Origin of the sequence: Nocardia jiangsuensis (assembly GCF_042650385.1) — a bacterium.
Taxonomy (GTDB): Bacteria; Actinomycetota; Actinomycetes; order Mycobacteriales; family Mycobacteriaceae; genus Nocardia; species Nocardia jiangsuensis.
This window is the reverse complement of record NZ_JBHSAX010000010.1, coordinates 56610-104660: the sequence shown is the minus strand read 5'-3', so window position 1 is coordinate 104660 and position 48051 is coordinate 56610. Positions and strand designations below refer to the sequence as shown.

At 71.8% G+C, this 48051-nt stretch carries 41 protein-coding genes (1 of these 41 cut by a window edge); 18 read left to right on the top strand and 23 right to left on the bottom strand.

Annotation, left to right across the window (positions count from 1 at the left end; translation table 11 throughout):
• Positions 1-308 precede the first annotated feature (308 nt).
• The 6 genes from ACFO0B_RS11405 (at position 309) to ACFO0B_RS11380 (ending at position 4583) form a co-directional block, all read left to right on the top strand.
• Entirely contained in the window at positions 309-479 is a 171-nt protein-coding gene (locus ACFO0B_RS11405) for a hypothetical protein (protein ID WP_378612364.1), read from the top strand.
• The gene (locus ACFO0B_RS11400) at positions 479-688 is read left to right on the top strand and encodes a hypothetical protein (RefSeq protein WP_378612362.1); all 210 of its coding nucleotides are present in this window, start codon (positions 479-481) and stop codon (positions 686-688) included. Before ACFO0B_RS11405 ends, ACFO0B_RS11400 begins: the two co-directional genes overlap by 1 nt.
• Positions 689-988 (top strand): hypothetical protein, encoded by a 300-nt coding sequence (locus ACFO0B_RS11395; protein WP_378612361.1) that lies wholly within the window; start codon positions 689-691, stop codon positions 986-988. It begins immediately after the preceding gene.
• A gap of 164 nt (positions 989-1152) precedes the next feature.
• Positions 1153-3729 carry an HNH endonuclease gene (locus ACFO0B_RS11390; RefSeq protein ID WP_378612360.1) on the top strand — a complete coding sequence of 859 codons (2577 nt, stop codon included), beginning with the start codon at positions 1153-1155 and terminating at the stop codon, positions 3727-3729.
• 7 nt (positions 3730-3736) lie between these two features.
• A complete protein-coding gene (locus tag ACFO0B_RS11385) occupies positions 3737-4174 on the top strand; it encodes an SMI1/KNR4 family protein (protein ID WP_378612359.1) in 438 nt (145 codons plus the stop codon).
• 187 nt (positions 4175-4361) lie between these two features.
• On the top strand, positions 4362-4583 hold the full coding sequence (locus ACFO0B_RS11380) for a T6SS immunity protein Tdi1 domain-containing protein (RefSeq protein ID WP_378612358.1): 222 nt from the start codon (positions 4362-4364) through the stop codon (positions 4581-4583).
• A gap of 137 nt (positions 4584-4720) precedes the next feature.
• Here ACFO0B_RS11380 and ACFO0B_RS11375 read toward each other — a convergent pair whose 3' ends face one another.
• The 5 genes from ACFO0B_RS11375 to ACFO0B_RS11355 all read right to left on the bottom strand — a co-directional run bounded on the left by ACFO0B_RS11375 (position 4721) and on the right by ACFO0B_RS11355 (position 11593).
• Positions 4721-6316, bottom strand: a complete 1596-nt coding sequence (locus ACFO0B_RS11375; RefSeq protein ID WP_378612357.1) for a molybdopterin-dependent oxidoreductase — start codon at positions 6314-6316, stop codon at positions 4721-4723.
• A gap of 73 nt (positions 6317-6389) precedes the next feature.
• Complete coding sequence (locus ACFO0B_RS11370; RefSeq protein WP_378612356.1) at positions 6390-8183, bottom strand: AMP-dependent synthetase/ligase; 1794 nt, start codon at positions 8181-8183, stop codon at positions 6390-6392.
• Positions 8184-8307: 124 nt separating this feature from the next.
• Entirely contained in the window at positions 8308-9234 is a 927-nt protein-coding gene (locus tag ACFO0B_RS11365; RefSeq protein ID WP_378612355.1) for an alpha/beta hydrolase, read from the bottom strand.
• Positions 9235-9239: 5 nt separating this feature from the next.
• A complete protein-coding gene (locus ACFO0B_RS11360; RefSeq protein WP_378612354.1) occupies positions 9240-10073 on the bottom strand; it encodes an SDR family NAD(P)-dependent oxidoreductase in 834 nt (277 codons plus the stop codon).
• The gene (locus ACFO0B_RS11355) at positions 10070-11593 is read right to left on the bottom strand and encodes a flavin-containing monooxygenase (protein ID WP_378612353.1); all 1524 of its coding nucleotides are present in this window, start codon (positions 11591-11593) and stop codon (positions 10070-10072) included. The genes ACFO0B_RS11360 and ACFO0B_RS11355 overlap by 4 nt, the downstream gene beginning before the upstream one ends.
• Before the next feature lie 60 nt (positions 11594-11653).
• Here ACFO0B_RS11355 and ACFO0B_RS11350 point away from each other — a divergent pair, with 60 nt between their 5' ends.
• Positions 11654-12322 (top strand): TetR/AcrR family transcriptional regulator, encoded by a 669-nt coding sequence (locus ACFO0B_RS11350; protein WP_378612352.1) that lies wholly within the window; start codon positions 11654-11656, stop codon positions 12320-12322.
• On the opposite strand, the gene ACFO0B_RS11345 is transcribed toward ACFO0B_RS11350, so the two are convergent.
• The 4 genes from ACFO0B_RS11345 to ACFO0B_RS11330 all read right to left on the bottom strand — a co-directional run bounded on the left by ACFO0B_RS11345 (position 12300) and on the right by ACFO0B_RS11330 (position 15678).
• On the bottom strand, positions 12300-13676 hold the full coding sequence (locus ACFO0B_RS11345) for a hypothetical protein (RefSeq protein ID WP_378612351.1): 1377 nt from the start codon (positions 13674-13676) through the stop codon (positions 12300-12302). The two genes, ACFO0B_RS11350 and ACFO0B_RS11345, sit on opposite strands and share 23 nt — an antisense overlap.
• A 351-nt stretch (positions 13677-14027) precedes the next feature.
• A complete protein-coding gene (locus ACFO0B_RS11340; protein ID WP_378612350.1) occupies positions 14028-14303 on the bottom strand; it encodes a WXG100 family type VII secretion target in 276 nt (91 codons plus the stop codon).
• The gene (locus tag ACFO0B_RS11335) at positions 14303-14611 is read right to left on the bottom strand and encodes a WXG100 family type VII secretion target (RefSeq protein WP_378612349.1); all 309 of its coding nucleotides are present in this window, start codon (positions 14609-14611) and stop codon (positions 14303-14305) included. Before ACFO0B_RS11335 ends, ACFO0B_RS11340 begins: the two co-directional genes overlap by 1 nt.
• Entirely contained in the window at positions 14608-15678 is a 1071-nt protein-coding gene (locus ACFO0B_RS11330) for a class I SAM-dependent methyltransferase (protein ID WP_378612348.1), read from the bottom strand. Before ACFO0B_RS11330 ends, ACFO0B_RS11335 begins: the two co-directional genes overlap by 4 nt.
• A 107-nt stretch (positions 15679-15785) precedes the next feature.
• Here ACFO0B_RS11330 and ACFO0B_RS11325 point away from each other — a divergent pair, with 107 nt between their 5' ends.
• The 4 genes from ACFO0B_RS11325 (at position 15786) to ACFO0B_RS11310 (ending at position 20061) form a co-directional block, all read left to right on the top strand.
• Positions 15786-18758, top strand: coding sequence for a BTAD domain-containing putative transcriptional regulator (locus tag ACFO0B_RS11325; RefSeq protein WP_378612347.1), 2973 nt, complete (start codon positions 15786-15788; stop codon positions 18756-18758).
• A 26-nt stretch (positions 18759-18784) separates the two neighbouring features.
• Positions 18785-19132 carry a hypothetical protein gene (locus ACFO0B_RS11320; protein ID WP_378612346.1) on the top strand — a complete coding sequence of 116 codons (348 nt, stop codon included), beginning with the start codon at positions 18785-18787 and terminating at the stop codon, positions 19130-19132.
• Between the two features lie 81 nt (positions 19133-19213).
• A complete protein-coding gene (locus ACFO0B_RS11315; RefSeq protein WP_378612345.1) occupies positions 19214-19699 on the top strand; it encodes a DUF3558 domain-containing protein in 486 nt (161 codons plus the stop codon).
• On the top strand, positions 19696-20061 hold the full coding sequence (locus tag ACFO0B_RS11310) for a hypothetical protein (RefSeq protein ID WP_378612344.1): 366 nt from the start codon (positions 19696-19698) through the stop codon (positions 20059-20061). The genes ACFO0B_RS11315 and ACFO0B_RS11310 overlap by 4 nt, the downstream gene beginning before the upstream one ends.
• A gap of 63 nt (positions 20062-20124) precedes the next feature.
• Here the strand turns inward: ACFO0B_RS11310 and ACFO0B_RS11305 are convergent, their stop codons facing one another.
• From ACFO0B_RS11305 to ACFO0B_RS11280, 6 genes are all read right to left on the bottom strand, one after another.
• Positions 20125-24039: a multifunctional oxoglutarate decarboxylase/oxoglutarate dehydrogenase thiamine pyrophosphate-binding subunit/dihydrolipoyllysine-residue succinyltransferase subunit gene (locus tag ACFO0B_RS11305; RefSeq protein ID WP_378612343.1), complete on the bottom strand. Its 3915-nt coding sequence runs from the start codon at positions 24037-24039 to the stop codon at positions 20125-20127.
• 118 nt (positions 24040-24157) lie between these two features.
• Complete coding sequence (locus ACFO0B_RS11300) at positions 24158-27895, bottom strand: ABC transporter ATP-binding protein (RefSeq protein ID WP_378612370.1); 3738 nt, start codon at positions 27893-27895, stop codon at positions 24158-24160.
• Between the two features lie 115 nt (positions 27896-28010).
• Positions 28011-28793, bottom strand: a complete 783-nt coding sequence (locus ACFO0B_RS11295; RefSeq protein WP_378612342.1) for an ABC transporter permease — start codon at positions 28791-28793, stop codon at positions 28011-28013.
• Positions 28790-29857: an ATP-binding cassette domain-containing protein gene (locus ACFO0B_RS11290; protein WP_378612341.1), complete on the bottom strand. Its 1068-nt coding sequence runs from the start codon at positions 29855-29857 to the stop codon at positions 28790-28792. The genes ACFO0B_RS11295 and ACFO0B_RS11290 overlap by 4 nt, the downstream gene beginning before the upstream one ends.
• The gene (locus ACFO0B_RS11285; RefSeq protein ID WP_378612369.1) at positions 29854-30639 is read right to left on the bottom strand and encodes a hypothetical protein; all 786 of its coding nucleotides are present in this window, start codon (positions 30637-30639) and stop codon (positions 29854-29856) included. Before ACFO0B_RS11285 ends, ACFO0B_RS11290 begins: the two co-directional genes overlap by 4 nt.
• A 104-nt stretch (positions 30640-30743) precedes the next feature.
• Positions 30744-31772, bottom strand: coding sequence for a glutathione S-transferase family protein (locus ACFO0B_RS11280; RefSeq protein WP_378612340.1), 1029 nt, complete (start codon positions 31770-31772; stop codon positions 30744-30746).
• A 53-nt stretch (positions 31773-31825) separates the two neighbouring features.
• On the opposite strand from ACFO0B_RS11280, the gene ACFO0B_RS11275 reads away from it, so the two are divergent.
• Complete coding sequence (locus ACFO0B_RS11275; RefSeq protein WP_378612339.1) at positions 31826-32620, top strand: enoyl-CoA hydratase/isomerase family protein; 795 nt, start codon at positions 31826-31828, stop codon at positions 32618-32620.
• A gap of 91 nt (positions 32621-32711) precedes the next feature.
• Positions 32712-33959: a class I adenylate-forming enzyme family protein gene (locus ACFO0B_RS11270; protein WP_378612338.1), complete on the top strand. Its 1248-nt coding sequence runs from the start codon at positions 32712-32714 to the stop codon at positions 33957-33959.
• 8 nt (positions 33960-33967) lie between these two features.
• Here the strand turns inward: ACFO0B_RS11270 and ACFO0B_RS11265 are convergent, their stop codons facing one another.
• Positions 33968-34720, bottom strand: coding sequence for a tyrosine-protein phosphatase (locus tag ACFO0B_RS11265; protein WP_378612337.1), 753 nt, complete (start codon positions 34718-34720; stop codon positions 33968-33970).
• Between the two features lie 395 nt (positions 34721-35115).
• On the opposite strand from ACFO0B_RS11265, the gene ACFO0B_RS11260 reads away from it, so the two are divergent.
• Together ACFO0B_RS11260 and ACFO0B_RS11255 are read left to right on the top strand one after the other, a co-directional pair.
• Positions 35116-35595: a TetR family transcriptional regulator gene (locus tag ACFO0B_RS11260; RefSeq protein ID WP_378612336.1), complete on the top strand. Its 480-nt coding sequence runs from the start codon at positions 35116-35118 to the stop codon at positions 35593-35595.
• A 47-nt stretch (positions 35596-35642) separates the two neighbouring features.
• Complete coding sequence (locus tag ACFO0B_RS11255) at positions 35643-36845, top strand: alanine racemase (RefSeq protein WP_378612335.1); 1203 nt, start codon at positions 35643-35645, stop codon at positions 36843-36845.
• A gap of 105 nt (positions 36846-36950) precedes the next feature.
• Here the strand turns inward: ACFO0B_RS11255 and ACFO0B_RS11250 are convergent, their stop codons facing one another.
• Together ACFO0B_RS11250 and ACFO0B_RS11245 are read right to left on the bottom strand one after the other, a co-directional pair.
• Complete coding sequence (locus ACFO0B_RS11250; RefSeq protein ID WP_378612334.1) at positions 36951-40217, bottom strand: AAA domain-containing protein; 3267 nt, start codon at positions 40215-40217, stop codon at positions 36951-36953.
• A gap of 85 nt (positions 40218-40302) precedes the next feature.
• The gene (locus ACFO0B_RS11245) at positions 40303-42216 is read right to left on the bottom strand and encodes a DEAD/DEAH box helicase (protein ID WP_378612333.1); all 1914 of its coding nucleotides are present in this window, start codon (positions 42214-42216) and stop codon (positions 40303-40305) included.
• A gap of 60 nt (positions 42217-42276) precedes the next feature.
• Here ACFO0B_RS11245 and ACFO0B_RS11240 point away from each other — a divergent pair, with 60 nt between their 5' ends.
• Positions 42277-43092: a carbon-nitrogen hydrolase family protein gene (locus tag ACFO0B_RS11240; RefSeq protein WP_378612332.1), complete on the top strand. Its 816-nt coding sequence runs from the start codon at positions 42277-42279 to the stop codon at positions 43090-43092.
• A 12-nt stretch (positions 43093-43104) separates the two neighbouring features.
• Positions 43105-43752 carry a phosphoribosyltransferase gene (locus ACFO0B_RS11235; RefSeq protein ID WP_378612331.1) on the top strand — a complete coding sequence of 216 codons (648 nt, stop codon included), beginning with the start codon at positions 43105-43107 and terminating at the stop codon, positions 43750-43752.
• Here ACFO0B_RS11235 and ACFO0B_RS11230 read toward each other — a convergent pair whose 3' ends face one another.
• The 4 genes from ACFO0B_RS11230 to ACFO0B_RS11215 are packed head-to-tail and all read right to left on the bottom strand — an operon-like array spanning position 43753 to position 46888.
• Positions 43753-44547 (bottom strand): ESX secretion-associated protein EspG, encoded by a 795-nt coding sequence (locus tag ACFO0B_RS11230; RefSeq protein ID WP_378612330.1) that lies wholly within the window; start codon positions 44545-44547, stop codon positions 43753-43755. It abuts the gene before it with no gap.
• The gene (locus ACFO0B_RS11225; RefSeq protein ID WP_378612329.1) at positions 44544-45839 is read right to left on the bottom strand and encodes a hypothetical protein; all 1296 of its coding nucleotides are present in this window, start codon (positions 45837-45839) and stop codon (positions 44544-44546) included. The genes ACFO0B_RS11230 and ACFO0B_RS11225 overlap by 4 nt, the downstream gene beginning before the upstream one ends.
• On the bottom strand, positions 45832-46206 hold the full coding sequence (locus tag ACFO0B_RS11220) for a hypothetical protein (RefSeq protein ID WP_378612328.1): 375 nt from the start codon (positions 46204-46206) through the stop codon (positions 45832-45834). The genes ACFO0B_RS11225 and ACFO0B_RS11220 overlap by 8 nt, the downstream gene beginning before the upstream one ends.
• Before the next feature lie 52 nt (positions 46207-46258).
• Positions 46259-46888: an alpha/beta hydrolase gene (locus ACFO0B_RS11215; protein WP_378612327.1), complete on the bottom strand. Its 630-nt coding sequence runs from the start codon at positions 46886-46888 to the stop codon at positions 46259-46261.
• Between the two features lie 65 nt (positions 46889-46953).
• On the opposite strand from ACFO0B_RS11215, the gene ACFO0B_RS11210 reads away from it, so the two are divergent.
• Complete coding sequence (locus tag ACFO0B_RS11210; protein WP_378612326.1) at positions 46954-47832, top strand: hypothetical protein; 879 nt, start codon at positions 46954-46956, stop codon at positions 47830-47832.
• 25 nt (positions 47833-47857) lie between these two features.
• Here ACFO0B_RS11210 and ACFO0B_RS11205 read toward each other — a convergent pair whose 3' ends face one another.
• Positions 47858-48051 carry the 3' portion of a hypothetical protein gene (locus ACFO0B_RS11205; protein ID WP_378612325.1) on the bottom strand. It continues 535 nt past the right edge of the window, so the window shows 194 of its 729 coding nt (coding positions 536-729); its start codon lies off the right edge, out of view — the gene reads right to left on this strand; it ends in the stop codon at positions 47858-47860.

Genomic DNA, 48051 nt, shown 5'->3' with positions numbered 1-48051 from the left:
CGCCGACGTCCATCAAGCCCTGCTCAGCCTCGCCTGCTCGATGATCTGCCTACGCCGACTCATTCTGAACTGACCAGTTAGACGTGACGCGCCGCGACGCGCGACCCGAGGTAGGGCGATGTCTTCCCCTGCAACGGGCGAGCCGCAAGTTCCGGCCGGTTCTGGCGCAGCCCGGCGCAGGGGCGTGGTCGTGGTAACAGGATGTTTTCGCGGTCGAGGCGGTCGAGGCGGTCGAGGCGGTCGAGGCGGCTAGCCGGATTGCGTTCGGCACCTCTGCGATTTCGCCACAGCCCTTCGACTGGCGGCCCATGGTGTGCGGCCACGGCTTCCAGTCCCGCATCGCGGACTCCGACTACCGGGACACCCTCGCCGGTTACGTCCTCAACTCCGACGCCGCGGACTACCGCAGCGAGCAGCGTCTCGAGGCACTCGAGCTCAAGGTCGACCGGCTGCTCGAGGCCCAGGAAGGAAAGATCTGATGTTCCGCACCAAGCTCCCCGAGCCCGCCCTGGTCCGCTCGGTCCTCGTCGCCCTCACCGGCGTCATCGCCTTCCTGATCGGCCGGCAGATCGACACCGGCTGGATCGACGCGATCCTCGCCCTCTACGGCCTGCTCACCCCCGTGCTCGCCGGGATCCTCATCCGGCCCGCGGTCACCCCGATCGCCCGCCCATCGGCGGGGCGATGAATGACGCAGAGCTGGCTCAGCCGCGAGCTTGTCCAGGCCCTCGGCGCCGCCGCAGCCACCGTGATCGGCGCCGTCACCGCCTGGCAGGCGCGTGAAGTCACCAAACTCCGCTCCCGCGTGGAGATCCCCGAGGCCCAGGCCGTCGACGACAAGCTGCGCTTCCGCGACGCCCTGCGATTGATCCGCGCCCTCCAGCAGCACATCGACCAGCTCCGCGGCTTCCTGCGCGTGCACGTTCCCGGGCAGGAACCGCCGGCCGCGCGCTACGAAATTCCCCAGTCGCTCCGCGACGAACTCTGAACTATCGCGACCCATAACTGAATCGGGCAGATCTCGGCACCGGGGCCCTCCGCCATGACCTCCACGACCACGGAGTACGGCGGAGGGGCCCTTTGCGTGCTTCGCAGGTCACTGCGCCCGCCTGACACCCGAGGTGAGCCATGACCACACCTACTACGAGCCGCGTGAGCCCGGATTCCTGGATTCACGAACGTGCCGACTGGATTCGGGCCGCCACACCGGCACTCGAAGCCGACGGTGAGCCGAGCAACGGGCGGGCCGGCGAGCGATCACGAGTCCACGATTTCTACAACATGACCCCGCGGTCGGCGGCGCGCGCACTCGAGCGGATCGCCGCGAGCCGGGAGATGATCCAGAACAACACACCGCCGGTCGTTCTGCAGCCGATCGCGGTGCGTCCTGTCGGCCTGGAAGCTGAGCTGGGCGGTGGCGGTGGTAGTCCGAAATCGAATGCGCCCGCGACCACACCGCCTCCTAAGCCCGTGCAGCCGGGGGTGACAACTCCGTCCACACCGGCGCCGCCTGCTAAATCTCCCGTGCAGCCGGGAGTCACGACCCCGTCCACGACGGCGCCACCGGCCAAGTCGCCGGTTCAGCCGGGAGTCACGACCCCGTCCACACCGGCGCCACCTGCGAAATCTCCCGTGCAGCCGGGGGTGACGACACCCGCCGCCCTCGAGCCCGAGCGTGACCCGCTGCTGGCAGCAGATGGCCCGAACCGCGATCCGCTGCCCATGCCATCGACCGTCGGCCGAGAAGCAGGTGTGCCCTGGATCGAGCAGCGCGACAGGGGGGTCACCGTGCAGTACACGATCCTCGAGGGCAACAACGGCGACTCCGTCGACGCGGTGGTCAGGGACGGCGGAGGCAACGAGATCTCCCGGGCCCGGATCGTCACCATCGACGCCACCGGCAGATACAAGAGGTGGCAGAACGACGCCACGGGCAGCGCCTCCTACTTCGAGTCGGGCGCACCCGAGGTGGTGGGCTACGGCCAGCACTTCGCCCCCGGCACATCCACGAGCGGACGACCGACCTCGGAGTTCGAGACCTCACCCGATCTGACCCGGGTCCGCACCGTGACCTACGGCGACGAAGGCCGACGCCAGTTCACCGATATCGGCTCCCGTAACGCGGCCGGCTCCTACAACAACGTCCACATCGACAACTACGGCAACACCGTCGAAACCACCGCCACCCCGGACGGCTCCGGCGGGGTGAACAGCAGATTCACCGGCATGGTCGACAGCGCGGGCAACGGCTGGCGCACCGCCACCGACATCGATGGTCAGGACTGGACGGTCACCACCGACAGCCAGGGCCGCTCCATCATGATGCGCACCCAACGCGCCGACGACGGCGTACACCACTTCCGTCTCGACCACACCGGCCTCACCGAGGAGTTCCGCGGCAAACCCGGCCAGTGGTGGCGCTCGACGACCTCGCCTTCGGGCTGGACGACGATACAGCTCAACGATTCGACCAGGATTCACCTCGACCGCGACGGCAACGAGATCGGACGCAACAATCGCCCGGCACCCCCGCTGTGGGAACAGTTCGGAATGGGCGCCGCCGACAGCGCGGTCGGGATGGTCTACGGCATCGGTGCCCTGTCGGGAATCACCAACTCCATCAACGACATCGGCCGCATGTTCGGGAAGAACCCCGACCTCATGACCCGCGAGGAGGCCCTGCAAGGTCTCGGCGAACAAGTCTGGAACGTCGGTGCCGCAGGAGCGACCGCCCTGGGCACCACCGTCTGGGAACTCGGCGCCGCCTCGCTGGGGAACCAGAACTGGGCAGACGCGTTCGACAAGACCCGACGCGCGATCGGCAACGCGTACAACGAACAGTCCAAGCTGGTCATCGGCACCGACTGGTCCGGATACAGCGACCACTCCGCCTACACCCTCGGTCAAGCCGCCTTCGGTGTCGGAACATTCCTGCTTCCAAGCAGAGGCCTCGGTGGTGCCGGGAAAGCCGGACGAGGTGCGGGCGGCGGTAGCCGAGGTGCAGGAGTTGCCGCAGCCGCGAATCGCGTCAGCGACGTACTCGCACGGATTCATCACGGGGCAAGCGCCTTGTACAGTGATTTTCGAACCCCTGCGGCCCAGTTCACTAAATGGCCGGAAAATGCACGCAAGGTGGTCGTCGGCGAGGTTCGCTTCTGGGGGCAGGTTGCAAATGAGGTCACCAGTACGGCTCGGATTGCAGTTAACAGGTTCGCGAGCCACGAAATTGCCATTTCGAGTGGCGGAATGGCGCCTGTTCGTTTTGCGATGGCCGACTCGACGGCATCGCTCGGTGCGAGCGCAGGAAGGGGTCGATCCGGTTCGGGTGCGGCGAGTTCACGCCGCAGGAAGCCCATTCCTCCCGGCGTGAACAGGCTGCCGAGCGGTCGACTACCGGCGAACTATGAACATGCAGGGAAGAACTATCCTGCAAGTAAACTTCCGGCAGACCTTCAAACTAAATATCCCAAAGGCGTCGACTTCACCCCGGACGGCTTCCCGGACTTTTCTCCATACGCTATACATACGGTCCGCTTCCCAGCGCCGGGGTTTCGCGGCAACAACGGATCGGACTTCACCGCCGCGAACCAGTTGGCGGGCTTGCGGAGGCAGCCTCGCGGATACACTTGGCATCACCATCAGGACGGATATACTATGCAGTTGATTCCTATGGATCTCCACGCCAATGTTCGCCACGCCGGTGGTGTTGCGATAAAGAAAGGTCCTTGAGAAATTTATGGAAGAGCTCTTCGAGGAGGCTTATCCTCCTGTTTCTGAAAACGAAATCGCTGAGTTCGAATCGGAAGTCGGGCACCGTCTACCCGAAGAATATCGCGACTTGCTCGGTCGATCCGATGGAGGCGATATTCTGGACAATGATCGAGCATTGGTTTCGATCTTCGGAATAGCCAAGGATCTCCCAAATTGGCTGAGTGTCCGGTCTCATTTGGAGTGGTATGCGGGTCGTATACCCGACTGGCTTTTTCCGGTGGGAGGCGACGCGTACGGCAATCTATTCGCGATCTCGCTGCGAATCTCTGATTCGGGCACGGTGTGGTTCTGGGATCACGAAGAGGAAGCGGGCGAAGGAGAGGATCCGACAGACGGGAACCTCACCTGCGAGGGCAAGACATTCAATGAGTTCCTGGCGGGTCTCGTTCCTCTGTGTGAATGACGGCGACCTTGTGAAGAATGATTCCAAGCGACTTTAGCTATAGTGGGCCTGCGGGAGAGCTATGAATAGTTTGATAGTGCAGCGAAGGAGGACGCGAATCTAACGCCGAAGAAGGTGGCAGCCGGATTAGAATCGGTAAGCCTTAGAGTAAGGAATATTCACGCACTCCACCGCGCCGCGGTCAGATGTGCTTGATCCGGACGGTGACGACGAACTCCCCCTGTTCAAACGCGTGCGGAAAAGGCTGGGGCCTGTCGATGTCAACACCGTGTACGGATTCGTGCCGGCCCCAGCGCTCGGAGGTGCGATGTTGCCGGAGAATGTCGAGATATTGGATGCGGAAGTGCACCTGCAAATTTTGAGCGAGCTCACGCCGCGGGTACTCATGGGGAGAAACCCCTACCTGTAGTGGTCAGGAAGTCGGCGTGGTTCGGCCGAGTGGGTGAATGGGCCGTGGCATCGTCGCCGCCTCGTACGGCGCTGCCGAACCAGGGTTGAGGCAGATTCGGCTGGACTCGTGTTGTGACTGCTGATGCGGGTAATGAGTCACCCGACCCGGACGAAGGTCGCCGGATACCCACTGGCCCCGTTCGGAATGGCCGCCGCCACCTCTGCGGTCTGTACGACCCCCATCCCATCGGTTGCCCGTGCTCGCAATGTGTGTGGCCCGGAAGTGGCGTTCCACTCGTACACCCACTGTCGCCAGGTATCCACGGACACGTCGGCGGCAAGTCGGGCCTGCTCCCACGGCCCATCGTCGACCTGAACCTCGACCGCGGCGATCCCGCGATGCTGCGCCCACGCCACCCCGGCGACCGACACCCGCCCCGGCTTCAACCGAGCACTCGCCGCGGGCGTATCGATCCTGGTCCCGGTCTTGATCGGCCCCTCGGCGGCCCAGCCGAGCTTGGTCCAGTAGGCGGTGGCCCGGTCGAACCGGGTGACCTCCAGTTCGGTGACCCACTTGGTGGCGGAGACGTAGCCGTAGAGCCCAGGCACCACCAGCCGCGCCGGATACCCGTGCGCCACCGGAAGCGGCTCCCCGTTCATGCCGATGGCGAGCAGCGCGTCCCGCCCGTCGGTGAGCGCGCCGAGCGGGCTCCCCGCGGTCCACCCGTCGGCGCTGTGGGAGAGCACCATGTCGGCGCCGGGCAGCGGCCTCGCCTCGGCGAGCAGCGCGTCCAGCCGGTAGCCGAGCCAGCGCGCGTTGCCGATCAGGTCGCCGCCGACCGGGTTGGAGACGCAGGCGAGCGTGGTCAGCCGCTCGACCGCGGGGCGGCTCGCGAGATCGCCCCAGCGCAGGGTGATCTCGCGCTCGACCATGCCGTGGATGCGCAGTGACCAGTCCTCGATGGATACCTGCGGGACGGTGATCGCGGTGTCGATGCGGTAGAAGTCGGCATTCGGGGTGAGGTACGGGGTGATTCCCGGGGTGCGCAGATCGGCGCCGAACGGCGTGTCCGGCAGGGGTTCCCGCGGCGGCGGCAGCGCGATTCCGGCGCGCTCACCCGAGACGTCCGCGCGCAGCGCTCCCAGCGCGCGCCCCGCCAGCCCCGCCACGATCCCCGCGCCCGTCGCCAGCGCGAGCCCGCGCAGCACCCGCCGCCGCTCCGCAAACCGTGCCGAGCTGCCGGCGGTCTCGCCCGCAACCACCCGGCCCGGCCGCTCGCGCACCGGGGCGCCGACCGCCCCGGCTTCGCCTGTCGGCTCGCCACCGGCGACACCGCTGTCGCCGCCGCCGGTCGTTCGCAGTCTGTCGACTGCCCACAGCAGCACCCAGATCCCCGCGGCGACCCCGACCACGGTCGGCACCGCCGCGAATACCCCCGCCGCGGCGACAGCGAGCCAGGCCACCCCGACCCCGAGCACCGCCAGGACAACGGCCCCGGCCCGCCCGAGCACCCCGGCGACAGCCGAAACGAGCACCGCCACCACCAGCATGGAGATGACGAGCACCCCCTTGTCGGCGGTCCCGAACGTCTCGATGGCCCACTCGCGGAGCCCGCGCGGCGCGTGCTCGACCACCGCGTCCCCGAGCACCCGCAGCGGAGAGCCCTCCTGGTTCAGCACGCCGGCGAGCAGCTCCGCCGTTCCCAGCGTCACGACTCCGGCGGCGATCCCGGCGGCGGCCCGCGCAATCATTCCCCGACTGTACGCAGGAGAAGGAAAGCGCCGCCGCCGGAAAGTTCCGGCGACGGCGCTGTTCACAGAATCGTCAGGAGTAGATCTTCTCCACCTCGGTGGCGAACTCCTTCATGACAACGGCCCGCTTGAGCGACATCTTCGGCGTGAGCTGCCCGCCCTCCTGGGTCCAGTCCACGTCGAGCACCTTGATCTTCCTGATCTGCTCGGCCTTGGAGACCTTCTTGTTCGTCTCCGCGATCGCCGCGTCGATCTCGGCGATCAGGTCGGGATTCTCGGCGAGCTTGGCCACCGGCGTGTCGGCGGGCAGCCCGTTCCGCTCGGCCCAGCCGGGCAGCGCCTCCGGGTCCAGCGTGACCAGCGCGGCGATGAACGGCTTGCCGTCGCCGACCACCATGACCTGGCTGATCAGCGGGTGCGCGCGCAGCGTGTCCTCCAGCACGGCGGGGGAGACGTTCTTGCCACCGGCGGTGACGATGATCTCCTTCTTCCGGCCGGTGATGGTGACGAAGCCGTCGCCGTCGATGGCGCCGAGGTCGCCGGTCTTGAACCAGCCGTCGACGAAGGCGTCCTCGGTGGCCTCGGAGTTGCCCCAGTACCCGCTGAAGACGACCGAGCCCTTGAGCAGCAGCTCGCCGTCCTCGGCGATCTTGGCCGCGTGGCCCTCGATCGGCCGCCCGACCGAACCGACCCGAATGTGCTCGGGGGTGTTCACGGTGACCGCCGCGGTCGACTCGGTGAGGCCGTAGCCCTCGTAGATGGTGACGCCGACACCGCGGAAGAAGTGCCCGAGCCGCGCGCCGAGCGGCCCGCCGCCGGAGACCGCGGCCTCGCAGCGCCCGCCGAGCGCGGCCCGCAGCTTGCTGTAGACCAGCTTGTCGAAGACGGCGTGCTTGGCCTTGAGCACCAGGCCCGCGCCGCCCTTCTCCTGCGCCTCGGACCACTCGATGGCGGTCGCCGCGGCGGCGTCGAAGATCTTGCCCTTGCCGCCGTCGTGCGCCTTCTGCTTCGCGCTGTTGAAGACCTTCTCGAACACGCGCGGCACCGAGAGGATGAAGTGCGGCTGGTACGCGCCGAACTGCTCGACCAGGGTGGTCCAGTCCGCGGTATGCGCCACGACCACCTTCGCGTCGAATGCGGCGAGCGCGACCGCGCGGGCGAAGACGTGCGCCAGCGGCAGGAACATGAGGGTCTTCTTGCCCTCGGTCACGTACTTGCCGAGCGCGATCCGGTCGGACTGCGATTCGGCGTAGAGGTTGGCGTGCGTGAGCATGACGCCCTTGGGCCGCCCGGTGGTGCCGGAGGTGTAGATCAGGGTGGCGGGCGAGGCCGCGTTCACCTGCTTGCGCCGCTCGTGCACCGCGTCGTCGGCGAGCTCGGCGCCGCGGGCGGTCAGCGTGTCGATCGCACCGCCGTCGATCTCCAGCGTCTCGCGCAGGTCAGGCAGCGCGCCGTCGGCGATCTCGTCGATCACCGCGCGGTGCTTGGCGTTCTCGATCACCAGCAGCTTGGTGGCGGAGTCCTGCAGGATCCAGGTGGCCTGCTCGGCGGCCGAGCTGTCGTAGATCGCGACGGTGCAGCCGCCGGCGGCCCAGATGGCGAAGTCGAGCACGGCCCACTCGTAGCGGGTCGCGGCCATGATCGCGACCCGGTCGCCGAGCTCGACGCCGGAGGCGATCAGCCCCTTCGCCACCCCGGTGACCGTCGTCGCGAACTCCGCCGCCGTCACGTCACGCCAGGTGTTCGTGCCGTTCGGGACGTTGAAGACCACCACGTCGGGCGTCCGCTCGGCGTGCCGGAAAACGTTGTCGGAATTGTTCGCGTCGTCCGGAATTCGGTAGGAAGCCGGGACTTCGAACTCTCGCATCAGTGCCCTTCCACGTGGGTTTACTCGCCAGTAATCTACGACACCCCGGGCGGGCAGGTGAGCTCGGCCACCGCTTCGGCGCCGAGCGAGCAGCAAGCCACCCGGTCTGCTGGAACCGCTGCCGCTATCCTAGTTCCCGCAGGTCGGCCGGGTGTAGTGCGTCACTCAGGAATTCGGCCATTTCAGACAGTACGGCGGCGGCGGGGCCGACCAAACCGGCCTGCAGCTGCGCCACGTGCCAGAGCCCGCGGGTCTCGGTGAACCGCACGTGCACGCCTGCCCCGCGCAGCGCCTCGACCAGCTCGACGCACTGCGGGTGCAGCAGCTCGCTCTCGTCCACCTGGACGTAGGTGGGTGGCAGCGCGTGCAGCACGCCGGTGAGCGGGGCGTAGCCGAGGTCGGCGCCGTCGGCGGCGCCCAGGTAGGCGGCCGCGCAGAGCCGTGACCACGGCTTGCTGATCACCAGGTCGCGGTTGCGCTCCGGGATCGCGTTCGGGTCGGTCCAGGGCGCGATCAGTCCGAGCGCGCCCGGGGTGATCCCGTGGTTCGCGATCAGCCGCTGGGCCAGCGCGAGCGCGAGCCCGCCGCCCGCGGAGTCGCCGGAGACGGCGATCCGCTCCGGGCGGTAGCCGTGCTTGGCGACCAGCTCGAGGAAGGCGGCCTCGGCGTCGTCGAGCCCGGCGGGCAGCGGGTGCTCCGGGGCCAGCCGGTAGTCCAGCGCGTACACCGGGCACTCCGCGGCGCGGGCGAGCCGGGCGCCGAGCGAGCGGTGCGTGGCCAGCGAGCCGACCACGTAGCCGCCGCCGTGCAGGTAGAGGATCGCCCCCGCCTCGGTGTCGGTCGGGGTGGCGGTGACGGTGAGCCGCTCGGCGGGCCGCCCGGCCAGCCGGATCTTGCGGACCACCGTGCCCGCGGGAAGCAGCTGCGCGTGCGACGAGATGTCGAGCAGCTTGCGCTGCACCGGGAACGGCAGCCTGGCGTGCAGCGACGCCCAGTAGAGCGGGGTGAGGATGGCCCGCGCCACCGGGAGCGGCAGGTTCAGTTCCCGCATGTCGCTCACTGCAGGACGCCGCGCTGCGCCCGCGCGGAGATCCGCTGGTAGCCGGAGGCGGTGACGCGCACGAACAGGTCGAGCAGCTTGGCCTCCCAGCCGATCAGCACCCGGCCGTGGCCCTTGCGCACGCCCTCGGTGATGGTCTCGGCGGCCATCTCGGGGGTGTGCATGGCGAGCTTCTTGTCGAAGAGCGAGGCCGCGTTGGTGCCGTCGACGTTCTCCGCGTAGGTGGCGTTGCGGGCCACCGCGGTCTTGATGCCGCCCGGGTGCACGCAGGTCACCTGCACCGGGTGCTTGCCGAGCAGCATCTCCTGGCGCAGTGACTCGGTGAAGCCGCGCACCGCGAACTTGGCGGAGTTGTAGGCGCTCTGGCTCGGCACCGCGATCAGCCCGAACAGGCTGGAGACGTTGACGACGTGGCCGTCGCCGGACTCCAGGAGCATCGGCAGGAACGCCTTGGTGCCGTTCACCACGCCCCAGAAGTCGACGTCCATGATCCGCTCGATGTCCTTGAACCCCGAGTGCAGCACGTCGCCGTGGTAGGCGATGCCGGCGTTGTTGTAGATCTGGTGCACCACGCCGAAGTGCGCCTGCACCGCGTCGGCGTAGAGCAGCACGGCCTCGCGCTCGGAGACGTCGAGCCGGTCCGACTTGACCTGCGCGCCCAGCGCCTCGCAGCGCCGGACCGTCTCGGCCAGCCCCTCGGTGTCGATGTCGGAGAGCGCGAGCTCGGCCCCGCGCCGGGCGAGGTTCTCGGCCAGCGCCCGCCCGATGCCGGAGCCGGCGCCGGTGATCACACAGACCTTGCCGGTGAAGTACGCGTCTTTACTGCTCACTGCGGTACCACTGCTTTCTGATCTGCCGCGGCCCTCGTTGTGGAGTAGGCCTCGACGTCGAACTTCTTGGTCTGGCTGCGGAAGCGGAAGGTGAAGTCCGGCCACAGCGTGGTGTTGTTGCCGTGTTTGTCCAGGTACCAGCTGGCGCAGCCGCCGGTGTTCCAGACCGTGCCCGCCAGCTTCTGCTGCAGCTCGGCGTTGTAGCTCTCCTGCGCGTCCCGGCGCACCTCGACCGTGCGCAGCCCCTGCCCGGCCACCGCGCCGAGCGCGTCCGCCACGTAGTTGATCTGCGACTCGATCATGTAGACCATCGAGGTGTGGCCGAGCCCGACGTTCGGGCCGACCAGGAAGAACAGGTTCGGGAAGCCGGCGATCGCGGCGCCCTTGTAGGCCTGCTGGCCCTGCTGGTCGAAGACCTCGGAGAGGGTGCGGCCGTCCGGGCCGACGATGGCGTTGTAGGTCGGCGAATCGGTCACGTGGAAGCCGGTCGCCACGATCAGCGCGTCGATCTCGCGCTCGGTGCCGTCCCTGGTGACGATGGAGTTCGCCTTGATCTCGGCGATGCCGTCGGTGATGACGTCGACGTTGTCGCGGTCCAGCGCCGGGTAGTAGTCGTTCGAGATCAGCATCCGCTTGCAGCCGATCCGGAAGTTCGGGGTCACCTTCGCGCGCAGCGCCGGGTCGGAGATCTCCCAGCGCAACTTGGCGCGGGCGATCAACTCGAAGATATTCATCAGCGCGGGGAACTTGGCCAGCCCGACCACCTGGGTCTCCCGCGCGGCGTAGATGCCGGCCCTGGAGAGCCGCTGCGCGCCGGGGATGTGCTTGAAGGCCAGCTTCTCCAGCGTGGTGTACGGCCGGTCGAAGCGGGGCAGCAGCCAGGGCGCGGTGCGCTGGTAGACGTCCAGGTGCGCGACCTTCGGGGCGATCGTAGGCACGATCTGGATGGCCGAGGCGCCGGTGCCGATGATCGCGACCCGTTTGCCGGTCAGGTCGGCGTCGTGGTTCCAGCGGGCCGAGTGGAAGATCTCGCCCTCGAAGTCGTTGATGCCCTTGATGTCGGGGAGCGCGGGCTCGCAGAGCGCGCCGACCGCGGAGACCACGGTGTCGGCGGTGAAAGAGCCCTTGCTCGACTCGATGTCCCAGCGGGCGGTCTCGGCGTTCCAGCGCACCGAGGTGACATCGCAGTCGAAGACATGCTTGTCCAGAACGCCGTACTTCTCGGCGACGCCGCGGATGTACTGCTGGATCTCGCCCTGCTTGGAGAACGAGCGTGTCCAGTCCGGGTTGAGCGCGAAGGAGTACGAGTACAGGTGCGACGGCACGTCGCAGGCGGCGCCCGGGTACGTGTTGTCCCGCCAGGTGCCGCCGACCTCGCTGCCCCGCTCCAGCACCAGGTAGTCGTCGCGCCGCTGCTGCTTCAGCTTGATCGCGAGCCCCAGCCCGGCGAATCCGCTGCCGACGACGATGGTGCGCACGTGCCGCCGCTCGACACCCTTGTCTGTAACCTTGCGACTCATGTAACCGAGAGTACGAGGTTATTGAGCAGCAGTCAACAGTATTGAGCATCGGTCAGTAGGATGAGCCCGGTGAAGAGCAGAAGCCAAGGGGAGAGCGCGAAACGTGTCCGATTGAGCCCGGACGAGCGGCGCCTGCAACTCATCACCCTCGGCGCCCGCATGCTCGGCCAGCGCGCCATCGAGGACATCTCGGTCAGCGAGATCGCGGAACAGGCAGGCATCTCCCGCGGCCTGCTCTTCCACTATTTCCCGACCAAGCAGGACTTCCACCTGGCGATCGTCCACCACGCCAACGCCGAGCTCCTCGAGCGCGTCACCCCCGAGCCCGGGCTCGGCATCTACGCCAAACTGCGCGACTCCATCGAGCGCTACATCGACTACGTCAGCGAGAACCGCACCTCGTACGCCGCGCTCCTCCGCGGGCCCACCAGCATGAGCCCGGAACTCGCGCCGCTGGTCGACCAGACGCGCGACGCCATCATCGGGATCATCCTGGCCGAGGCGCCGGTGCACATCGGCGAAGCGGAGCGGCCGCGGTTGCTGCTCGGGATGCGGGGGTGGATCGCGTTCGTCGAGGAGACGACGTTGACCTGGCTGCGCACGGATGCGGTTTCCCGCGAGGAGCTGATCGAGTTGCTGGTGGATTCGCTGGTGGCGTTCGCTTTTTCGTTGAGTCCGGGGTTGGGGGAGGCGTTGCGGGGAGAGGTCAGTCCGACCACAGCGGTGTGATCGGGCGGCGCTCCCACAGCGCCACCGGCACGGACGGCGGGCGGATCTTGTGCCAGCGTGCGAATTCCGCGCCGCCGTCGCCGGTCGTCACCGCGTGGAAACGGGCGTCCAGTCGGCGCAGCGCGGACTCCAGCTTGTGCCTGGTCACGGCAGGCGCCGAACTCAGGACCTCAGCGAGCGTCGATCGTGAGATCAGGTCATCGACGTACTCGTCGATGAGGTAGTGGCCCGCGTTGTTCTCCATGCGCTGGATCAGCCGCTCCCAGGTGCGGAACCGCTTCTCGACGCTGTAGACCGGGGACTGCAGCCGGTCGCGGCGGCCTTGGGGCAGTCTGCTGCGCTCGAGCTCGAGGCGGGCAATATCGATCTGCGCGACGTACGCCAGTTCGTCGGGATCCAGAGAACTCCAGAGTTCGGCCGTCAGCTCGGCGGGAAGAGGCAACCCTCTACTCCTATTCATTGAGCAGTCTCTCGAAGTACTCGTGTCCCTCGCTGGGCTGGAAGTATGTTCCGCCATCGCCCTCTCGGATTGCCACCGTGCCGGTTTCGTCGTCCCACCAGGCCATTCGAGGGTTTCCGCCGGGAGAGTCCGGAGCTGATAGCCCGGCCCTCCCATGATGTCTTCCACATATTCCGGGAGGTCGGCATCCGGGACACCGGGGATGGACCTGTCACCGGCGTACTCGACGATGCGGTCGGCCACGACCTCCCGGGGAAGCTTGAACCCATCGGGTGTCGCGGAATTGCCCGCACCGCCGTCCTCGTCATCGGTGAGGACGTGCATCGCGATGATGGAAGCCAGGCCGCTCGTCATCTCCGTCAAGCTCGGCACCCCGTCGAACGCCTTGACGACGCCGACCGCACCGGCGGCGGCCACCGCGAGCCCGACCGCGCGAATGAGATTGCTGGCCTGGTAGACGTCGCGAATGGTGTTCGCGGTATTCGCCACGATCGCGGTGACTCCGCCCGCACCCGCCGCCGCGCTGCCGCCGAGGGTGAAGAAGAAGGCGGCCGCCGCGGCGGCGACCGTGAGACCGACCGCCCACTTGGCCGAGGTCACCGCGGATTCGATGTCGCCCCGCACCGCGACCGTCGCCGCGTGATATTCGCTGACCGGGGTGGCCAGCGCGAGCGACGCGGTGCGCAGATCGTCCGCTGCCTTGCGCACCGACTCGATGTGCTCGCGGATCGGCGCCAGGTTCTCGTCGGGCATCGGCTCGAGCAGGCCGGCGATGGCGGCTACCCGGGCGCCCGCATTCGCGATGATGTCGTGGTTCGAGAATGTTCTCCAGGCCGTGGCTGCCTGCTCCAGCTTGTCGACGTCGCCGTTGGGGAGTTTGCCGAATTCCGCCACGATCGTCGTCAGCAGGCTCTCGAAGATGTCGACGTCGTCGGGGTGCCGGGACAGCCCCGGCCCGTTGTCGGCAACCGAGGTGGGGATCGTGATGTGGCAGAGGTCGACTTCGCCGGCCGCCGGACGCGCGGGCGCCGGATTGCTGCGGTTCGCGATGCCGTGGTTGTAGCCGAAAGCGGAGAGCAGCCGGGAGCATCACCCGCCATACCCGCGGACTGGTTCTTGATCACCGCGTGCAGCGGGGCGTCCGCTTGTCGAATCTCACCGGCCAGGTCGTGGCACTTCTGAGCGGCGTCGTAGTACACCTGCCAGTCGACGGTCTGACTCATCCGCCGTTGACCATCCGCCGATTCAGGTCGTTGGCCCGGGTGTAGCGGGTGTGCATGGTGCGCGCGCGGCATCACTCATATCGCGGAGACCTGTGACGAATTCCCTGGCGCCGGCGGACCACCGGCGGTGTGCGTCAAAATAGGCGGCGGCCGCGACGCCTTCCCAGCCGGTGCCGGTCAGGGTGGCGATCCGGTCGTCGACTTCGTCGAGGTTGTCGGCGATGAAGGTGGCGAGCGCGGAGACGCGGGTGACGATGTTGTCGAGTTCTTCGAGGTCGACCGAGAACTGGGAGCCCACTACATATTCAGCAGGGTCGTGGAATCCGACTCCTGTTTCTCGTAATTGGCGGCGCTGACCCCGAGCTTCTCCGCGAGGACGGCGAGCGCGTCGATGATCGCGGTGCCGCCCTCGCGGACGTCGGTCCAGCCGGTGCCGAATTCGGCGGCGGCGTCGCCGGTCCAGCTCTCGGTGGTGAGTCGGTCGACGTCGCGGGCGGCGGATTGCAGGGCGCCGCGCAGGGTTTCGGCGAGGTCGTAGACGTATTGGCCGACCTCGCGCACTTTCTCCGGTACGACGGTGACCTGTGTTCCCCCGGTGTCACTCACCCCTCCGACGGTATCAGCCGGTAGAGGCGGAAGAGGTCGTGCTCGATATCGAGTACATCGACCCGCGCGAACCCTGCCTCGCGGGCGTAGCGGCGCAGAGTGTCCGGGCGCATGACGGTGCCGGTGCCGACCGAGCCGGGGTGCGACAGGCCGTCGGGCAGGCAGATGAGCAGGGACATGCCGTACATGAGCTGCTCGACGGAGTCGCCGGGACCGGAGAAGGTCTCCGGGACGCGCTCGTCCATGACGAGGACGGTGCCGTCGGGCTTCGCCAGGGTGCGGGCAGCGCGCAGGACGCCGACCGGGTCGGGCATGTCGTGGACGCATTCGAAGGCGGTGACCAGGTCGTACCGGTCAGGGGTTGCGAGTTCGGCGACGTCGGTGTGGTGGAACCGCACCCGGTCGCCGATGCCGTGGGCGGCGGCGTTGGCGCGGGCGGCCTCGATCGAGGCCGGATCGAGGTCGAAGCCGTCCACCTCGGCCGTCGGGTAGGCGAGCGCGATGCCGATCGAGGACCAGCCGTCGCCGCAGCCGATATCGGCGACCCGGCCACCCGAAGTGAGCGCACCGTGCGCCTCCGGCAGGGCTGGCAGCCAGTCGGTGCCGAGGACGTGCAGGAAGAGCGGGCGGTTGGCGTCGGCCTGACCGGTCCGCATGACCTCCCCGTACTCGTGCCAGCCGACTCCGCCGCCGGTGCGGTACGCCGCCAACAGCGCGGGCAGCTGCACGGCCGCGGCGGCGACGATCCTGGCGAATGGGGTGAAGTAACTCAGGCTGTCGCGGTCGCAGAGCACCGGGACGTGCTCGGCGGGCAGCGTGTAGCGGCGTTCGTGCGCGGGCAGTGCGGGGTCGTCGACCTCGACGAGCCCGGCGACGGTCTGCTGCTCCAGCCATTCCCGGCAGTACCGCTCGGCCATGCCCGCCGCCGCGGCGGCCTCGGCGGAGGTGCGCGGCTGCGCGGCGAGCAGGTCGTAGAGGCCGAAGGTGGAGCCGATGTGCACGGCGAGCACGTCGAACGTGCCGAGGACGGCGGTGAAGAGGTGGTCGGCGAGCTCGTCCGATTTCATGGTCTGCTCCGGAGGGTCGGGTCCTGGACGCCTCTACCGTGCGCTCCGCCGCTGACAGTCGGCTGTCACCGCGCTGACAGGGGTGGCCCGGGCCCGGGACAGTCGGCATGCTGAACGCGACCGTTTCCGCGCTGACCACGAGGTGCGCTGTGCTCGAGATCCGGGTGCTCGGGGAATTGCGACTCGGCGACGGGCCGTTCCCGGCCGGTCGGCCGGGGCTGCTCTTCGCGCTGCTGTTGCTGGCGCGTGGGCGGGTCGTCTCCGTTCCGCGGCTGATGGCGGAGTTGTGGCCGGAGTCGGCGCCCGGTGATCCGCGGGCCGCGCTGCATACGACGGTCGCGCGGTTGCGGCGGGTCATCGGAGGGTCGGTGCTGCGGCACTCCGATGCCGGGTACTGCCTCGATCGGGAGGGAGTCGTGCTCGATGCGGACGAGTTCCTCCTTCGCACGACCGTGCCCGCCGGGGAGCGATCCGCGGGGGCGCTGACCCGCTGGGAAAGTGCGCTCGGGCTGTGGCGCGGGGAGCCGTGGGGGCGGTTCGCCGCGGGTCCGGCGTATGCGGAGGCGGCGGAGCTGAGTGAGCGGTTCGAGGTGGCGCGGGAGGAGCGGGCCGGTGCGCTGCTGGCGCTCGGTCGCGGTGCGGAGGTGGTCGCGGAGTTGCGGGCGTTGCTCGCGGCGGCGCCGCTGCGGGAGCGTCGGGTGTGGTTGCTGATCGAGGCGCTGACGCCCGGTGACCAGGTCGGGGCGTTGCGGGTCTACGACGGGTATCGGCGGGCGCTCGCCGACGAGCTGGGCTTGGACCCGTCTCCGGCCCTGGTCGCGCTGCACGGGCGGGTGCTGCGGCAGGAGACCAGCGGGCGTGATGCCGTTGCAGGTGCCGGCGGTGAGCCGAGCCGCGACCCCGCGGGCACGCGAGCCCCCGCACCGCGCACGCTGATCGGCCGCGACGCCCAGCTCACCGCATTGCGCACCCTGCTCGAGCTGCACCGCGCGGTGACCGTGGTCGGCCCGGGCGGCGTCGGCAAGACCAGTCTCGCCGCCGTCGCCACCGCCGGGCACCGGCACTGGTGGGCCGATCTGGCCGCGGTGACGACCGCCGACGCGGTCGCCCGCACCGTCGCCGACGCCATCGGCGTCGAGGTGCGCCCCGGCGCCGTCTTCGAGACCGCACTGCGGCACCGGCTCGCGGAGCTGAACGGCCTCCTGGTGCTGGACAACTGCGAGCACCTGCTCGCTGCCGCCGCCGCGATCGCCGAACAAGCCCTCACCGCCTCCGCCGGCCTGCGCGTGCTCGCCACCTCCCGGCAGCGCCTCGGCATCTCCGCCGAACAGGTCTCGCCGCTGCCCCCGCTGCAACTGCCGAACCCCGACTCCGCCGCCGCACCCGCCGTCACCCTCTTCGTCGAGCGCGCGACCGCCGCCGCCCCCGAATTCGCCGCGTGCCGCGCCGACCCCGCCGTCCGCCGCACCGTCGCCGACCTGGTCCGCCGCCTGGACGGGCTGCCGCTCGCCATCGAGCTCGCCGCGGGCAGGCTCGGCGCTCTCACCCTGGACGATCTCGCCGCCCACCTGACCCACCGCCTCGACCTGCTGCGCACCGGTTCACCGCTGGCCGGTCGCCGCCAGCACACCCTCGCGGCGACCATCGCCTGGTCCTGCGACCTGCTCGACCCGCCTGAAGCCCGCGCCTTCCGCCGCCTCGCCGTCTTCGCCGGGGAGTTCGATCTGGCCGCCGCCACAGCCGTGCTCGCCGGGGCGCCGCGCACCGTCGACCCCGGGGGGCCGCGCGAGGGGAGACGACCGGTGGACTCGTCCGGCTCGGACGCCGCCGAACTGGTGGCCCGCCTCGCCGAACGTTCCCTCCTGGTGCGCCCCGGCCCGACCGGCACCGGCCGCTACCGCATGCTCGAAACCCTGCGCACCTTCGTCCACACGGAGACCCCCGCCGCCGAACTCGCCGCCGCTCGAAGTACGCACGCCGCCTGGCTCACTGCGGCGGTCGAGGAGGCCGACACCGGACTCCGCGGTCCCGACGAACCCCGCTGGTCGCTGCGGCTCGACGACCTGGTTCCCGACGCCGCCATCGCCTTCCGCTGGGCACTCGACGCGGAGCCGGAGACCGCCTGCCGCATCGTCACCGCCTACCGGCACTGGTCCTACCTGCGGTTGCGTGCCGATATCCTCGGCTGGGCGCTGGATATCGACGAGCGCCGAGCGAGTTCGGGTGTGCACGCGGCGGCGACGCTGCACCATTGGCTGGTCGGCAATGCCGCCGAGGCTCGCCGCCGCGGCGCCGCCGCGCTCGAGGCCGCCGAACCGGGCAGTCACGCCGAATCGGTGGCGCTCGACGCACTCTCCGACCAGGCCCTTGCCGACGGCGATTTCGACACCGTCGCCGAACTGAACGACCGCGCCCACCGCGGCGCCCGCACCCGCGGCGACCAGGTCGCCGCCACCCTCGCCACCATCGCGCACACCCTCGCCGCCGCTTACAGCGGCCGCCCCGCCGGCCCGCTGCTCGCCCGCGCCGCCGCCGAGGCGCGCAGCTCCGGCAACCCGACCAGCCTCGCCTGGGTCGCCTACACCGAAGGCGAACTGCACGCCGACACCGACCCGGCCCGCGCCCTCGCCGCACTCGAGAACGCCATCGCCCGAGCCGAATCCGTGCACAACCGGATAATCGCGGGCGTCAGCCGCACCGCCGCGACCGCCGTCCGCGCCCGCACCGCCCCGCTGGACCGCGCCACCCTCGCCGACGCTCGCGCCGCCGTCGGCTACTGGTCCGGTGCGGGCAGCGACCAGCTCCTCCGCACCTGCCTCCGCAACCTCGTCCCGCTCCTCGACCGCCTGGGCGCCGCCGCGGCCGTGGTCGAACTCGCCGCCGCCACCGGCGTCACCGACGCGGCCGGAACCGAACGCCTGCGCCTCGACGCCGCCCTCGCCCGAGCCAGGGCATCACTGGGCACCGCCTTCGACGCGTCCTTCGCGGCGGGCGAGCACCGCACACTCACCGCCGCAGCCGACACGCTCATCGGCGAACTCGGCCGTTTTGCCGCTGTCGAGGGCACGCTGGACCGGTAGCACTCCATCGAGCAGGAGGAAACCGCATGCAGAGAACACCTCACTTTGCTGTCGCCGCCGTTGGCCTGGCCTGGTTCTTCGCCCTCGGCGCTGGCCCGGCCCAGGCCGCTCCCCAGAACTGCGCCGTCGAGCGCACCCTCCTCGATGCCTCGGCCACCTGTCAGCCCGACGGCGGCTCCGGCTATGTCCTGCACGTCGACTGCTTCGGTCTCTACGCCAGCGGGCCGTTCCCGCTCTACGCCATCGGCCCCTACCCGGTGCTCAGCTACCCGTTCACGCCCGAGGGGCAGCGGGTGGCCGCGGGGTGCACGGGCATGGGCCCGGGAGTCGCCGCGGTGGTCACGAACGCGTACGTGGAGATCTACAACGGGTGAGACCGGGCGAATCGTCCACCCCGCTATGCTTGGCACACGATTTTTCGGCGGGAGGGGCGGAAAATGCGGTGGTGGGCGATAGTGGTCGCGGCGCTTGTGCTGGGACCGCTGCTGGCGGGGTGTGAATCGTCGACCGAGGGGTCGGCGACACCGCAGGTGTTGTTCGATCCGTGCACGCTGCCGGACAGTGCGATCGCGGCGGCGGGGGCCGATCCGGCGCAGAAGAACGACAATCCGTTCGGAGTGCCGCGAACGGGGTGGCGTGGGTGTCGATGGGGCGCCGACGGCTACGCGCTGCGCGTATTCGCCACCGACAAAACACTGGACGAGTTCCGCGCCAACTCCCGATTCCACGACTTCCGGCCCGCCGACCTGCCCGGACGGGAAGCGAAGACCTTTATCCAGGGGGCCGAATCGGAGGCGGAGAACTGCAATCTGTTCTATGGCACCACACAGGGAACGATTCAGATCTACGTAGTCGATGACCAGACGGCCGGCGAGTTTCCCGATCCGTGCGGCCTCGTTGTCCGCGCGGCGCGCGCTGTCGACCAGTGGATTCCGCGATGACGGGGGAGTTCGCCGCACTGGCCACCGAGGCGAGCGAGGGTCGGCTTCGGATCACCGCCGAAGTGGCGGAGGCGTGTGCGGCGGAGTGCGATCGGTACGTCCTGGTCCTGCAGGATCTCAGGCAGCGCACCGCGGATGTGGTGAACGTCGACTCCTTCGGCGCCCTGAACTCGGCGATCACCCTGGGAACCAAGTTCCAGGAACTCGCCGTCGGCGGCCCCGGCTCCGGCTCGCTGAGCGCGGCGCTCGGTCAGCACATCGAGACCGTGCAGTCCATGGCCGACATGTTCCGCAAGGCAGGCGCCGCCTACACCGCCACCGAAGCGGGCAACACCACCGATCTGTCGGCACAGGCGCGATAGCAGCCGGGACAAGCGAGCGGGCCGGGGTACCTGGAGGTACCCCGGCCCGCGAACACTCGGAAACTACTTCGTCGGCGCGAACGCCTCTTCGATGATCTCCGCCTGCTCCACCGCGTGCACCTTGCTCGACCCCGAGGACGGGGCGGACATGGCGCGCCGGGAGATGCGGCGCAGGCGGCCGAACCGCTCGGGGAGCAGCTCGGGGAGGTTGAGGCCGTAGAAGGGCCAGGCGCCCTGGTTCGCCGGCTCCTCCTGGACCCAGGCCAGGTCGGTGGCGTTGGGGTAGCCGTCGAGCGCCTCGTTCAGCCGGTACTTGGGCAGCGGGTAGAGCTGCTCGACCCGGACGATCGCGACGTCCTCGCGCTTCTGCTTGGTCTTCTCGGCGGCCAGCTCGTAGTAGAGCTTGCCGCTGGTGAGCAGCACCCGCTTGACCTTGGAGCGGTCACCCGTTCCGGTCTCGTAGGCGGGCTCGTCGAAGACCGAGCGGAACTTGGACTCGGTGAAGTCCTTCACATCCGAGACCACGGCCTTGTTGCGCAGCATCGACTTCGGGGTGAAGACGATGAGCGGGCGGCGGATGCCGTCGTGCGAGTGCCTGCGCAGCAGGTGGAAGTAGTTCGCCGGGGTGGAGGGAACCGCGACCGTCATCGAGCCCTCGGCGCAGAGCTGCAGGAAGCGCTCGATCCGGCCGGAGGTGTGGTCCGGGCCCTGGCCCTCGTGGCCGTGCGGCAGCAGCAGCACGACGTCGGAGAGCTGGCCCCACTTGGCCTCGCCGGAGGAGATGAACTCGTCGATGATCGACTGCGCGCCGTTGACGAAATCACCGAACTGCGCCTCCCAGAGCACGAGCGCCTCCGGGTTGCCGAGCGAGTAGCCGTACTCGAAGCCCACGGCGGCGTACTCGCTGAGCGCGGAGTCGTGCACCGCGAACCAGCCGGGGTTCTCGCTGCCGATGTTGTGCAGCGGGGTGTACTCCTCGGCGGTCTTGCGGTCGATGATGACCGAGTGCCGCTGGGTGAAGGTGCCGCGGCGGGAGTCCTGGCCGGTGAGCCGGACCGCCTTGCCCTCGTCGATCAGGGTGCCGAAGGCGAGCAGCTCGGCGAAGGCCCAGTCGACCTTGCCCTCGTAGGCCATCTCGCGGCGCTTCTCCAGCACCGGCTTGACCCTCGGGTGCACGTTGAAGCCGTCCGGCACGTTCAGGAAGGCGTCGCCGATGCGCTGCAGCACCGACTTGTCCACCGCGGTCTGCACGGTCGACGGCACCTTCTGGTCGTCCTCGACCGACTCGCTGGGCTCCGGCGGGAACTTCTCCAGCTCGCGGACCTCGTTGAACACCCGCTCCAGCTGGCCCTGGTAGTCGCGCAGCGCGTCCTCGGCCTCCTTGAGCGAGATGTCGCCGCGGCCGATCAGGCTCTCGGTGTATGCCTTGCGGACCGAGCGCTTGGTGTCGATGACGTCGTACATCGAGGGCTGGGTCATCGAGGGGTCGTCGCCCTCGTTGTGCCCGCGGCGCCGGTAGCAGACCATGTCGATGACGACGTCCTTGCGGAACTTCTGCCTGAAGTCGACCGCGAGCCGGGCCACCCAGTCGCAGGCCTCCGGGTCGTCACCGTTGACGTGGAAGATCGGCGCGCCGATGAACTTCGCGATATCGGTGGAGTACTCGGTGGAGCGGCTGTTCTCCGGCGCGGTGGTGAAGCCGATCTGGTTGTTCACCACGATGTGGATGGTGCCGCCGACGCGGTAGCCGCGCAGCCCGGAGAGGTTCAGCGTCTCCGCGACGACGCCCTGGCCGGCGAAGGCCGCGTCGCCGTGCAGCATGAGCGGGACGACCGAGAAGCCCTCGGGGCCGTCGCCCTTGTCCAGCAGGTCCTGCTTGGCCCGCGCGAGCCCCTCCAGCACCGGGTCGACCGCCTCCAGGTGCGAGGGGTTGGCGGTCAGCGAGACCTCGATCTCGTTGTCGCCGAACATCTGCAGGTAGGTGCCCTGCGCGCCGAGGTGGTACTTGACGTCGCCCGACCCGTGTGTGCCCGCCGGGTTCATGTTGCCCTCGAACTCGGTGAAGATCTTCGAGTAGGGCTTGCCGACGATGTTGGCCAGCACATTCAGCCTGCCGCGGTGCGGCATGCCGATGATGACCTCGTCGAGGGCGTGCTCGGCGCACTGGTCGATGACGGCGTCCATCATCGGGATGACGGCCTCGGCGCCCTCCAGCGAGAAGCGCTTCTGGCCGACGTACTTGGTCTGCAGGAAGGTCTCGAAGGCCTCCGCCGCGTTCAGCCGGTTCAGGATGTACTTCTGCTGCGCGACAGTGGGTTTCGCGTGCTTCTGCTCGACCCGGTCCTGGATCCACTGGAGCTGGTCGGTCTCCAGGATGTGGGTGTACTCGACGCCGACGTGGCGGCAGTACGCGTCGCGCAGGATGGAGAGCACGTCACGCAGCTTCATCCGCTCCTGGCCGTGGAAGCCGCCGACGTTGAACTCGCGGTCCAGATCCCACAGGGTCAGCCCGTGCTGGGTGACGTCCAGGTCGGGGTGGCTGCGGAACTTCTCCTTGACCAGCCGCAGCGGGTCGGTGTCGGCCATCAGGTGGCCGCGGTTGCGGTAGGCGGCGATCATCTCCAGGACCCGGGCGCTCTTGTCGACGCCGCGCTCGCGCACGTCCTTGCGCCAGCGGATCGGCTCGTACGGCACGCCGAGGCCGTGGAAGATCTCGTCGTAGAACTCGTCGGAGATCAGCAGCTGGTGGATGGTGCGCAGGAAGTCACCCGACTCCGCGCCCTGGATGATGCGGTGGTCGTAGGTCGAGGTCAGCGTCATCAGCTTGCCGATACCGAGATCGGCGATGCGCTCGTCGGCCATGCCCTGGAACTCGGCCGGGTACTCCATCGCACCCGCGCCGATGATGGCGCCCTGGCCGTTCATCAGCCGCGGCACCGAGTGCACGGTGCCGATGGTGCCGGGGTTGGTCAGCGAGATGGTGACGCCGGAGAAGTCCTCGGCGGTGAGCTTGCCGTCCCGCGCGCGCCGCACGATGTCCTCGTAGGCGGTGTGGAACTGGCCGAAGGAGAACTCGTCGGTCCCCTTGATGGCGGCGACGACCAGCGAGCGGCTGCCGTCCTTGCCGGGCAGGTCGATGGCGAGGCCGAGGTTGGTGTGCGCGGGGGTGATCGCGTTCGGCTTGCCGTCCACCTCGGCGAAGTGCCGGTTCATGTTCGGGAACTTCTTGACCGCCTGCACGATCGCGTAGCCGAGCAGGTGGGTGAAGGAGATCTTGCCGCCCCTGGTGCGGGCGAGGTGGTTGTTGATGACCAGGCGGTTGTCGATCATCAGCTTGGCCGGGATGGCCCGCACGCTGGTGGCGGTCGGGATGGCCAGGGATGCCGACATGTTCTTGGCGACCGCGGCGGCCGCGCCGCGCAGCACCTTCGACTGGTCCTCCGCGGCCTCCTGCTTGGGCTTGCCCGAGGTGGGGGCCGCGTTGGAGGTGGGGGCCGGGGTGGTCTTGGGGGTGCGCGCCTGCTGCGCGGGCTGCGCCTTCGCGGCCGGCTTGCTCTCGGCGGGCTCGGCCGCTGCTGCCTTGGCGGGCTGAGCCTTGGCCGGCTCGGCCTTCGCTGGCTCGGCCTTCGCGGTGGCCGGCTGGGCCCTGGTGGTCTCGGCCTTGCCCGCGGCGGGCTGAGCCTTGGCGGGCTCGGCCTTCGGCTGGGCGGCCTTGGCCGGCGCCTTCGCGGCCGAGCCGTTGGCGCCGGAGCGAGCGGCCCCGTTACCGGTCGAGGCGGAACCGGCGGAGCTCGTGGCGGCCGGGCCTGCCTGCTCGGAATCTGCGCTGACTTCCGGGGTGTAGTCCGCCAGGAACTCGTGCCAGCTCTCGTCGACCGATGATGGATCAAGTTTGAACTTCTGATACATCTCGTCGACTAGCCACTGGTTCTGTCCGAACTGGGAAGTTGAACTGCTCACAGCAGGTGTTCGCCTCATTCCGTTCTTCGCGCTGCGACGTTTGTGACGTGCCCGGCGGGGGACCGGCGGATACGCGCCGGTGCGCCCTGTTCGAGGATAGGCCCCGCAGCAAATCGGTGGATTCACCGACTACCGCTCAAGCCCCGGCCCTCGTTGTCGACGACTCGTCCTCCAACGAGAATATTCCCCCGGTCCCCTGAGCGGCAGCCCAGAGGCGGGCATAGGGCCCATCGGCCCCTACAAGGGCATCGTGCGGACCGAGCTGAGTGATACGTCCGTTCTCCACGACGGCGATCAGGTCGGCTCTGGCGGCGGTCGCGAGCCGGTGCGCGACCACCACCGTGGTCCGGCCGCGGGCCAGCGAGGTGGCCGCTGCCAGCACCGATGCCTCGGCCACCGGGTCGAGCGTCGAGGTGGCCTCGTCCAGCAGCAGCAGGTCGGGGCGGACCAGTTCGGCGCGGGCGAGCGCGATCAGCTGCCGCTGGCCTGCGGAGAGGCCGCGGCCGCGCTCGCCGACCGGCTGGCGCATGCCGTGCGGGAGCGCGGCGATCATGTCGGCGGCGCCGACCGCCGCGGCGGCGTCCGCGATCTCCGCGTCGGTTGCGGAAGGTTTCCCGAATGCAATGTTGCTGGCAACGTCGCCGGCGAAGAGGTGAGCCTCCTGCGGCACGATGCCGAGCCGGGAGCGGTACTCGGCCAGCCGGTAGTCGCGGATGTCGACCTCGTCGACCTGTACCGCACCGCCTGCCGATTCCGGGGGCGCGGCTCCGCTGCCGTCGGTCGAGGCCGGTGCGCCCGGCTGCTCGCGGGGCAGGTCGTAGAGGCGCGCGAGCAGCTTGACCACCGTGGACTTGCCCGCTCCGGTCGGGCCGACCAGGGCGAGGGTGGAGCCGGCCGGGATGTTCAGCTCGACCCCGTCCAGCGCGAACCGGTCGGTGCCCGGATAGCGGAATCGCACGTCGCTCAGCGCGACCGCGCCGCGCAGCCCGTGCTCGATCGGCACCGCGTCCGCCGGGTCGGCGGCGATCGCGGATGGCGTGCGCAGCAGCTCGCCGATCCGGCGCAGCCCGACCCGCGCCTGCTGGTACCCGTCGAAGACCTGGGAGAGCTGGGTGACCGGGCCGAAGAGCAGCTGCAGGTAGAGCACGAAGGCGACCAGCGTGCCCGCGGTGACGGTGCCCGCCGCCACCTCGCGCGCCCCGACGTAGATCACCGCGGCCAGCGCCAGATCGGCCCAGGCGACGACGAAGGCGAAGTAGAGCGCGATGGCGGTCTGCGCGCGCACCCTGCTGTCCCGGTAGCCGCGCGAGTACTCGGCGAAGCGCCTGGCCGCCCGCGGCTCGTGCCGATTGGCCTGCACCGCGCGCAGCCCGCTCACGTTCTCCTGGAAGTCGGCGTTCACCGCGGAGACCCGCTCCCGGGAGACGGCGTAGGCGGTCGAGGAGAAGCGCCGGAAGAACACCGTGGCCAGGATCAGCGGCGGCAGCGTCGCCAGCACCACCGCGGCGAGCACCGGGTGGATGACGATCAGCGCCACCGCGATGCCGACCAGGGTGAGGCCGCCGACCAGCGTGGTCGCGACCCCGGTCTGCAGGAAGGTGGAGAGCGCGTCGACGTCGGTGGTCATCCTGGTCATGATCCGGCCGGAGAGCTCGCGCTCGTAGTAGTCCAGCCCGAGCCGCTGCAGGTGCGCGTAGCTGCGCACGCGCAGCCCGAAGAGCACCCGCTCGCCGGTGCGCGCGGTGAGCACCGTCGTCACCGCGGAGACCAGCCAGCCCGCGGCCACCAGCGCGATCCCGATCAGCGCGGCGAGCTCGAGCGCGCCGGTGTCACCGCGGCCGACGCCGCTGTCCAGCGCGTAGCGGACCAGCGGCGGGAAGGCGATGCCGAGCAGCGCGTCCAGGGCGAGCAGCCCCATGACGGTGAGGACCAGCGCACGCACCGGGCGCAGCAGCCGGGCCAGCCGGAAGCCGGGGTCGGGGGCGCGCAGCCGCTGCCCGTCGGCGTCGGGCTGCTCGGTGGCCGGCGGCAGCCGGTCGAGCGCGCGGCGCAGCTCGGGGGTTTCGCCGAGCCCGGCCGCCGCACCCGCGAAGCCGGGGCCACGGCGACCGATGGCGGGCGGGCCTGCGCTGCCCGCTCCGGGGCGGCCCGTGGCAGGCGGCTCCGCGCTGCCCGCGCCGGGTGTCGTGGTGAACGGCGGGGGGACGCGGTCCGGCGGTACGGGCTCGGGGGTGCCGTGCTCGGGGGCGGGCAGCCGGATGACCCGGTCGGCGTGCGCCAGCGTGGATTCGCGGTGTGCGAGCACGATGGTGGTGCGGCCGCCGCGGTCGGGCAGCGCGGCGAAGATGGCGGCCTCGGTGACGGCGTCGACGGCGGAGGTGGCGTCGTCGAGCACGAGGACGCGCGGCCGGGCGAGCAGTGCGCGGGCCAGCGCGACGCGCTGCCGCTGCCCGCCGGAGAGCGTCAGGCCGCGCTCGCCGACCACGGTGTCGTAGCCGTCCGGCAGCTCCGCGATGAACTCGTCCGCGGCGGCCAGCCGGGCGGCGTGCCTGATCTCGGCGTCGGTCGCGCCGGCGTGGCCGAGCGCGATATTGGCCGCGATGGTGTCGGAGAAGAGGAAGGGGTCGTCGAAGACCACGCCGACGGCGCTGCGCAGGTCGGTGGCGCGCAGGTCGGCGATATCGACCGGGTCGGCGCCGGGGGCGGTGAGCCGGATCCGCCCCGATTCCGGCGCGAAGAAGCGCGGGAGCAGCAGCGAGAGCGTGGTCTTGCCGGAGCCCGCCGGGCCGATGATCGCGACCGTCTCGCCGGGGCGGACGGTGAGGTCGAGGTGGCGCAGCACCGGGCGGTCCGGGCCGAAACCGAAGGTCACGTCGTCGATCTCGACGCCGAGCGGGCCGTCGGGCAGGGTGGCCGGGGCGGGCGGGTCGGTGAGCGTCGGCGCGGTGTCGATGACCTGGTTCACCCGCTCGGCGGCGGCCCTGGTGAGCTGGGCCATGATCACCACCGAGGTCATGGTGCGGGCGGTGGAGGTCATGGTCGCGACGTAGGCGGCGAAGGCGAGGAAGGTGCCGATCCCGATGCTGCCGCGCAGCGCGAGCAGCCCGCCGAAGCCGATCACCGCGACCAGCCCGATCTGCGGGATGGCGGCGACGGTCGGCGCGAAGCGGGAGTTCAGCCGGGCGGCGCGCATGCGCTCGGCGAAGAGCGAGCGGCCGTGCCGCTCCAGCAGGTCGACCATCCTCGACTCCTGCCCGAAGCCCTTCACCACCCGGACGCCGGTGACCGTCTCCTCGACGTGCTGGGCCAGCTCGGCGGCGCGCTGCTGGGCCGACCAGGTGGCGGCGTAGAGCCGGGGCCGCAGCCGGTAGACGACGATCGCGATGGCGGGGACGACGAGCAGCGCGATCAGCGCGAGCTGCGGCGCCAGCCAGAACATGACGGCGGCGGCGAGCACGAACTGTACGAGTGCCATGCCGGAGAGCGGGACCATGGCGAGCAGCCCCTGCACGAGCTGCAGGTCGGTGATCGAGCGGGACACCACCTGACCGGTGCGGATGGCATCCTGCCCGGCGCCGTCCAGGCGCTGCAGCGAGCCGAGCAGATCCAGCCGCAGGCCGTGCTGGACGTCGAGCGAGAGCCGCCCGGCGAGCAGCCTGCGGCCGAAGGCGGCGGCGAAGCGCGCGGCGGCCAGCGCGACCAGCAGCAGCGCCACGGTGCCGATCACCGCGGTGTCGCCGATCCCGGCGGCATCGACCGCGCGCTTGAGCAGTAGCGGTGCCGCGATCTCGACGAGTGCGCCGATCAGGATGGTCGCGACGACGCCGGCGACGACGGAGCGGTGTTCGAGACATCGAGTCCAGAGCCTGCGGATCCAGCCTGCTCCGGTGGTCGGGGTGTTCGTGGGCCGCCTCCTCGGGTGCGCGGGTACTTCACCGACGTTAACGATCGGCACCGACACCTGAATTCCCCGGCGGCGGGGGGAGAACCTAGAGCTCGGCCTCGCGCAGCGTCCACCAGCCGAAACCGCCGAGCCCGGCGGCCCAGAGCAGCAGCACCACGTAGGCCGCGGGCGTCGGGGCCAGGAAGCCGCTCTCCGGGAAGGCACCGACCGCGACGGTGGAGATCGTCGCCGAGCCGGGCAGCAGCGCGACCAGCCCCTCGACCTCGGCGGCGCGCGCCACCAGCCAGATCAGCGGCTCCAGCAGCACCAGCCAGCCGAGCAGCACCGCGAGCGCGGCAGCCACGCTGCGCAGCGCGAGCCCGAGCCCGGCGCCGATCACCGCCCAGCACACCGCCGAGAAGAGCCCGCCGCCGAACACCGCGACCAGGCTCAGCCCGAACTCGACCTTTCCGCGGCCGAGCCCGACCAGCACGCCGACCCCGATCAGTGCGGTGACAACGGCGGCGGCCAGCCCGGCCGCGGCGGGCAGCGCCAGCTTGGCGGCGGCCAGCCGATCCCGGTTCGGGGTGAAGAGCACGGTGGTCGGCATGCCGCCGTTCCAGTACTCGCCCGCGGTGGCGAAGACGCCGAGCACCGCGGCGGCGAGGGCGGCCACCGCGAAGGCCGGGTAGAGCCCTATCGAGGCGGCGCCGGTGGCGGGCTCGCCGGTGGGGTCGAGCGGCCCGGCGGTCAGCGCGGCGGCGACGGTCGAGATCAGCGCGGCGCCGGCCACGACGGCGGCGGCCGAGCCGATCCCGGGGACGCCGAGGATCTTGCGGAGCTCGGAGCGGAGCGCGGGCAGGAGCTCGGTCGGCAGGTAATCGATCATCGGGAAACACCGTACGGCGCGGGCGGTTCCACGCGCCCGGCACCGACGGCGGCGTGTCCGGCGAACGGGGAGAGCACGCCGGAGATGCCGCCGGGCGGGCGCGGCGCGGTGGCGGCGCGGTCGGTGAGCGCGGCCAGTACCCGGTCCGGGTGGATGGGGTCGGGGACGACGGCGGCGATGCGCACCTGCGCGGCCCCGGCGGCCTCGCGGATGACCGCCTCGGTGGCCTCGGCCACCGCCAGCCTGCCGTCCGGGCGGATCACCGCGTCGGTGTAGCCGCGCGCGGCGAGGTGCGTGGCGAGCGCGACCGGGGTGGCGGCGTCGACGATCAGCCGGTCCGGGTAGCCGCGGCGCAGCTTGGCCGGGGTGCCCTGGTAGACGGCGGCGCCGCCGGCCAGCAGCAGCAGTGCGTCGGCGGCGGGCAGCAGCGCGGCCAGGCTGCGGCCGGTGATCACCGCGGCGCCGCCGCGGGCGGCGTGCGCGCGCAGCAGTTCGGCGAGCCAGTTGCGCTCGGCCGGGTCGAGGCCGTCCACCGGGTCGTCCAGGACCAGCACCCGGGGGTCGGGGAGCAGCGCGGTGGCGATGGCGAGCCTGGTCTGCTCGCCGAGGCCGAGCACCTCGATCCTGGTGCGGGTCTCGTCGCCGAGCCCGGCCAGCGCGGCGACTTCGTCGGCGCGCCCGTCCGGCACGTCGGCCGCGGCGGCGTAGGCGAGCAGGTGGTCGCGGACCCGGCGCTTGGCGGGCAGCCCGCGCGGGACGAGCACGCCGTTCACGGTGTGCGGGGTGCGCGGTGCCGCGCCGAAGGCCGCGACGGAGCCGTGCGTCGGTGCGCGCAGCCCGAGCAGCACGCGGGCCAGCGTGGATTTGCCCGACCCCGGCGGCCCGGCCACCGCGGTGACGGTACCTGCGGGCACCGCGAACGAGACGTCCTCCAGCGCGGTGCTCGCGCCGTACCGGACGGCGAGCCCACGCACCGCAAGAGCCGCGTCCGCGCCGAGGTCCCCTGCGGCCGAGCCGCCCGTCCCGGTCTCCGCGGCGGCCCGGACGCCGATACCTCCGGTCATCGCGCCGTCGGCGGGTGCGGCTTGCGGGTGGGCGTCGGATGGTGCCCGGCGGCCCGGGCCGGCGGCGACTTGCGCTGGCTCCGGCCGGCGTCGACGGCGGGCAGCGGATCGGCGTCGATCACCAGCGGGGCATCCCGCCAGTGCGTCGGCGCGGGCCCGAATGCCTTGCGCGAGTTGTCGATCGTGGTCTTGCCGAGGGCCCGGTTGCCGAGCCCGCCGATCACCGCGCCGATGCCCGCGGGCACCACCTTGCCCGCCATCAGCGCGGCCCGCTTGGTGATGAACCGCACGACGAAGCGCTTGAGCAGCGAGTCGTTCATGGTCTGCAGCCCGGGGATCTGCTTGGCGAAGGCGGTGCCCCAGTTCTTGGCCGAGTGGCCGATGGACTTCTGCACGATGTCCATGCCGCTCTCGCCGAGCACCACCGCGAGGACCAGCGCGCGGCGCTGCTCCTGCGCCTGCGGGGTGATGCCGTGCACCGAGGCCACCGCGAGCGTGTACACCGCGGAGGCCTCCATGAAGAAGGTGGTCTCCGCGCTCACCGCGGCCAGCGCGGCCATCGTGCCGACGCCGGGCACCGCCGCCGTCGCGCCGACCGCGCTGCCGCTACCGGTGACGGCCATCAGGTACTGGTTCTCCAGTCGCTGGATGATCTGCGCCGGGGTCTCGTCGGGGTGGGCGCGCCGCAGCCGGTCCACGTACTTGGCCACCGCGGGGCCCTGTAGCCGCGAACCGGTGTCGAGCAGCTGTACCACCGTCTTCTCGAAGGCGTCCTTGAACATCACGGCCGTCTCCTCCTGTCCCGCTCGGCTGGTTGGAACTGTAGGGCACGGTGCCGACACAGCTCCCCTCGACAACGAAGTACCCAGCCCGCGGAGTTCCGCGCTCAGCCGAGGGCCGGAACCTCTTCGCCCGCGCGCGGCGGGGGCGGCGGCGTCCCGTCGCCGAACGGGCGGCCGCCGAGCTGTTCGCGGCCGTGCGGGGCCAGCCAATTCGCCAGGTCGGGGCCGACCGGGACCACCCCGGTCGGGTTGATGTCCCGGTGCACCGCGTAGTAGTGCGTCTTGATCTGGCCGAAGTCGGTGGTGTCGCCGAAGCCGGGGGTCTGGAACAGGTCGCGGGCGTAGGCCCAGAGCACCGGCATCTCGCTCAGCTTGGTCCGGTTGCACTTGAAATGGCCGTGGTAGACGGGGTCGAAGCGGGCCAGCGTGGTGAAGAGCCTGACATCGGCCTCGGTGATGGTGTCGCCGACCAGGTAGCGCTGCCCGGCGAGCCGCTCGGTGAGTTCGTCCAGCCGGGTGAACAGCCGGGCGTAGGCGCGCTCGTAGGCATCCTGGTCGCCGGCGAAGCCGCAGCGGTAGACGCCGTTGTTGACCTCGGTGAAGTTCCGGTGCGCGACCTCGTCGATCTCGTCCCGCAGGTGCGCCGGGTAGAGGTCGGGCGCGCCGTCGCGGTGGAACTCGGTCCACTCGGTGGAGAAGTCCAGGGTGATCTGCGGGTAGTCGTTGGTGACCACCTGGCCGGTGGCGATCTCGACAACGGCGGGCACGGTGATGCCGCGCGGGTAGTCCGGGAAGCGGGCCAGGTAGGCGTCGCGCAGCCGGGGGATGCCGAGCACCGGGTCGACGCCGCCGGGGTCCAGGTCGAAGGTCCAGCTCAGCTTGTCGTGGGTGGGACCGCAGAGCCCGAGCGAGAGCGCGTCCTCCAGGCCGAGCAGCCTGCGCACGATCAGCGTCCGGTTGGCCCACGGGCAGGCCCGCGCCGCGACCAGCCGGTACCGCCCGGCCTCGGCCGGGTAGCCGTCGCGGCCGTCCGCGGTGATCCGGGTGGTGATGTAGTTGGTGTCCCTCTTGAACTCGCCTGGCTCCACGTAACTGCCCTGCGAACCGGAGCGATCCTCTGCCGACGTGGTCACGCGGCCCAGTCTGGCACGCCCGGCCGGGAACCCACCGCCTACGCTCTCCCGACATGAGCGGAACCGAACCGACACGCCTGGAACGCCGCAGCACCGATGCCGGCGCCGAGCTCGCCGTCCTCACCCTGGCGAACCCGCCGCTGAACCTCTTCGACCAGCCGCTGTTCGACGCGCTGGTCGCCGATATCGCCGAGCTCACCGCGCGCCCGCCGCGCGCGCTGCTGCTGCGCGCCGAGGGCAAGGTGGTCTCCGGCGGGGTCGACGTGCACGTCTTCGACGGGCTCACGGTCGAGCAGGGCGCGCAGCTGTGGCGTTCGCTCTTCGAGACGATCATCGCGCCGCTCGAGGCGCTGCCCTGCCCGGTGGTCTTCGCCGCGCACGGCCTCACCCTCACCGCGGCCTTCGAGATCGCGCTGGCCTGCGACATCATCCTGGCGACGCCGACGGCCAGGTTCGGTCTGGTGGAGACGGTGGTCGGGCTGACCCCGTCGATGGGCGGGCCGCAGCGGCTGGCCGAGCGCGCCGGCTCCGGCCGGGCCCGCGAGTTCGTCATGACCGGCGATCTCTACGCCGCCACCACCATGGCCGAGTGGGGCGTGGTGAACGGGGTGCACGAGGACGTCGAGGCGGCGGCCCAGGCACTCGTCACCCGGCTGGCCGACGGCCCGACCCGGGCGCACGCCGCCACCAAGGAGATCATCGGCGCCTGGCGCTCCGGCGGTGTCGCGCACGCGGATTCGGTGACGCCGAAGGTCTCCGGCGCGCTCTTCGGCACCGCGGATCTGCGCGGCGGGGTGCGCAGCTTCCTGGAGCAGGGGCCGGGGAAGGCGACCTACACCGGGCGGTGATCGGCGGACACGTTCTCCGCCTATCGCCACGAGATTGTGATGTGGGTCATATAGTCGGAGGTGCCTGGTCGGTAGAGGCGCCGGAGGATCCATGTCGCAGCAGTTCATCGTCGAATTCCCGTGGTCGGCGCAGCACGTCTGCGACAACCCGCTCGCCCGCGGCGCGGACGGCGTGCTCCGCTACGGCAACCTGACCCCGGCGCTCACCGAGCTGCTCGACCTGCAGACGCACGCCTTCTCCACCCGCGAGGCCGTGGTGGAGATCGGCGGGCCGCGGCTCACCTACCGGGAGCTGTGGCACTCGGCCTCGCGGATCGCGGGCGGACTGCAGGAGCACGGCATCGGCTACGGCGACCGGGTGGCGGTGCACCTGCCCGGCGGCGCGCGCTGGGTGCAGGCCTTCCTCGGCGCGCTGCTCAGCGGCGCGGTGCCGGTCCTGGTCGACGCCGCGCTGCCCGCCGCCGCCGCGGCACGGGTGATCGCCGACAGCAGCGCCGACTTCGTGCTCGGCACCGGCGGCATCAGGAACTCCGCCGAGTCCGGCATGCCGGACGGCGCCGCCTTCATCGACGACGGCGCCGCGCTCAACGACCTCGCCCTGCTCTGCTACACCAGTGGCTCGCCCGCCCCGCGCGGGGTCGAGCTGACCAACGAGAACCTGCTCTCCGCCATCCGCTCGGTGGTCTCCGCGCTCGACCTGCCCACCGACGGGCTGCGCAACCTGGTGCTGCTGCCGCTGGCGCACGCGAGCGGCTGCGTCGACCAGGTGCTGCCCACCTTCGCGGTCGGCGGGACGGTGGTGCTCGCCCCGGATCGGGGGCGGCTGGCCGAGGCGATCGAGACCGAGCGGGTGGACATGGTCTCCGCGACCCCGCGGATCTTCACCGAGCTGCTGCCCGCGCTCACCGCGGGCGGGGCCGGCCGCGAGCACGTGGCCAGGATCAGCAAGGCCGGGCACCGGGCGGACCGGGCCGCCGCACCCGGCGTGCTCGCCGACGCACTGCGCGCGGCCTTCCCCGAGGCCAGGCAGTGGTCGGTCTGGGGGGCGACCGAGACCAGCGGGATCGGGCTCTCGACCGAGGACACGGCCGACGCGGCGGCGTTCTCCGCGGCGGGCAGCGTGCTCGGCTTCCCGTTCGGCGGCACCGAGCTGGCGCTCTGGGGGCCGCGCGCGCACGCGGGCCGCGGCGAGCTGCTGTGCCGCGGGCCCAATGTCACCCGGCGCTACTGGAACGACCCGGCGACCACCGCGGCCCGCTTCACCGGCACCTGGTTCCACACCGGCGACCTGGTCACCATCGAACCGGACGGACTGGTCCGGCGCGGCGTCGCGCGCTGAGCGAGCTGTCAGTCGAGCAGGCGGGCCCGCAGTTTGTCGCGCAGCTCGTCGGTGAGGCCGAGCGCGGTGTAATAGCGCTCCGGATGGCCGTGGAACTCGCGCACGCCATCGGTGGCGACGGCCAGGTACTCGGGGCGTACGCCGAGCAGGTCGTCGGAGATCTCGGTGTTCTGCTCGGTTCCCGCGGCGGCGATCATCTCGCGCAGCGCGGGCACCGCGTCGTTGCTGCGCAGGTAGTCGGTGACCACCTCGTCTTCCGCGACGCCGACCGCGCGCAGCAGCGTGGCCACCGCCCACCCGGTGCGGTCCTTGCCCGCCGCGCAGTGCACCAGGGTCGCCCCGGTGCCGGTCACGATCGAGCCGGCCAGCTCGCGAATGGCCAGGTTCGCCTCCGGCATGGCCGGGAAGAGGCGGTATACCTCGAGCATGTGCGTGCGGGCGGTCTCGGCCTGCGTGGCGTCGTGCGGCGGCGCCTCGCCCATCCTGGAGTCGAACGGGGTGACGGCGACGCGAACACCGTCCGGGACGACGTCGGCGCCGAAGTGATCGATCTCACGAAGGCCGCGCAGATCGTGCACCGCGGTGACGTCCAGATCGCGGAGCAGTGCGAGCCCCCTGGCGTCGAGGTTGGCGAGTGCGGCGGAGCGGAGCAGCACCCCGGGGCGGACGGTGCCGCCTCCGGTGGTGCGGAGCCCGCCCACGTCACGGAAGTTGAAGGTGCCGGAGAGCCGGAGATGATCGGCGGAGGGCGAGACGGTCACGTTGCCCAGGCTAACGGGTGGTGCCGGGTCGCGGCCGGGGTGCGCGCGATGCAACGGATCGAGGTAGCCTGTGGCATCGCGCACATCCGGACAGCGTGGTCCGGATTCGCCCGTAGAGTGGTCGATCGACGTGGCGGTACCGGTGATCTGCCCACGTCGGCCGTCGGTTGCCGACGGCCCGGAGCATGTTCCCCGCGGGGATGGCGGCGAGCATGGTCGATTGCGAAGGCGTTCCGGTTGGATAACAAAACATTCTTTTAGTCTGGAATAACCGGTGAGCGCTGGGCTCAAACCCCGAAAGCACTTACCATTGCCGGATGATAGGCCGGGAGTCTCGCAATTTCGGGGATGAGCGTTCGGTTTCCGGTGCTCCAGTTCTGTCGAGGGAGTCGTTGTTGAGCGTACGGGGAGAGATGGTGAAGACCCGGCTTCGGCCGACGATCTCCGAAGCGGTCGAGCAGGCTGCCGCTTCACTCGATCACGGCGGTGTCCGCGGCCTCCGGGTGCTGCTGCACGCCGGGATGAGCGCGTACTGGCCACTGGTCAAGGGTGCGCCATTCAAGCAGGTGCAGGCCTATGAGGGCACCCTGCAGTCGCTGCGGCTGCGCTGGGAGGCGGGCGCGGGCTGCCTGCCGAGCGCGGGCGCGGGCGGGATCTTCGCCGAGATGGATCGGCAGATGGTCGCCTTCCTGGAGCTGTGCGCGGAGCGCTCCGGGATGAAATGGCTGGAGCCGGTGCAGGCGGTGGCCGCGTACGCCGTCTCGGTGCTGCACGGCACCGTGCTGCGCTGGCTCGCCGACTGCGACGACGAGACCATGCTCGTCGTGCTGGACGACCTGGTGAGCAGCCTGGCCGCGCGCGCCGTCGAGAACTGATCGGCGCTTTGCTGGACGTTTGACCAATTGGGTGGTTCAGTAGGCAGGTGCCCGCCATCGACCTCGCGCGGCCCGCGGCCGCGACCCCGCCGATCGCCCGCCTGCATGCCGCGACGGCCGATCTCGACCCCCCGCTGGCCGCGCTCGACCTGAGTCGGCTGCGCGCCAACGCCGCTGATCTGGTGCGCCGCTCCGGCGGCATCCCGATCCGGGTGGCGAGCAAATCCGTGCGCTGCCGCGCGGTGCTCGAGGAGGTGCTCGGCGCCGGGCTGACCGCCGCCGGCGGCTTCCGCGGCATCATGGCCTACTCGCTCAGCGAGGCATTGTGGCTGGTCCGGGCCGGTGCCGGGGATGTGTTGCTCGGCTACCCGACGGTGGACCGCGCCGCGCTGGCCGAGCTCGCCGCCGACGCCGCCGCCCGCGCCGCCGTCACCCTGATGATCGACGACCCCGCGCACCTGGAGCTGATCGCCGCCGCCACCGGCAACCGCGCGGGGTTGCGGGTCTGCCTCGACGTCGATGCCTCGCTGCGGATCGGCCCGCTGCACCTCGGCGTACGGCGCTCCCCGCTGCGCACCCCCGATCGGGCCGCGGATCTGGCGTACGCCGCGAAGCGGGCGGGGTTCGCCGTGGTCGGGGTGATGACCTACGAGGCACAGATCGCCGGGCTGCCGGATGCCAACGCGGCCGTGCGGCTGGTGAAGCGGGCCTCGGCCGCGGAGATCGGGGGCAGGCGCGCACGGGTCGTCGACGCGGTGTGCGCGGTCGTCGGCGAGCTGGAGATCGTGAACGCCGGCGGTACCGGCTCGATCGAGGTCAGTGCGGGTAGCGCGGCGGTCACCGAGGTGACCGCCGGGTCCGGGCTGTACGTGCCGACGCTCTTCGACAACTACCGCTCCTTCACCCCGCGGCCCGCGCTCTACTTCGCGCTCCCGGTGCTGCGCAGGCCGACGCCGTCGATCGCGACGGTCTTCGCCGGCGGCTACATCGCCTCCGGCCCGCCCGGTGACTCCCGGGTGCCGAAGCCGGTGTGGCCGGGGCGGTTGCGGCTGCTCGGGGCCGAGGGCGCGGGCGAGGTGCAGACCCCGCTGGCCGGGGCGCGCGGGCTGCGGCTCGGCGACCGGGTCTGGTTCCGGCACGCCAAGGCGGGCGAGCTGTGCGAGCGCTTCGACCGGTTGTTCCTCGTCGATGCCGACGGCGGCCGCACCGAGGTGCCGACCTATCGCGGCGAAGGAAAGTGCTTCGGCTGAATTCGGTCCGGTCGTGGTGAGAATTGTTCGCATACCGATTGGTCCATTTATCTGCGACTGACGGGTAGTGCGCACGAACTTCCGGCTGGAAATGTGTGGGCGAATTCAGCGCAGCCGCAGCAGCGCCGAGAGTTCGGCCAGTTCGGCCGGGTCGGCGGGCAGGTACTCGGTGAGCAGCGGTGAGCGGATGATGGTGGCGTGCCACAGTGCGCGGCCGAGCGCGGCGCGCAGCACCCGGGCGGCCACCAGCGCGCGCACCGCGCCGGGCGCGTCCACCGGCGCGGAGACGGTCGCCGAGACCAGCACCACCGCCGCCTCCCTGCCGCGGAACCGCTCCGGGGTGCCGACCAGCACGTCGTCGATCCTGGCGCGCTCCAGCAGGGTCCGGATCAGCGCCACCTGCGGGCCGTAGGGGGCCACCACGAAGATGTCGTGCGGGTGCAGCCTGCGGGCACCGCCGCCGCTGGTCCAGGTGCCGGTGAGCAGGGTGCGCACCCGGCGCACCACCTCCCGCGCCTCGGGTTCACAGACGGTGCTGTGGCCGCGGTGCGGGATGAGCACGGTCTCGATGCCGGGCGGCACGACGTCGAGGGCGCGGCCGCCGGTCACGGTCCGCGCCGCGCTGAGCCGCCCGTCGTACCAGAGTGCGGAGAGCGGGCCGCAGACCGCCGGGTGCAGCCGCCAGGTGCGGTCGAGCAGATAGCCGGTGGCGGCCGGGACGGTCCGGTGCGGCCCGATCCGCAGCCCGAGCGCCGAGCGCGGCGGCCCGGCGTGCTCCAGGTCGCCGAGCAGCAGCAGGGAGCGGGCACTCACCGAGGCGGCCAGTGCTTCGGCCGGGGCGCAGCGGCCCGCATCGGCGACGATGAGCAGGTCGAGCGCGCCGCGCGGCACCTGCGCCGGATCGGCGAAGTCGGCGGGGAGCCCGCCGACGACGCAGCCGTTCACGGCGGTCTCCAGGAAGCGCGGGTAGCGGGCACCGTCGATCACCGCCCACTCCGGGGCCACCGAGATCGCGTCCTTCTTGGCCACCAGCTCGGGGAGCACACCGGCGCGCACGACGGCGTCGAGCAGCTGCTCGACGGTGCGATGGCCGTCCGGCGCGGTGATGCCGATCCGCCACCGATCCCCGGTGAGCAGCCTGGCCACCACCCGGGCGATGGTGGAGATCTTGCCGGTGCCCGCCGGCGCCTGCACCGCGAGCACCGAATCGTCGAGCGCGCGCGCGGCCTCGGTGATGGCGGCGGCGTGGTCGCCGTGCACCGGGGGCAGGCCGGGCAGGCCGCCGCGCAGCCGGGGTCGGCGGCGGGCGAGCAGGTCGAAGGGGGCGCCCGTCGGCATGTCGGGCAGGGTGACCAGGACGGCGTCGGCGAGCTCCTCCAGGGCGCGGTCGACGGCGGGGTCCGGGTGCGGGGGGCGCGGGGCCAGCGCGATGGGCATGGCATCGGAGGGCTCCCTGCCCTCGGGGAGCACCTCCTCCAGCCGGACGGTGTCGGCGAACTCGGTGTCGGGGGAGCAGCCGAGCACCACGGCGGCGGTGACGGTGCGCAGGCCGGGGGCGGCGGGGTCGGGCTGGTCGTAGTAGGCGTGCACGGGGGTGCCGGGAGCGGGGACGGTGGAGCCGAGGCGGCTGCCCGCGCCGGTGCCGAAGCGGCCGGTGAGGGTGAGGTAGCGGCGCAGCCCGGTGCCGTGCGGGGGGCGGTGCCACTTGGTGTCCACCGTGCCCCACTCGGCGACGAGCACGCCCGGCTCGTCGGCCCAGTCCGCCACCGGGTCGGCGCGGCGCGCCCGGTGCGCGTCCCAGAGCGGGCCGCGCTGCCTGCGGTGGTGGCCGAGCGCCTCGGCGAGCAGCGCCGCCGGGTGCCCGGAATCGGCGCGGGCGCGGGCGAATTCGGCAAGGGCGGCCTCCAGGGAGGAGGGGCCGTCCGGGTCGGGCGCGCGGGGAAGCGGGGGGCGCGGCCGGATGCCGTATCGGTCCGCGAGTCTCCGCAGGGCGGCGCGGATGCGGAGGACGCCGTTGGCGTCGGTCTCCGCGGCGGGTTCGGTGCGCGCGACAGGGGCCGAGCCGCCCTGTGCGGGGTGGTCCGAAGGGTGGCCGGATCCCGGGGCGGCGGGGTCGGACGTGGCCGGCGGGTACGGTCCGCCGGGCGCGGGCGCGGGGGCGTCGTGCGGCGGGCCGGGTGTGGTGGGGGCCACGGGGACCAGGCGGTCCAGGGCGGCGGCCACCTGGGCGACGCGGTAGACCGGTGCCCGGACGCCGGGCCGGAGCGGCTCGGGGGGCGGTTCCGGCTCGCCGGCCAGGACCAGGGTGGAGCGCACGACGGGAGCGAGGTCGACCACGGCCTCCGCGGCGAAGAGCTCCTCGAGCAGCTCCTCGTCGCCGGGGCCGGTCTGGTGCGCGTACAGCAGCGCGCGGACCTCGGCGCCGTGGTGGTAGAGGTGCGCGCCGGGGATCTCGGCCCGCAGCCGCTCGAGGACCGGCCGTAATCCGTTCGCGCCGAATGGTATTCGCAGTGCGAAGTCCTGCCCCGCCACGAGCAGTGCCGGGCCGGGCGCGGTTGCGATCCCGATATCGCCCGGCGTCGCCGGGGGGAGTGCGGCCAGCGCGTCGGCTCCCGCGGTGTCGGTGACCGGGTGCCCGGCGGCATCCGCGCGCACCTGCACCCGCGCCTGCCTGCGCAGCGCGGTCGCGGTGCGCACCGGCAGCCCGGGCAGCTCGGCGGTGGAGCGGGCCAGCCGGTCGACGGTGCCGATCCCGGCCCCGCGCAGCAGCGCCGCCGTGCCGGGGTCGATCCCGGCCACCAGCCCGACGTCGCGCGCGGTGCGCGCCGCCGCCCGGCAGGCACCGCAGCGCCCGCAGGCCAGGTAGCGCGGGTCGCCCCACTGCACCGGGAGCAGCTCGGCGGACTGCTCGGTGGCGATGTGCTCGAAGCGCTCCCGCCGCGCCAGGTAGACCGGCAGCGCGGCGTCGAGCGGGAGCTCGGTGCCGCCGATCCGCAGCACCGGCGCGGGCAGCGCGCCCGCGGCGCTCAGCAGGTCGGCGCAGGCCGCCAGCTCGAGCGCGGCGCGCACCGGATCGGCGCCGCCCGCGGTGACCGGGGTGTACCGCACCCGGTGGTCGGCGCGGACCAATCGCTCCGCGGTGGCGGCGGTGCGGCCGTCGAAGAGCACGGCGTCGGTGAGCTCGGCCGCCCCGCTGCGCAGCGCGGCGAGCGTGCGCTCGTTCCCGGCCAGCAACCGATCCAGCTCGGCGGCGGAATCCGCGCGCGGCGAGGCGGTCTCGGCGTCCAGGGCGCGCAGCACCGCGAACTCGCAGCGCGCGGCAGCGATCAGGTCGGCCGGTGCGGCGACGACCACGTCACCGATGACGAGCAAACGCGGCCCTCCTGTCTCGTCGCGGGCTCACCGGTGTCGGCGAATCGACGGCAACACTACGGTGCTCACCGCGCGAAACGGGGGATCAGGACCGCGGTTGGCGCCGCTCCGGCGCGCGCCGCGGACCCTCGCGGCGCGGCCCGCGCGGCATCGCGCGGTGCTGCGGCGAGCCGTGGTCCAGCTGCAGCTGGATCAGCACGCCGCTGATCCTGGTGCGGCGCAGCGCCTCCAGCGTCTCGGCGGGCAGGTTCGCGGGCAGCTCGACCAGGCTGTGGTCCGGCCGGATGCTGATGTGCCCGAAATCGCTGCGGCGCAGCCCGCCCTCGTTGGCGATGGCGCCGACGATCGCGCCCGGCACCACGCGGTGCCGCTTGCCGACGCTGATCCGATAGGTCGCCAGCTCGGCGCCGGTGCCGCGGTGATGGCTCGGCCCGCCGCCCTCGTCGTCGAAGCCGCGCTGCCGCTCGGGGCGTTCCCGGCGCGGGCGCTCGACCGGCTCCGGTTCGGGCTGCATGAAGAAGTTCTTGCCGTCGTGTGAGCCGACCGCCAGGGCCGCCGCGATGTCGATGAGCGGGGTGTTGTGCTCGCGCTCGTACTCCTCGACCAGGGTGCGGAAGAGCGCCAGGTTCTCCGAGGCGAGGTTGTCGGTGATCGCGTCGCCGAACTTGCTGACCCGCTGCGCGTTCACATCGTCGACGCTGGGCAGCTGCATCTCGGTCAGCGGGTGCCTGGTGGCGCGCTCGATCGACTTGAGCAGGTGCCGCTCGCGCGGAGCGACGAAGAGCAGCGCCTCGCCGGAGCGCCCGGCCCGGCCGGTGCGGCCGATGCGGTGCACGTAGGACTCGGTGTCGTGCGGGATGTCGTAGTTCACCACGTGCGAGATCCGGTCGACGTCCAGGCCGCGGGCGGCGACGTCGGTGGCGACCAGGATGTCCAGCGCGCCGGACTTGAGCTGCCCGATGGTGCGCTCGCGCTGGTTCTGCGCGATGTCGCCGTTGATCGCGGCGGCGGAGAAGCCGCGGGCGCGCAGCTTCTCGGCGAGCTCCTCGGTGGCCTGCTTGGTCCGGACGAAGAGGATCATCGCCTCGAACGACTCGACCTCGAGGATCCGGGTCAGCGCGTCCAGCTTGCGCTGGTGCGAGACCTGCACCCAGCGCTGGGTGATGTTGGTGGCGGTCGAGGTCTTCGACTTGACCGTGATCTCGACCGGGTCGTGCAGGTACTGCTTGGAGATCTTGCGGATGGCGCCGGGCATGGTCGCGGAGAAGAGCGCGACCTGCTTGTCGTTCGGGGTGTCGGCGAGGATGCGCTCGACGTCCTCCTGGAAGCCCATCTTGAGCATCTCGTCGGCCTCGTCGAGCACCAGGTAGCGCAGGCCGGAGAGGTCGAGCGTGCCCTTCTCCAGGTGGTCGATGACGCGGCCGGGCGTACCGACCACGACCTGGGCGCCGCGGCGCAGCCCGGAGAGCTGCACGCCGTAGCTCTGCCCGCCGTAGATCGGCAGCACGTTCAGCCCGGGTATGTGCGTGGCGTAGCGGCCGAAGGCCTCGGCGACCTGGATCGCGAGCTCGCGGGTCGGCGCCAGGACCAGCGCGCGCGGCTTCCGGTCCGCGGTGTCCAGCCCCATCAGGATCGGGATGGCGAAGGCGGCGGTCTTGCCGGTGCCGGTCTGCGCGAGGCCGACCACGTCGGCGCCGGCCAGCAGCGGCGGGATGGTCGCGGCCTGGATCGGCGACGGCGACTCGTAGCCGACGTCGGCGATGGCGCGCAGGATCCGCTCATCGATGCCGAGTTCGGCGAAGGTGGGTGGTGCGTCGGCTGCGGGCCCTGCCGGCGAATCGGCGCTGGTCTCGACGGTGGAGCCGCCCTCGGTGCTGCCGGTGGAACCGTGCGTCGCCGCGGTGACCGGGCTGCCGGTCGCGATATCGCCGGTCGTACCCTCGCCTTCGCGGGGGTCCCCGTTGTCGCCGGGAACGGTGTCGACCTCATTGATGCTCATTGACCAGCAGTTTACTGCGTGGCGGTGGTCTCACCCGCAGCCGGGCCTTACCGTGCTTTCATGTCGTCACCGATCGTCGCGGTCGTCCAGTTCGCGCCATCCACCGATCCGGCCGCCAACCTCCGCGCGCTGCGCGAACCGATCGCCGACGCCGCCGGACGCGGCGCGGCCGTCGTGCTCGCCCCCGAGTACGCCATGTACGCGGTGACCAGGCTCGACGAGCGGGTCGTCGCGGTCCGCGAGCCGCTCACGGGGCCCTTCGTCACCGGGCTCGGGGCGCTGGCGAAGGAGTTCGGCGTGCACCTGGTGGCCGGGATCGTGGAGGAGGTGCCGGACGAGCCGGAGCGCATCCACAACACCCTCGTCGTGCTCGACCCGGGCGGCGAGCTCGTCGCCACCTACCGCAAGGTGCACCTCTACGACGCCTTCGGGCACCGCGAGTCGGACGTGGTCGAGCTCGGCGCCATCACCGACCCGCCGGTGTTCACCGTCGGCGACACCGTCTTCGGGCTGCAGACCTGCTTCGACCTGCGCTTCCCCGAGGGCGCGCGGCGGGTGGCCGCGGCCGGTGCGCAGGTGCTGCTGCTGCCGGCGCAGTGGATCCCGGGTCCGGGCAAGGTCGACCAGTGGACGACGCTGCTGCGCGCACGGGCCATCGAGAACACCGTCTACGTCGCCGCCGCCGACCAGGCCGAGCCGCGCGGCGCGGGCGCGTCGATGATCATCGACCCCGCGGGTGCGGTGCTCGCCGAGCTCGGCACCGAACCCGGCGTGCTCACCGCCACCGTCGACGCCGCGGCGCTGGCCGCCGTCCGGCGTGCGAATCCGAGCCTCGAGCTGCGTCGATTCGCTGTGGTGGAGCGGGTTCCGGAGTAGCGTCGGGGGACGATGATCTACACCGATCGGACTTCGGCCGGTCGTGTGCTCGGGGGCGAGCTGGCCGAGTGGGGCCTCGTCGCGCAGGCGGGAGCCCCCGGTCCGCTGCTGCTCGGGCTGCCGCGCGGCGGCGTGCCGGTGGCGGCCGGTGCGCGCGAAGTGGTCGGAGGCGCGCTCGACATCCTGCTGGTCCGCAAGCTCGGGGTGCCCTGGCAGCCGGAGCTGGCGGCGGGGGCGATCGGTGAGGACGGCGCAAGGGTCCTGAACGACGATGTGCTCGCGCACACCGGGCTGACGGAGGTGGCGCTGGCCGGGGTCGAGGTGGCCGAGCGGGCCGAGCTGGAGCGCCGCCGCGCCACCTGGCGGGCCGGGGCGGCTGCGGTGCCGCGGGCCGGGCGGGTGGTGGTGCTGGTGGACGACGGCATGGCCACCGGGGCGACCATGGTGGCCGCCTGCCGGGTGCTGCGCCGACAGCGCCCGGCGCTGGTGCTCGTCGCGGTGCCGGTCTCCTCGCCGGAGGCGCTGCGCCGGGCCGCCGCCGAAGCCGACGACGTGGTGTGCCCGCTGGTGCCGGAGCAGCTCGGCGGGGTCGGCACCGCCTACGAGGACTTCCACCAGCTCGCCGACGCCGAGGTCACCGCGGTGCTGCGGGCGCGCTGATCACCACACCGCGCGCGGGGTCACCCGGCCCGCGGCGGTGAGCATGGGCCGCAGCCGGCCGGCGAAGCTCTCCGCCGTGACCGGGGTGATCTCCACCTCGGCCCCGGTGCGCACCGCGTAGCGGCCGTCCCCGGCGACATCGATCCAGCAGAGCACGCCGAACGGCGCGAGCGCGCCTGCGTTGCGGCGCACCGAGACCACGATCTGGCCGATGCCGTCGCGCGGGGCGCGGAGCAGCCTCCGGATACGGGCGGGCACCGAGGGGCCGGCGACCGGGACGGTCACCAGGTCGCGGCTGTCCTCGGTGACCCGGGCCAGCGGGGCGGTGAGCGCGGGCAGCTCGCCCGCGCGGTTGCGCGGGAGCGGGGTGATCATCCTGGCCGCGAAGGTGCCTGCCGAGCCGACCGCGATCCGGAGGTCGCCGCCGCGATCCGGCGCGGAGCCGGGCAGCTGCGCGACCACGACCGCGATCTCGCCCGCCACCGCCCCGAGCACGCGAATCGGCGCCCCGAGCTGCCCGGGGCCGAGCTCCGGCTGCCCGGTGTCCGCTGCCGGCCGCGCGGGCCCGTAGCCGAAGACCTCGACGCGAAGGGCAGGGCGGGCGAGGACGCGGAGCGCCGCCTCGAGGTCGGCGTCCAGGTGCTCGTCGCACCAGCGGTGCAGGGCGGGGAGCTGCGCGGCGCGCTCCACGTTGTCGGCGGCGGAGAGCCGCACCGCGAGCGGATACGGGATGCGGTCCCCGTCGGTCCGGCTCCAGGCCAGCGCGAACTGGTCCGGCGTCAGCGTCAGCCTCACTCGCGCTCGGACCACTCCCCGAGCACCGGGGGCGTGGTGGGATCGAGCGAGCCGATGAGCGTGCCGTTGTCGTCGCCCGGCTCGAGGTAGGTGAGCTCCTCGTCCGGGAAGTGCAGGTCGTCGTCGGGGTCGGCGGCAGGCGGCCGCGGCGGCAGGTGCGCGCTGATCCCGTGGCCTGCGCGCGTCGTCTCCGATGCCGCCAGCGCACCGCCGAGCAGCCCGCCCATGGCGCCCGCGCCGAGCCCGGTGACCGCCTCGGTGCCGGTGGACTCGCGCGGTTTCGCGGTGCGCCGCTCCTCCTGCTGCTGCTTCTTGCGGTCGTCGGCGGGCACGGTCGGCGGGATGACGCCGGGAACGCCCGCGGAGACCGGCGCGGTGCCGCTCGCGAAGTGCGGGGTGGCCGTGTGCGGAACGGTGCTGTGCGGTAGCGAGGTACCGGCGAACGAAGCCGGAACCGTGCCGACCGGTGCGACGCCTGCCGCCTGGGTGGCGACGGTAGCCGGGCCGGGCTCCGCACCGGCCGGTGCCGCGGTACTCGCGGCCTCGGGTGCGGCCGAATCCTCGGGTGCGGCAGCGGTACCGGTGACCTCGTCGTCCTCCGTGGCCCCGGTGGCGAGCGCGACCGGCGTGGCATTCGGCTCGGTTCCGGCTGCGCCGCCGAGACCCGGCCGCGCCCCTGGTCCGGCATCGGCGGCAGGCGCTGCGCCGATCCCACCCGCCACGTCGAACTCCGGGAACGCCGGAATCCCGTTGCCGGTGGGCAGGAAGGCCCCCGCGTAGACGGCCTCCATCACCCGGACGACATCGAGCCGGGCCGTTTCCGCCGCCTTCTGCGCCGCCACATTGGCCGCCGCGCTCCCCGGATCCAGCAGCGCCGCCGCCAGATCCGGCTCGCCGCCGGTGGGCGCGCCGACCCCGGCACGCACGGTCTCGGCGGCATCCCCGGCCCGGTTCAGCCGCTCGCCCACCACGCCCATGACATCGGCGAGCGCCCGCCCGCGCTGCTCGAAGGCCGCGACGGCGGCGGCCGCGTCGGCGGCGGCGGGCCCGCGCCACCCGTCGGCCATGGCCGCCCGCACCTCGGCGCCCGCGGCCTCGACGGCCGCGGCCAGCCCGGCGCCGGAACCGCGCCAGACCTGGCCGCCCGCGTTCAGCGCGGCCGGGTCGAGCAGGTTCACCGCGGCGTGCAGCTCGCGGTGCGAGAGGTTGTCGAAGGTCTCCACCCGGGGCGCGTAGTCGGGATCGGTGCGCAGGTGCTCGCCGCGCTGGGCGGAGCGGGGCAGCTCACGCATGGTGCACCGCCGGTACGCTCGCCAGCCGCCCGGCCGCGGTCACGTCGGCGGCGGTGTAGGCCGCGCCCGCCGCGCGCAGCGTGGCCGCGAGTTCCCGTGCGGCCGCGGCATAGTCGCGCAGCGCGGTGACCGCGCTCCCGGCCTTGCCCTCGAAACCCCCGCGCAGCGCCGCGCCGGAGGCGAGGCCGCCGAAGCCGGGCAGCGTGGCCGCCGCGGCGAGCGCCGCGATCTGCTCGTCGACCCGATCGGCCAGTTGCTCGTAGCGCTGCGCGCAGCGCTCCGGCGCGCCGTCGGCGACCAGGACCCCGTCGATCCACAGCTCGCCGTCGTCCACCGCCGTACGCAGGACATCCACCCTGGATCGCACTCGCCAGCCCCCTCTCCGCCGGCGCCGCGATCGCGCCCGGCGCCGTCCGTTCTCACCGATCCGGATGCGACCGCCCCTCCGTCACATCCTGTACCCACGCCGCGATGTCCGCGCCGACCTTCGCGTGCACCGGCTCGTGCAGCAGATCGTGGCCGGCGTCGGAGTACTCGCACAAATGTACCGACTCGTGGCGCGCAGTCCAGTCCCGGACGGGATCGATCGGCGTCCGCCGGTCGTCGACGCCGTGCACGGCGAGAACGGGCAATCCGGGCGGCGGCGGCGCGGCGATCGCGCGCGGCGGCGTGCCGCAGAGCACCAGCCCGGCGAGCGCGGGCGCGGAATCGGCGAGCAGCCCGAGCGCGGTGGCCGCGCCGAGCGAATGCCCCATCAGCACGAGCGGTTCCGCCGGACGCTCGACGCGCACCGCGCCGAGCAGCGCGGCGGCGTCCGCGGTGAGCTCGGCGAGCGTGCCAGGCACGGCCGGATCGCCCTCGCTCAGCCCCTGCCCGGCGGTGTCGAAGAGCCACGCCTCGATCCCGGCCCGGCCGAGCAGGGCGGCGAACCGGTGGTAGTGCCCACTGTGCTGCCCGCTGCCAGGCAGCAGCACGAGCACCGCGCGCGGATCGGCCAGCGGACGGCGCCGATAGTGCAGCCTGCCGCGTGCGCCGATGAGGTAGGGCATGCGACGATCATGCCCGCGCCGCCGGGGACCGAATCCGCCCGGCCCTCCCGAGCCGAGGTCACTTCGTGAAGTTTCGCACCGCTGTCCGGCTTCCCCTGCTCGCCGCGGTGCTCGCCGCGGGAGTGGCCGTGCCCGCCGCGCACGCGGCGCCGGGCTGCCCGCAGGCCCGGGTGGAGGTGGCGGTGCCCGCCGGGGTGCCGGTGCTCGACTGGTCGGAGAACCTCACCGTCGACGCGGACGGGAACCTGTGGGTCTCCCGATTGTGGCGGCAGCAGCTGCAGCGCTACGACGCCGCGGGCGCGCTCACCGCGACCGTTCCGGTCGAGTACCCGGGCGCGCCGCGGCTCGGGCCGGACGGCCTGCTCTACGTGGTCTTCGGCGACGCGCCGATCGCGGGCGACCGCGGCGGCGTGCTCCGGCTCGACCCGGCCGCCGCCGTCCCGGTGCCCGAGGTCGTCGTCACCGGGCTGACCATGCCCAACGGCGCCGACTTCGGGCCGGACGGGCAGCTCTACGTCGCCACCGCCACCGGCGTCGTCCGGCTGCGGACCGACGGCCCGATCGATCCGGGCTGGTCGATCGATGCCCCCGCGGCCAACGGCATCGCCATCGACGGCGACACCGCCTACCTGACCAGCAATGGCGATGCCCTCGGCCGGATCTCCCGCGCTCCGCTCGCGGACCCGGCCGCGCACACCGTCGTCGCGGACCTCACCGATGCCGGGCTCCCCGACTACGTGGACGACCTGCTCGGCTACGACGGCGCGCTGTACGCGGCAACGCTCACCGGCAGGCTGGTCCGCGTCGACCCCGCGACCGGTGCCTCCTGTGCGGTGCTCGGCACCGAGCCGCTGACCGCGCTCGCCGCCGACCCGGCTCGCCCGAGCACCCTGCTGGCGAGCACCGAGGGCGGCTCGATCCTGCGGATCACGCCGGGCGAGTAGCGCGCAGCCGGAACGGCTCGCGGCACTAGAGGGCGGGCAGCGGGATGACCGGAAGCTCCGGCACCGGGATGCCGGGCGGCGCGGGTGCAGGCTCGGGGGCGGGGCCGGGCGCGGGGGGAGCCGGCACGTCGGGCACGACGAAGGTGCCGACCGTCGGCGTCATCACGCAGTGCGCGCCGGGGTAGTCGATGATCCCCCACATGGAGGCGACCACCGTGC

Coding starts and splice junctions, on each gene's coding strand:
- ACFO0B_RS11405 (WP_378612364.1), top strand. CDS start 309: ATGGTGTGCGGCCACGGCTTCCAGTCCCGCATCGCGGACTCCGACTAC.
- ACFO0B_RS11400 (WP_378612362.1), top strand. CDS start 479: ATGTTCCGCACCAAGCTCCCCGAGCCCGCCCTGGTCCGCTCGGTCCTC.
- ACFO0B_RS11395 (WP_378612361.1), top strand. CDS start 689: ATGACGCAGAGCTGGCTCAGCCGCGAGCTTGTCCAGGCCCTCGGCGCC.
- ACFO0B_RS11385 (WP_378612359.1), top strand. CDS start 3,737: ATGGAAGAGCTCTTCGAGGAGGCTTATCCTCCTGTTTCTGAAAACGAA.
- ACFO0B_RS11375 (WP_378612357.1), bottom strand. CDS start 6,316: ATGATTGCGCGGGCCGCCGCCGGGATCGCCGCCGGAGTCGTGACGCTG.
- ACFO0B_RS11370 (WP_378612356.1), bottom strand. CDS start 8,183: ATGCGAGAGTTCGAAGTCCCGGCTTCCTACCGAATTCCGGACGACGCG.
- ACFO0B_RS11365 (WP_378612355.1), bottom strand. CDS start 9,234: ATGCGGGAACTGAACCTGCCGCTCCCGGTGGCGCGGGCCATCCTCACC.
- ACFO0B_RS11355 (WP_378612353.1), bottom strand. CDS start 11,593: ATGAGTCGCAAGGTTACAGACAAGGGTGTCGAGCGGCGGCACGTGCGC.
- ACFO0B_RS11350 (WP_378612352.1), top strand. CDS start 11,654: ATGAGCCCGGTGAAGAGCAGAAGCCAAGGGGAGAGCGCGAAACGTGTC.
- ACFO0B_RS11330 (WP_378612348.1), bottom strand. CDS start 15,678: ATGAAATCGGACGAGCTCGCCGACCACCTCTTCACCGCCGTCCTCGGC.
- ACFO0B_RS11325 (WP_378612347.1), top strand. CDS start 15,786: ATGCTGAACGCGACCGTTTCCGCGCTGACCACGAGGTGCGCTGTGCTC.
- ACFO0B_RS11320 (WP_378612346.1), top strand. CDS start 18,785: ATGCAGAGAACACCTCACTTTGCTGTCGCCGCCGTTGGCCTGGCCTGG.
- ACFO0B_RS11310 (WP_378612344.1), top strand. CDS start 19,696: ATGACGGGGGAGTTCGCCGCACTGGCCACCGAGGCGAGCGAGGGTCGG.
- ACFO0B_RS11305 (WP_378612343.1), bottom strand. CDS start 24,039: ATGAGGCGAACACCTGCTGTGAGCAGTTCAACTTCCCAGTTCGGACAG.
- ACFO0B_RS11295 (WP_378612342.1), bottom strand. CDS start 28,793: ATGATCGATTACCTGCCGACCGAGCTCCTGCCCGCGCTCCGCTCCGAG.
- ACFO0B_RS11290 (WP_378612341.1), bottom strand. CDS start 29,857: ATGACCGGAGGTATCGGCGTCCGGGCCGCCGCGGAGACCGGGACGGGC.
- ACFO0B_RS11285 (WP_378612369.1), bottom strand. CDS start 30,639: ATGTTCAAGGACGCCTTCGAGAAGACGGTGGTACAGCTGCTCGACACC.
- ACFO0B_RS11275 (WP_378612339.1), top strand. CDS start 31,826: ATGAGCGGAACCGAACCGACACGCCTGGAACGCCGCAGCACCGATGCC.
- ACFO0B_RS11270 (WP_378612338.1), top strand. CDS start 32,712: ATGTCGCAGCAGTTCATCGTCGAATTCCCGTGGTCGGCGCAGCACGTC.
- ACFO0B_RS11245 (WP_378612333.1), bottom strand. CDS start 42,216: ATGAGCATCAATGAGGTCGACACCGTTCCCGGCGACAACGGGGACCCC.
- ACFO0B_RS11240 (WP_378612332.1), top strand. CDS start 42,277: ATGTCGTCACCGATCGTCGCGGTCGTCCAGTTCGCGCCATCCACCGAT.
- ACFO0B_RS11235 (WP_378612331.1), top strand. CDS start 43,105: ATGATCTACACCGATCGGACTTCGGCCGGTCGTGTGCTCGGGGGCGAG.
- ACFO0B_RS11225 (WP_378612329.1), bottom strand. CDS start 45,839: ATGCGTGAGCTGCCCCGCTCCGCCCAGCGCGGCGAGCACCTGCGCACC.
- ACFO0B_RS11215 (WP_378612327.1), bottom strand. CDS start 46,888: ATGCCCTACCTCATCGGCGCACGCGGCAGGCTGCACTATCGGCGCCGT.